Genomic DNA, 55,883 nt, shown 5'->3' on the forward strand with positions numbered 1-55,883 from the left:
CGGGCCGGATGTCCTGCGGGTCCGGGAAGTCACCGCTCAGGGCATGGAACGCGTGGTGGGAGGCGTAGAGGGCGGTGAGTTCGGTGAGGAGCTCGCCGGGGAGTGCGCCGGCCTCGGTCGGCGTGAGCGGTTCGAGGAACATGGGGGCACGCTAGCGGCCGGGGGCTCCGCCGAGTTCGAACCAGATCTGTTTGGCGGGGGTGCCGTGTGCGGTGGCGCTCCGCTGTACGCCCCAGTCCCGGGCGAGGTCGGTGAGCAGGAGCAGGCCCCGACCGTTCTCGTCGTACGTGTCGCCGGGTTTCTGGTGGGGATCGGCGTCGAGGGCGTCGTCCTAGACCGAGACGCGTAAGCGGTCGTGGCGCAGGACTACTTCGAGGCGTACGGCCAGGGAGTCGGTGTGGAGGTTGACGTTTGTGACGATCTCGGAGACCAGGAGTCCGGCGGTGTCGGCGTGTTGGGGGTGGCCGGTGACCTGGAGGAGGAGGGCGACGAGGTCTCGGCAGATCTTGGGGCTGGTGGGGGAGTTGGGGGTGCGGAGGCGGTAGATCTGTGGGGGGTGTGGGGCGGGGTCCACGGTGACTCCTTTGTCGTTCGTGCCGGTACGAGGCGCTCGCGGCGCGCACACCTCCATGGCTCGGCCGGGCCAACTGGCATGGCTGCACTGTGGGTTCACTGGTGTGTGGTGCCAAGGACGACAGTAGGGCACATCCATGTGCCGTCGCATGTGTGTGACGGAATTCCCCCTCGATCGAGTGGACCCGCCGCCTGCCTGCCCGGCAGACTTGGACCGCTCGACCAGGAGGAAAGCGATGCCACCCAGGAGTAGCCCGACGGTTCGTCAGGCCCGGCTCGGTGCGGAGTTGCGCAAACTTCGCGAGGCGGCGGGGATGGCGGCCCGTGAGGCAGGGGCGTTCCTCGGCGGCAACCAGGCTCAGATCAGCCATATCGAGGCCGGGCGCTGGGGCGTGAGCGCGGACCGGGTCCGGCGGCTGGCCACGTGCTACTCCGCGTCCGACGGGAAGCTCGTCGAGGCGCTGTGCGCGATGGCCGAGGAGCGGGGGAGGGGGTGGTGGGAGGAGTACCGCGGAATACTCGCCCCCGGCTTTCTCGACCTCGCCGAACTGGAGCACCACGCAACGTACTTGTGCTGCGTCAACGTGATCAATGTGCCGGGCGTCCTGCAGACCGAGGAGTACATCCGGGCGATCCATCACAGCTACAGGCATGTACTGCCCGCCGAGAACATCGAGGCGAGGGTCGAATTCCGCCTGCGGCGTCAGAGCGTCCTGGAGCGGGACGTGCCGCTCCCGCTCAAGGTAATCATTCATGAGGCGGCGCTGCGTATGCGCTTCGGAGGCCGCAAAGTTACCCGGGGGCAGTTGGAATACCTGCTCGAAGCGTCCGAGCGGCCGTCCGTCACGCTACTCGTACTCCCCTTCACCTGCGAGGAGTTCATTGAGGCGACGGATGCCCCTACGTATGCCGGGGGAGTCGTACCGCAGCTCGACACGGTCCAGTTGGACAGCCCGACGGGAAATTTCTACCTCGGAGCCGCGGCGCAGCTGAACAAGTATCGAGTGCTGCTCGACTTCGCTGAGCGTTTGTCGCTGAGCGAAGTGAAGTCCCGGCAACTCATCCATCACATCGCCCGAGAACTCTGAGAGGCCCCCGTTGTCCGTGCAGTGGCAGAAGTCGTCCTTCTCCGGCATCGAGGGCGGCAACTGCCTTGAACTCGCCCACCATGAAGGCCGAATACTCCTCCGCGAGAGTGAAACCCCCGGTGACGTACTGGCCCTGGACCCGGCGCCGTTGCAGGCCCTGATGCGGCACTGCGGGGCCCTTCCCGATGCCGGTCGGTGGAGCTGGCGGTGAAGGATGGCGGAGGCGCCGGCGTTTGACGAGTTGTTCCGGCTGGCCAAGAGGTCCGCGGTGCATCTGGAGATGTGGGACGGCTATATGCGGTCCGACCCGGAGTACGTCGCCTGGCGGCACGGCGCTCGCGGAACGTCCCGGTACCTGGACCACGAGGCAAGTCCCTGGCCGGCGTTGATACGTGACACTGTCGGCCGAGGTGTCACAATTCGGCGGGCCCGGATCGTCTCCGAGCCGGTCACGGACTACATCCGCTTCGAGCACCACGTGACGTCGGGCAATGTTGATGCCGGAGAACAGGTGCGCTGGCTCCCGCGTCGGCGGGCGTCGGATCTGGCACTGCCGGGCAACGACTTCTGGCTGTTCGACGACACCCTCGTCGTGTTCCTGCATTTCACCGGAGACGGGGAACTCTCGCCGGACGGCGACGAAGAGCGCACCGCTGATCCGGCGGTGGAATTCGAGGTTGCCTGAGCTGATTCGCACGGTTTCCTGTTCCGTCAACCGTGATCGCTTGACCTGTCTGCCCCGCCCTCGGGAGCATCAACTCAGACGCGGGGTACGGCAGTGCCATGGCAGAGGGGGAACCCGGAGTATGAAGGTCACCAAGCTGGTCAGTACGTGTGACATCAAGGACTGTCCGACGATCTACGCGACGGATCGAGGCACCTTCCTGGTGCAGGGTGAGACACCGACCGATCACGGGCTGCAGATTCCCGACCACGAGACCCTCGTCGAGATCCCGATGGAACTGATCCAGAAGGCCATCCGTGACAACCTCATCTAGGACCCTCGGGGACCTTTTCGGCACGTTCGAGCGCGAGGCATTTCGTCTCGAAACCCTGGACGACTACAGCAAGTCCGGGAACGTCGACGCCTATCATGCCTTCCTTGCAGGGGAGTCGCAGCCGGACGACTACAACTCGGGTTGGATCGAAGAACTCCGATCGCACACAGGTAGGGGGAAGAGGGTCTATCGGGTGCACATTCTGTTGCGCCCGCTCTCGGACTATCTCAGGTTCGAACTCGAGTGGGGGTACCAGAAGAACATGTCAGGGGGCGAAGAATTCTTCATCCTTGACGTCACCGAGAGGCCCAACCCCCTGGAGAGTGCGCCGGACTTCTGGTTCTTCGACTCCGAGTCGGTAGCCGCGATGAACTACGATGGAACCGGAAAATTCCTGGGATCGGAGATCTTGCCGCCCGAACGAACGGCGGAATTCACCCGGTTCCGTGATGTGGCACTCGCCCAGGCGGAGCCGTTCACTGAATGGTGGGCCAAGTACGGGGCGTGAACAGAGCACAGCTTGGAGCCGCGCTGCGGGCGCTGAGAGTGGCATCCGGCAAGGAAGCCAAGGCAGTTGCCCGCAGCGCCCTCATGTCTCCGTCCAAGCTGTCCAAGATCGAGAATGCGCAGGTCGCAGCCGGCGCGGCGGACGTGGAGCGCATCCTCACCGCCATTGGCGTATCTGACGAGGTCAAGGCGGAGTACACCGAGGTCGCGCGGGCGTCAGCCACAGAGGCGACGGCATGGCGTCTCCTCAAGCGGATCGGAGCGCACAAGGGTCAGCAGGACGTCAAGGCTCTGGAAGCGCAGATGTCGACACTGCGGCTGTTTCAGACAGCCCTGGTTCCGGGTCTACTCCAGACCCCGGAATACATCCGGGCCGTTCTGCAACGCCACAACCTCACCGAGGATGCGCTCACTCGGACGATCGCTGGACGACTTGAACGCCAAGCGGTCCTTTACGACAACACGAAGTCGCTGCGGTTCATCATCACAGAACCCGTCTTGCGGTGGCGAATCGTCCCGCCCCAGATGATGGCCGCACAACTCGATCGCATTGCTTCCGTCTCGCGGCTCTCCCATGTGGACATCCAGGTCGTCCCCCTGCGGTTTCAGCAGCAGGACATCGCGAATCACGCTTTCGTCATCCGTGACGACCGAATGGTCACGATAGAAACGGTTCACGCGGAGGTGGTCGTCACGGACCCCAGAGATGTTGGCCTCTACGCCGAAAAGTTCGATGGATTCGCGCGCGTTGCGTTGTCCGGTGACGACATGCGGAGTCTGATCGAGGGCATCCGCGACGACTTCTTGCGGGAACAGGAAACAGGCTAGAGATGTATCTGTGGCCCGTCGAAGATGAAGTCATGGAGAGCAAAGAGCCTTCGGCGGTACCTGGTTGTTCTGGCTGTCTGTCCTTGTCGGTGGCCCGTGAGAACGCCCGGTCCGCAGGCGACCACAGCGCCGTGTCCGACGCGAATGTGAGGATGCGTCGGCATCAGACAGAAGCGCACGCGTCGTGAGCGCTCCGACCGCCGAGGCGTAGGTCCCCCTCTCCCATGAACTCCCGTCCAGCAAGGGCGGCGGCGGTCGGTCATGGCCGCGATCAGTTGAGCAGGAAGGTGCAGCGATGCAGAACGGAACTGACCTGTACGCGCTCGACCTCAGCGGGGCCTCGTTCGTCAAGGCGTGCGGCGGTCCCTGCACCGAAGGATGCGTGACCCTGGCCCGGATCGCTGACGACGCCTGGGCGTTGGGCGACAGCAAGCGGCCGGGCGCGGAGCCGTTGCGGTTCACCACGGAGGAGTTGGACGCGGCCGGTATCGACCCGGCGCGGTTCGGACTGAAGGTCTGATCCTTCGCGCTCTCCGACCGGTTCCGGCCCGCTTCTCCACAGGCCGGGACCGGTCGCTCCCGCGATCGCCGACACAGAACAGGAACGACAGGTGCACCACCATGGCTATCTGTGGACCGGCCCGAAACAGCGCTTCGATCAGGAAGCCCTACGACGGCCTCCGCATCCGGAGCCCCCGCCCGCCGGCAGCAGACCGGAGCTGATCCAGCGGTACCGCGAGGTGGCGGCGGAGTTCCCCGTGTGCGATCTGCCGCCCCTGGAAACGGTGTACTGGCTCGTCAAGCCCCGCTCCCTCGTGCGGGGTACGTGGGGTGAGGCGAAGGAGGCGGCGGCCTGGCTCGAGGAGCAACTCGCCCGGCACGCACCCCGGTTCGCTTCCGACGCGGAGCGGGACATCGCTCGCCTCGCGCGGCTTGTCAACTCGGCCGCTGAGCACCTGGCGACGGGGGCTGATATGTCGTACGGGTTCTATCTCGACCGCCCCTCGTACCTGTCCCTCGCCCTTGTCACCTGTTCCCCGAACAGCGCGGCACCCGAACTGCCGTGCCCCGTCCGGGAATAGCCCCCTAAACACGTCACCCCGGCCCCGCGCTCAGCGGGCGTGCACCGACCCCCAGTCGAAGTTCTGCCCGAACCCGGTGCCCGAACCGCCCGTGTACACCTGGTCCGTGGCGTAGTACGTCGCCTTCACGTCCGCGTTCGAGTTGATGGCCGTCTTGGTCAGGCCTGAGCCCCACGTGCTCCAGATCACCCACGGGCTGCGGGTCAGCGCGTTCGAACCGGCCGCCGTGATCGGCATGTTGTCGGATCCGGGGTAGTAGTCCCACGGGACGTTGTCCCCCTGCGGGTCCCAGGCGTTGGGCGACCAGACGAAGATCAGGTTGTGCAGGCCCTTCGTCCTGACCAGGTGGTCGTACGTGATCCGCCACAGCTTCTTGTAGGAGGCCGGGGTCTTCCCGCCCCACCAGAACCAGTCGCCGTTCATCTCGTCGTACGGCCGGAGGAGTACGGGGATGTCCCATGCGGCGAAGTACGAGAGTGTGGCGGCCAGGAAGGACAGGTCCGCCAGCAGCGCCCGGTACTCGTCGGTGTCCGACTCCCGGTCGAGGACGCGGTCGAACCATGCCTGGTCGGTGGTGAGCGTCGCCAGTGGGTAGGACGCGTCTCCGCCCGGGTGCCGGCCGGGTTGTAGCTGCCGTCCGCCGTGCGCGGCAGCCCCTTCCGCACACCGCAGGCCAGGTCGACGGCATCGTCCGTGTACTGCCACGACCGCACCCCCGTCGGCAGCCCGAGCGGCCGGTTGTAGGACCGGTCCCCGTACGTCCCCCAGCCGGTCGCGCCGTACCCGGGACCGAGGTCGATCTCGACGAAGCCGGACAGCTTGCCCGTGATGTCCGCGGCCTTCTTGTAGTAGTAGCCGGAGAACGTCGTGCCGCCCGTGTCCCCGTAACTCGCGTTGTACAGCTCCTGCTGGGTCTCGATGTGCTGGCCGATGATCGTCATCGGGTGCGTCCCGGAGCGCGCGGCGTTCTCCAGCGACACCAGGTGGCCGTAGACCTTCCGCGCGTTCGCCGACGCCGACGGGTCCCGGCCCGTCAGCGTGGGGGCGATGAGCGGCGAGGCCGCCCGTGCCACTCCCGGTACGGCGGACGCGGCGACCGTGGCGCCGAGGGCGGTGACGAACGTACGTCTGCGCAAGGCTCAACCTCCAGGCAGGGAACGGATCTTCGCCAGGTTATGACCCTCCTACCGGAACGGGATGTTGAGCCAGGGACTCCCCGCCTCCGACAGGAGAATCCGGTGCGCGGTGACCATGTCCTGGTACCAGTCGCCGAACTCCTCCTCGTCGAAGTGCAGGCAGCGGCCGAGGATGTAGCCGGCGGAGAAGTCCGGCCAGGAGCGGTAGGCGAGGGCGGCGGCGCGGCCCGCGCGGATGACCGCGGACTCGGTCTCCGCAAGCGTGCAGAAGCGGGCGCCGAGGCCCCAGCGGGCCATCTTCGAGGCGCGGCCCAGGTCCCAGGCCTCGACCGAGGTGACGTGGCGGTTCTCGTCGAGGATGCCGTCGGCGCGCATCCGGGCCTCGTAGCGGGTGATGCGGCCGATGAGGTGTTGTACGCCCTCGATACGCGCCTCGGTCTCCGACGCGGGGCGCGGGTCGGTCTTGGTGACGCCGTCCTCCGTGATCACCGTGGAGCCCTCGGAGCCGGCGCGGATCACGGTGGCCACGGCCTGACGCCAGTACCCCGTGTCGACGTGGCCGCCGAAGTCACGGGCGATCGTACGGCGCAGACCCAGCGCGAACTCCCATACGGAGCTGGACGCCTCGGCGGCGAGCAGGTTGCGCAGATGGCGCTGCCATTCGGCGCGGGTGGTGATGCCCCACCACTCCCGCAGTCGCCGGCGTTCGCCGTCGTAGCCGTGTCCGTGCCAGGCCAACGCGTTCCACAGGGAGCCGTTGCTGACGCAGAGGAGGGCTCCGCAGGCCAGGCCGTGGGCGACCGGGCCGTGCAGCGCGCCGCCGACGTGGAGCGCGCGCAGGCGCATCGAGGGGGAGGGGGCGGCTGTGCGTTCCGCCGCCCGTGACCAGTCCGTCGTGCCCGGTGGGCCGTAGGGGAGGGCGAGTTCGCACGGGGAACCCGGGTTGATGACGACGGCCGGTGGGCAGTCCGGGTTCCAGGCGTCCGCTATCCAGCGCAGCGAGGCTCGCGAGAACACCACGTCGGAGCGTGGCGCGGGCAGCATGCCGTCGGTGAACAGCTCCCAGCGCTCGGTGCCGGTGCGCGGGTCGCGGACGAACGTGCGGTGGACGCGGTCGGGCTGGGCGTCGTAGGCCTCGCGGGACATCACGTAGTAGAGGCGGACCCGGGCGAGGACGTCGTAGTAGGCGGACCGGTCGCCGCGCGCGCCGGCCTCGGCCAGTGCGCGTTCCGTCTCGGTCGGCGGGGTCCAGGAGGGCGGTGGAGGAGGCCCGAAACCGGCGGGGGACGGTCCGAACGACATAGGGCTCGCTGTCCTTCCAGGGGCCAACGGCTGGTGATCCCGGCACATTCTCATATGGGACTGAGATCCCCCTGTGGACCCCCGGGCCGCACTCCCTCAACTCCCGTTCCCGCACAGGCCGAAGCCCCCGGCGGCAATCGCAACCAGGGGCTTCGCGCACGGCACGGCGAGCGTCGCGTACGTCAGACGTTGACGCCGAAGTCCTGGGCGATGCCGACCAGGCCCGAGGCGTAACCCTGGCCGACCGCGCGGAACTTCCACTCCGCGCCGTTGCGGTACAGCTCGCCGAAGACCATGGCCGTCTCCGTCGCCGCGTCCTCCGAGAGGTCGTAGCGGGCGATCTCGGCGCCGCCGGCCTGGTTCACGATGCGGATGTACGCGTTGCGGACCTGGCCGAAGTTCTGCGAGCGGGTCTCCGCGTCGTAGATCGAGACCGGGAAGACGATCTTCTCGATGTCGGCCGGGAGGCCGGCCAGGTTGACGTTGATCGCCTCGTCGTCGCCCGCGCCCTCGCCCGTGCGGTTGTCGCCGGTGTGGACGATCGTCTGGTCCGGGGTCGACTTGTTGTTGAAGAAGATGAAGTGTCCGTCCGAGTAGACCTTGCCCTCGGGGTTGACCGCGATCGCCGAGGCGTCGAGGTCGAAGTCCGTGCCGGTGGTGGTGCGGACGTCCCAGCCGAGGCCTACGGTGACGGCGGTCAGGCCCGGGGCCTCCTTGGTGAGCGAGACGTTGCCACCCTTGGACAGGCTTACAGCCATTGTTGGGAGTCCTTCCCTCGTTGCGGTGCGGGCTTCGTACTGAGGACGAAGCTACCGGTACCTGTATGAACGCCAAGAGGGGTACCGAAGGTTCCACGTGGCTTTACTTTCTTTACCCGGGACCTTCGGAGTAAATGGCGTGACGTGGACCGGACAGACACGCGACCATGGGGACATGTCCGGTCCCTATCCCATCCGCGGCTCCGTCTCCCTGCCCGAGGCCGAGCTCATGTGGCGTTTCTCGCGGTCGTCAGGGCCGGGCGGGCAGCACGTCAACACCAGCGACTCCCAGGTGGAGCTGCGCTTCGACCTCGCGAAGACCGAGTCCCTGCCCGACGTGTGGAAGCGGCGCGCGCTGGAGCGGCTGGCCTCGCGGCTCGTCGACGGCGTCGTCACCGTACGGTCCTCCGAGCACCGCTCCCAGTGGCGCAACCGCGAGACCGCCGCCGTACGCCTCGCGGCGCTGCTCGCCGAGGCCACCGCGCCGCCGCCCAAGCCGCGCCGGGCGACCCGTATTCCGCGCGGTATCAATGAGCGCCGGTTGCGGGAGAAGAAGGCGCGCTCCGACACCAAGCGGGGACGGACCGGGCGCGACTGGGGGTAATCCCGGCCGGTACCGGTTGTCACAGCCCCTTGTTCCCGCCCTTTGTCCCAGTCCCTTGTTCCAGTCCCTTGTCACATCCTCGGCCCGTGCTTCGTCGTACCGGTGACGACGGACCGCGACGAGGAGTGTTTACCTGTGGGCGACTTCGAATTCCCCCGACAAAATAACGGTGAATTTCTCGCCGCCCGATTCGAATCCCACCGCCCCCGCCTCCGTGCCGTCGCCCACCGCATGCTCGGCTCGGCCGCCGAGGCCGACGACGCCGTCCAGGAGGCCTGGTTCCGGCTGAGCCACGCGGACCCGGAACAGGTGGAGAACCTCGGGGGCTGGCTGACGACCGTCGTCGGCCGGGTCTGCCTCGACATGCTCCGCTCCCGCAAGTCCCGCGCCGAGGAACCCCTCGACCTCGGTACGCCCGTCCCGGCCACCGCGCCCGATCCCGAACAGGACGCCCTCCTCGCCGACTCGGTCGGGGCCGCCCTCCTCGTCGTACTGGAGACCCTCACCCCCGCCGAGCGGCTCGCGTTCGTGCTGCACGATCTGTTCGCGGTGCCGTTCGAGGAGATCGCGTCCATCGTCGGCCGTACGCCCACGGCGGCACGGCAGTTGGCCAGCCGGGCCCGGCGCCGGGTGCGGGGCGCTCCCGCCCCGGACGCGGATCTCGTCCGGCGACGGGTGGTCGCCGACGCCTTCCTCGCCGCCGTGCGCGAGGGCGACTTCGACGCGCTGGTGAAGCTGCTCGACCCGGATGTCGTGGCCCGTTCCGAGGGCGCCGTGACCACGGGTGCCGTCGCCGTGGCGACCGGTGCGACGAGCTTCGCGCACTTCGCCGCCCTCGCGCGGCCCGCCCTGGTGGACGGCGTCACCGGTATCGCCCTCATCGTCGACGGGCGGCCCGAACGCACCCTGACCTTCACGTTCGTGGGTGACCGGATCGCCGTGATCGACATCGTGACGGACCCGGAGAAGGTGGCGTCGCTGGACGTCCGGCTGGTCTGAGGGGCGGCCAAAGCGTGTGAAGCGCGGCTAAGCCAGCTCCAGCACCCCGACCGTCTCGCCCTCGCTCAGCTCGCCGTTGGGCCGGAAACCCAGGCCCAGGTAGAACTCCGCGGGGCCGGACGCGCCCTCGTGCCACGTCACGTACAGCTCCTTGCCGCCCCGGCGGCGGATCTCGGCGGCGACGGACTCCACGGCGAACCGGCCGTAGCCGCGCCCCTGTTGGTCCGCCGCGATGTTGAGGCGCCACAGGCCGGAGCGGACGACGGTGCCGGGATGGACGTAGGCCTCGGCGAGGGACTTCACGACGGGGGGACCGCGAACTCCTGGTCGGGGCGGACCTGTATGCCCATGGCGGCGTCGATGTTGCTCCGGGTGATCTCTTCTAGGCGGGGCCCGGGCTCGGCGGCGGTGGTCGTCGTCATGCGTGCACGGTAGGCGGACGGATCACCGGCGGGCCACCGGAGTTCACCGTCACCCCAACTGCCGGTATCTGCCCCGGAAATAGGACAGCGGGCCGCCCTCCGCGCTGCCCACCTCCGCCGTCAGGACCCGCCCGATGACCAGCGTGTGGTCCCCGGCCGGCACCCGCTGCTCCGTGCGGCATTCGAGGGTGGCGAGCGCGCCGCGGACCAGGGGCGCGCCGGACGCCTCCCCGTGGACGTAGGGGATGTCGTCGAAGAGGAGGCGGTCGCTGATGCGGCCCTTCATGGCGAAGCGGCCGGCGATGTGGCGCTGGCTCTCGGAGAGGACGGAGACGGCCCACAGGGGCTGTTCGTCGAGGAGGTCGTCCATGCGGGAGCCGTTGCGGAGGCTGACCAGGACCAGGGGCGGGTCCAGGGAGACCGACATGAAGGCGGTCGCGGTCATGCCGACGTCCTCGCCGACCGGAGCCTGGGGGTCGTCCGGGTCGTACGGCTCCTCGTGCGCGGTCACCAGGACCACGCCCGCGGCCAGCCGGGCGAGGGCGGCGCGGAACTCGTCGTTGCTCACCCCCACAGCATGCCCGGAGTGATCGGCCTCGGTGGTTGACGCGGTGTTCAGCACGCCCGAAACGCTAATCCCCCACGTCCGCGCACCGCATCGGACCGCGGTCCGAACAGGATCCCCACAGGGTCCTAGGACCAACGGCCTACACGACGGAACAACGTCGTGCATCATGTCCACACACCCACAAAGTTTGCGTTCAGTAAACGCACAGGGAAAATGCAGAAACTCCACTCAATTGTTCATCTTCCGCTGTGACTTGAGTCACAAGGGGTAGTAATTGTTGACCCTGTGTACCGAGTGGGCAGCGCGCTGTGATTCAGTGGCGGGGAAGATGACCCTTGATTCGCTGCGAGGTCTCGGGGGGAGGGCGAGTATGGAGACCGAGTCGGAACCCTACGTCCGTCTTGCGACCCTGCGACAACTGCACACGGTCATGGCGGACATGAACACCGCCCGCAGCCTGGCGGACACCCTGCAGACCGTCGCCGACGGCGTGGTCAACGGGCTCGGTTACGAGCTGGCGTGCGTCAACCTCGTCCGCCCCGACGGCGACCTCGTGGTCGCCGCCTTCGCGGGCAACTCCGCCGCCGAGGCACTCATCACCGGCCGGGTCGGTTCGCGCGCCTCCTGGGAGCGCCGCCTCGGCATGGGCGAGGACTGGGGCGACCTGCGGTTCATCCCCCACACCGAGGGCTGGGTCCTCGACGAGGACGACGTACCGCAGTGGTACACCGACGGTCCCGCCCCCCGCTTCGAGGACGAGTGGCACCCCTCCGACCGGCTGTTCGCCCCCATGTACACGCCGAGTGTCTCCGGCGGCTCGTGCGGCGAGCTGATCGGCGTCCTGTCCGTGGACCGGCCGCGCAACGGCCGCCGGCCGGGCGCGTGGGGTCGTGAAGCGCTCCAGATGTACGCGTTCCAGGCCGCCATCGCGATCAGCAACGCGCGTCTACGTGCGAATATGCAGCGCGCACTTGTCAGACTCGAACGCGAGCAACAGGCCCTGCGGGCAAGCGAGGAGAGCTTCCGGCAGGCCTTCGAGTACGCCCCCTCCGGCATGGCGATAGCCGAGATGGGCGGCGACCAGCACGGCCGAATACTGCGCAGCAACGACGCCCTGTGCCGCCTCCTGGGCCGCCCCGCCTCCGCGATGCGCCGCTACTCCTTCTCGGACCTCGTCCACCCCGAGGACATAGGCACCCTGCTGAGAACCTCGGCGGAGGGCGGACGCGCGGAGCTCCGCCTGGGCCGCCGGGACGGCACCTACGTCTGGGTCTCGCTCCGCAACTCCGTCGTTGCCGACGCCGCCGACGGGCCGCGCTTCCTCCTCTCCCACGTCGAGGACATAGAGGACCGCAAGCGCCGCGAGCTGCAGCTCGCCCACCGCGCCGCGCACGACGCGCTGACCGGCCTCCCGAACTCGGCCGAGCTGCGCACCCGCCTCTCCTCCCGCCTCTGTCAGCGCCCGCAGTCCGCGTTCCCCGGCGAGATCGAGTCCCTCGACGCCGCGTACGGACACCCGGCCTACGACGCGAACGGCCACGGCTTCGACTTCCGGCCCGGCGCCGACCTCCTCGACGCCTACGACCACCACGTCCACACCATCGCCCCCGAGGGCGAGCGCGACGACGGCACGAAGGGGCTCGCGGTCCTCTTCTGCGACCTCGACGGCTTCAAGTCGATCAACGACCGGTTCGGGCACAACGCGGGCGACGCCGTCCTCATCGAGGTCGCCCGGCGGCTCGGCCGGGCCGTGCGCGACGGCGACACGGTGGCCAGGCTCGGCGGCGACGAGTTCGTCGTCCTGGCCGACGGACTCGGCAAGGCCGACGCCGCCGACCTCGCCGTACGCCTGCGGAACGAGATCATCCAGCCCATCAGGGTCGACGGCCGGGCCATGCGGGTCGGGGCCAGTTTCGGCATCGGGTGGGCCCACTGCGGGATGACGGCGGACGAGGTCTTGAAGTCCGCTGACGAACGGATGTACATCGAGAAACGATCTCGTCCCAAACAGCACAGACGTGCGGGATGATCTCCAGGTCAGCGGTCTGATGCGATCCGAGTCACCCGTTTGGACGACACGGAGCGGGTAGGCTCGGAGTTCTCCAGACGTATCTGAAGCTGACGTATCTGCACCCGCACCTGTTGAGGAGACCTAGGGATGACGCCCGGCAACAACGGCGCGAGCACGCCCGAGGACGACGACCCGTTCGGCTACCTGTACGAGGACGGCCAGGCCGCCGGCGCCCAGCCGCCCTCCGGCGGTGGCTACGGCTACCCGGGTTCGGTCAACCGAGTGCGCCCGGTGGGCGAGCGCCAGTACGGCGGCCAGCAGGCCGCCGCCCCCACCGCCCAGTACCAGCAGCAGTACGGCCAGACCGTCCCGCAGCAGCAGCCCTACGGCGCCCAGCCGAACGCGCACTACCAGGCCCCGGAGTCGTTCGGCGCCCCGCCCACCCAGCAGCCCCCGGCGTACAACAACGGCGGCGGCGGCCGTGGCCGCGGCCCCAACACCAAGGGCCTGCTGATCGGCGCGATCGCGGTGGTCGCCGCGGTGGTCATCGGTATCAGCGTGGCGATGATGAACGGCAACAGCGACAACAAGACGGGCGACCAGGCGGGGTCCACGCCGTCGGTTTCGCAGAGTGCTTCGCCGAGTGCGTCGAGCAGCAGCCCCGCGGCCGAGGCGGAACTGCCGAAGATCGACGCCAAGGCCCTCCTGCTGGGCGGCGGCGCCGCCACGGCGTCCGACGTCGACGGCGCCAAAGCCGACGGCGGTGTCTACGTGTCCGGTTTCAACGCGGTCGGCGCGTCCGTGACATGGAACATGAGCGGCCTCGCGAAGAGCGGCAACTACCGTCTGTACGTCAACTACGGCGTACCCGGCAAGGACGCCACCGCCACGCTCACGGTCAACGGCACGGCCCAGTCCCGCGCACTCAACCTGAGCAACTTCGCGAAGGCATCCGAGGGCGACTATGCGAAGGGCTGGACGGAAACCTGGGCGTCCGTTCAGCTGAACAAGGGCTCCAACACCATCAAGATCTCCTGCGAGCAGGGCGACCAGTGCGACGTCAACTTCGACCAGCTGTACCTGGTCAAGGGCTGACCCAGGCCGCGCTCGCGTCCCCCGTCACCGCGACCCGCCCCAGCAGCTCCTCGTAGGCCGCCCGGTCGAATTCGCCCGCCACGGGGGAGAGTACGGTCGCCGCCGACAGCGCGACGGCCCGTGCCAGCCGGTCCGGCCACGGCAGGCGTTCCACCCACCCCGACAGCAGGCCCGCGACCGCCGAGTCGCCCGCGCCGGTCGGGTTGCCGGGTATCCGTGCCGGAGGCGTCGCGTGCCAGGTGCCCTCCGGGGTCGCCGCCAGCAGACCCTGCGCGCCGAGTGAGGCGACCACGGCACGCGCGCCCCGGCGACGTGTGGCCTGGGTGGCGCGCAACGGGTCCTGGGAGCCGGTGAGTTCGGCCAGTTCCTCGGCGTTGGGCTTGACGATGTCGGGGCGGGCGGCGACTCCTCTGCGGAGGGGTTCGCCGCTGGTGTCGAGGAGGACGGGGATGCCGGCCGTTCGGGCTGTGCGGATCAGGCCCGCGTAGGCGCCCACCGGGAGTCCGGGCGGGAGGCTTCCGCACAGGGCCACCGCCGAGATCTCGCCGGTCAGCAGGGACTCGTACGCCTCCTGGAAGGCCCTCCACTCCGCCGAAGTGACCGTCGGGCCGGGCTCGTTGAGTTGAGTCGTGTCACCTGTCAGCTCGTCCACCACCGCTATCGTGCGGCGGGTCGCGCCGGCGACCGGGACGAGCGCGTCCAACACGCCTGGGGTGTCGGTGAGTTGGTCCTGGACCACCCGTCCCGTCGCGCCGCCCGTGAAGCCGGTGACCATCACCTCGTGGCCCAGGGCGGCCAGGACCCGGGCCACGTTCAGGCCCTTGCCGCCGGGGCGTTCCGTCACCTCGGACACGCGGTGCGAAGCGTGCGGTCGCAACTCCCGTACCCGGTAAGTGATATCGAGAGCGGTGTTCAGCGTGACCGTGAGGATCACCGCGCCGACCTCCCCCGAAGTGTGTGTATCCGCCGTCCGGTTCGGGCTCGATCATGCCAAAGAGGCGGCGGTCCGGCCCAGCCTCGGACCGGCCACCGTCCCCTGCGGATCAGCCCAGTTGGGGCTCCACCACCCAACTGCCGCGTCGCATCACGCCCTTGATGTCGAACGCCGAGTCCAGCAGCACCAGGTCCGCGTACTTGCCCGGCTCCAGCGAGCCGATCTCGTCGTAACTCCCCAGCAGCCGGGCCGGGTTGGCGGAGATCGCGGCGACCACGTCCTCGACCGGCAGCCGGTCGACGGTCACCGCGCGCTTGAACGCCCGGTCCAGGGTCAGCGTCGACCCCGCGATCGAACCGCCCTCCACGAGCCGCGCCACCCCCTCACTCACCTCTACCTCCAACGGGCCGAGCATGTAACGCCCGTCGCCGAAGCCCGCCGCGTCCATCGCGTCCGTGATGAACGCGACCCGGTCCGCGCCCGCGTGATGGAACGCCAACTCCAGTGCGGCCGGATGCAGATGCGTACCGTCGTTGATCAACTCGACCGTGATCCGCTCGTCCTCGAGCAGCGCCGCGATCGGACCGGGGTCACGGTGACCGAGCGGCGGCATCGCGTTGAACAGGTGCGTGGCGACCGTCGCGCCCGCGTCGATCGCCTCCACCGTCTGCTCGTACGACGCGTCCGTGTGGCCGATCGCCGCGATGACGCCGTGTTCGGCGAGGAGGCGTACGGAGTCGAGGCCGCCCGGCAGTTCGGTGGCGAGGGTGACCATCTTCGCCCGGCCGCGGGCCGCGTCGACCAGCTTGCGGACGTCCGCCGGGTCGGGGTCGCGCAGCAGTGCCTCGGAGTGCGCGCCCTTGCGGCACGGTGAGATGAACGGGCCCTCGAAGTGGATACCGGCGAGGTCGCCCTGCTCGGCCAGTTCGGAGAGGAGGCCGGCGCGGTGGGCGAGGAAGTCCATGTCGCCGGTGACTGTGGAGGCGACCAGGGTGGTGGTGCCGTGCAGGCGGTGGGTGTGGATGCCCTTGAGGACGTCTTCGAGGGTGCCGGAGGTGAAGGAGGCTCCGCCGCCGCCGTGGTTGTGCAGGTCGACGAATCCCGGGACCAGCCAGTGGCCGGTGACGTCGAGTACCTGGGCGTTGTCGGGGGCCGCGCCGGTGATTCGGGGGCCGTCGATGATGAGGCGGCCTTCGCGCACGATGCCCGTCGGGAGGACCGCGTTGGCGCCGGACAGGATGAGGGGCCTGGTGCCGGTTGCGGGCTGCGGGTGCTTTGTGGCTGGTCGCGCCCCGCGGCGGAGCCGCATATTGACGCTGTCCCGCGCCCCTGGGGGGGTTGCCATCAGGGCGTTACCTCCGTGCGGTCGGTGTGGTTGAGGAGATCCCAGGCCAGAAGGCCCGCGCCCAGGCATCCCGCTGTGTCGCCCAGGGCCGCCGGGACGATCGACGGCAGCTTCTGGAAGGTGATCCGGCGCCGGACCGCCTTCCGCAGTGGTGTGAACAACGTTTCCCCCGCCTCCGCCAGGCCGCCACCGATGATGATCGTGCGGGGGTCCAGGAGGGTGAGGGCGGTGACGAGGCCGTCGGCGAGGGCGTCCACGGCCTCCTGCCAGATGGTCTGGGCCCGGGGGTCCCCGGAGTCGACGGCCTTGGCGCAGTCGGCCGCGTCCGCCGACGGGTCCCCGGTGACGGACGCCCAGGCCTCGCTCACCGCCGCCGCCGACGCGTACCGCTCCAGGCAGCCGGTCTGGCCGCAGGGGCAGGGGGTGCCGCCGGGGCGTACGACGATGTGGCCGATCTCGCCCGCGAAGCCGTGCGCGCCCGCCTCCACCCGGCCGTCGATGCCGATGGCGCCCGCGATGCCGGTGCCGAGCGGGACGAACAGGAAACGGTCGGCGCCCTTGCCCGCGCCGATGCGGCCCTCGGCGAGGCCGCCGGTGCGGACGTCGTGGCCGAGGGCGACCGGGACACCGCCGAGGCGGGCGGCGAGCAGGTCGCGCAGGGGGACGTCGCGCCAGCCGAGGTTGGCCGAGTAGGCGGCGATGCCCCGTTCGGCGTCGACGATGCCGGGGACGGCGACGCCGGCGGCGGACGCGGGCTCGCCGTAGTGCTCCTCGCCGTACGCGCGCAGCTCGGCGGCGAAGCCGAGGATGTGCTCGACGACCGCGTCCGGACCGCGCTCGCGGCCGGTCGCCCGGCGGGCCCGGTGGAGCAGCTCGCCGTCCGGCCCTGCGAGGGCGGCCTTCATCCCGGTGCCGCCCACGTCGAGGGCGATGACATGTCTCACGGGGGACAGTGTGGCCCGTCTACCCGCGAGAGGTCTAGTCCACTTACGTGGTGTAGACCTTATGGGTTCGCAGAGCGAACGTCACGACAGCAAAGGTTGGGGATTCAGTAGTGCAGCGGCGCAGGACAGGAACGATCGCGGCGGTGTCCGCACTGGGCATGACGGCGGTCCTCGGCGGCTGCGGCCTCGGCGGAGACTCCGGTGAGGTCACCCTGAGACTGGTCGCCGCCGACTACGGCGACTCCGCGTCGAACAGTTCGCGGAAGTACTGGGACACGCTCGTCAAGGCGTACGAGGCGAAGCACTCCGGTGTGCGGATCGACGTCAGCGTGTACTCGTGGAACGAGGTCGACGCCAAGGTCAAGGCGATGGTCGACGCCGGGAAGGCGCCCGACATGGCGCAGATCGGCGCGTACGCGGACTACGCGGCGGCGGACAAGCTGTACTCCACCGCCGACGTGCTCTCCATCCCCGTCGAGGCCGACTTCCTGGAGCCGCTCGCGGATGCCGGGCAGGTCGACCACATCCAGTACGGCATGCCGTTCGCCGCGTCCACGCGCGTCCTCTTCTACAACAAGACCCTCTTCGCGGAGGCCGGTCTGACCCCGCCGAAGGACTGGAGCGAGCTGGCCGCCGACGCGGAGGCGCTGAAGGCGCGGGGCGTGAAGTACCCGTTCGCGCTGCCGCTCGGTTCCGAGGAGGCGCAGGCCGAGACGATGCAGTGGCTGCTCGGCGGGGGCGGCGGCTACACCGACGACATCGGCACGTACACCCTCGACTCCACGCAGAACGTCTCCGCCCTCACCTGGCTGCGCGACAACCTCGTCGACAAGGGCCTGACCGGTCCCGTCGCACCGGCGAAGCTCAACCGCGCGGACGCCTTCGCCGCCTTCGCGAACGGTGACGTAGGCATGCTCAACGGGCACCCGACCCTCATCCAGCAGGCCACCAGGAAGGGCGTCGAGTTCGGCACGGTCGCGCTGCCGGGGCGCACCGGCAGGGCCAAGACCACGATGGGTGTCGCCGACTGGATGACCGCCTTCAAGCAGAACGGCCACCGCGACCGGATCGGCGACTTCCTCGACTTCGTCTACAGCGAGAAGAACGTCCTCGCGTTCTCCCGGGAGTACGACCTCCTTCCCGTGACCAACTCCGCGTCCAAGGAGATGCAGGCGTCGCAGCAGGACCGAGCCCTCAGGCCGTTCCTGGAGGAACTCCCGCTGTCGACCCTCTACCCGGTCGGCAACACCTCCTGGGCCACGGTCAGCGCCGACATCAAGAAGCGGATAGGGCAGGCGGTGTCCGCTAACGGCAGCCCGGGGGCGGTGCTGGGCCGGCTGCAGGCGGCGGCGACGCTGGCGGAGAGCGGCCAGTAGCGTCGAGCGGCGCTCGGGGGCCGTTGTCAGTGGCGGGGGTTACGGTGCGGGGCATGGACAAGGACGGGCACCCGCGACTTCCCTCGCTGAACCGAAGGGAACAGGACATCCTCGCGCTGGAGCGCCGCGGCTTCCCGGGCCCCGGCGCGAAGGAGCGTGCGATACGCGAGGAACTGGGCCTGGCCCCCGTGCGCTACTACCAGCTGCTCAACGCCCTGCTGGACGACGAGCGGGCGCTCGCCCACGACCCGGTGACGGTGAACAGGCTGAGACGGGTGCGGGAGACGCGGCGCTCGGAGAGATGAGCCGGATAGGGTCGACGCATGGGCAGCCCCAAGGACTCCAGCGATCCCGTCGATGCCGTCGCTCCCCAGGACGTACTGCCGACTCCCGTCACCGGTGCCGGGCGCGAGGGCCTCGAAGCGATTCTCGCGAACCCCTCCGCCGCGGTGATCGGGCTCGACTTCGACGGCACGCTCGCGCCGATCGTGCCGGACCCCGAGCAGGCGCGTGCCCACCCGGACGCGGTGCCCGCGCTGGCCGCACTCGCCCCGAAGGTGGCCTCCGTGGCCGTGATCACCGGCCGCCCGGCCGGCGTGGCGGTCCGCAACGGCGGCTTCGCGGGCGTGCCGGGACTGGAACACCTCGTCGTCCTGGGCCACTACGGCACGGAACGCTGGGACGCGGTGAGCAGCACCGTCAGCGCCCCCGCCCCGCACCCCGGTGTGGCCGCCGTCCGCGCCGAACTCCCGGGCTTCCTCGACCGCATCGGCGCCTGGCAGGGCACCTGGATCGAGGAGAAGGGCCGCGCGCTCGCCGTCCACACCCGCCGCGCCACCGACCCCCAGGCCGCCTACGAGGCCCTCCGCGGCCCCCTCACCGACCTCGCCACCCGCCACGGCCTGATCGTCGAACCGGGCCGCATGGTCCTGGAACTCCGCCCACCCGGCATGGACAAGGGCGTCGCCCTCCTCGAGTACCTCCGCGAGACCGGCGCCGAGTCCGTCCTCTACGCCGGCGACGACCTCGGCGACCTGCCCGCCTTCGCCGCCGTCGAGAAGCTCCGCTCCGACGGTGTCCCGGGGCTGCTGGTGTGCAGCGGCAGCGACGAGGTCACCGAACTGCGGGAGCGGGCCGACCTGGTGGTGGACGGCGCGGCAGGAGTCGTAGAGCTGCTGTCGGCGCTCGCGGCTCGACTGGGCTGAGCGGGGCGGCGGCGCGGAGGGGGGTGTTCTGAAAAATGTGACACTTCGGGGTGGGAGTGTCACATTTTTCGGAAGAGGGTGTGGCGCGGGCGGGTCAGCTCCGCAGCGCGTCCAACTGCTCCAGGAACCACTGGGCCGGCGGAAGGGCCGTGGCCGCTGCGGCCAACCTCTTCGTCCGCTCGGCACGCTCCTCGGCCGGCATCGTCAGGGCCTCGTGGAGAGCGGCGGCCGTGGCGGTCACGTCGTACGGGTTGACCGGGATCGCGTCCTCGCCCAACTCCTCGTACGCGCCCGCCTCCCGGGAGAGGACCAGGACGCAGCCCTCGTCGGAGACGACCGGGACCTCCTTGGCGACGAGGTTCATGCCGTCGCGGATGGGGTTGACGAGGGCCACGTCGGCGAGGCGGTACGCGGCCAGGGAGCGGGCGAAGTCGTCCTTGACGTGCAGCACGACCGGGGTCCAACCAGCCGTCCCGTAGCGGGAGTTGATCTCGTCCGCGAGCCGCCGCACCTCGGCGGTGTAGTCGCGGTAGACGGCGAGGTCCTGCCGGGAGGGGTAGGCGAACGCCACGTGCACGACCCGCTCCCGCAACTCCGGGTGGTCGTCGAGGAGTTGGCGGTAGGCGAGCAGTCCGCGCACGATGTTCTTGGACAGTTCGGTGCGGTCGACGCGGACGATGGTCCTGCGGCCCGCGCCGATCTCCTCGCGCAACGCCGCCATCCGCTCCGCCACGTCCGCCTCGTGCGAACGGGCGCGCAGGAAGTCGGCGTCGGCACCGAGTCCGTGGACGCCGAGCCGCGTGTCCCCGAGCCCCCCGGCGAACTCCGTACAGCAGGCCGTGAACGCGTCCGCCCAGCGGTGGGTGAGGAAGCCGAGCCGGTCCGCGCCGAGCATGCCCGTCAGCAGCCGCGTCCGGATGTCGTCCGGCAGCATCCGGAAGTAGTCCACCGGCGCCCACGGCGTGTGCGAGAAGTGCCCGATCCGCAGGTCGGGGCGCAACTCGCGCAGCATCCCCGGCACCAGGCACAGGTGGTAGTCCTGCACGATCGCGACGGCACCCTCCGCCGCCTCCTCCGCCAGCGCCTCCGCGAACGCGCGGTTGTACGTCTCGTACGACGCCCACCGGCGCCGGAACTCCGCGTCGAAGACCGGCTCCAGCGGGGTCTGGTACAGCATGTGGTGGACGAACCACAGCACGGAGTTGGCGATGCCGTTGTACGCGTCGGCGTGCACGTCGGCCGGGATGTCCAGCATCCGCACGCCGTCCTCGCCGACCCCGCGCCGCACCGCCTCCCGGTCGCCGTCGGACAGCGCCGAGCACACCCACAGCGCCCCCGCGTCCGGCCCGATCGCCGACAGCCCGGACACCAGCCCGCCGCCGCCGCGCCGGGCGCGCAGCGCACCGTCGTCGCCCACCTCGTACGAGACCGGGCCGCGATTGGAGGCGACGAGCACCTGAGCAGCACCGGACGCGGACGGGAGGGACGACGTGGAAGCCATACGGCACAACCTAGCCCGGCCCGGAAACGCTCAAACGTACGGACGGGTCACAACGGACCGGACGGGTCCGTATACGGCCCGCCCACGGACAGACCTCAGGCCACCTTGCGTGACTGGTACTCGGTGATGTCGGCCATCGGCGGCCGTTCCTCCGTGTCCACGGAGTACGTGCGCGGCTCGAAACCGTCCGGACCCCGCTCGAACTGGGTGAGGGACGGCCGGATGAGATGCCCGCGGGCCAGCCTCAGCTGTGCCGTGCGGTAGATCTGCGCGGCCATGCGGCCCAGCGCCTGCCCGTCCTGGTGGCGGTGCTTGCGCACGCCCACGTCGACCTGGGCGAGGGCGTCGAGGCCCACCAGGTGCAACGCGTCGACGAGCATGCCCAGCTCGACGCCGTAGCCGACCGGGAACGGCAGCTGTTCGAGCAGCGAGCGGCGGGCCGCGTACTCGCCGCCGAGCGGCTGCACGAAACCGGCCAGCTGCGGCCAGTGCATGTTCAGCAGCGGGCGCGCCATGAGTTCGGTGACGCGTCCGCCCTGGCCGGCGGCGCCGCCGAGCGGGCGGTCGTACATCGCCTTGACGAGGTCGACGCCGGGGTCGGTGAGCAGCGGGCCCACTATGCCGGTGACGAAGTCCGAGGAGAACTCCTTCAGGTCCGCGTCGACGAAACAGACGATGTCGCCGCTGGTGACCAGCAGCGAGCGCCACAGCACCTCGCCCTTGCCGGGCACGGCGGGGATGCGGGGCAGGATGTCGTCACGGTGCACGACCCGGGCGCCCGCCGCGGCGGCCACCTCGGAGGTGCGGTCGGTGGACCCGGAGTCGACGACGACGATCTCGTCGACGAGCGGGACCTGCTGCATGAGGTCGTGACGGATGATCGCGACGATGTCGCCGACCGTCGCTTCCTCGTTGAGCGCGGGCAGCACGACACTGACCGACTGGCCCGTGCGGTGCTTGGCGGCGAGAATCTTGTGGAGCGGGCGATCGGTCATGGACCAGGAGCGGGTGCTCAGCCAGTGCTCGACTTCCTTCAGCACGTTGCGCGGCTCCTCTGCGTTCCATCTCGCGGTTCGGACGGCTCACTCAACTGTCCTGGCCTTCGGTTACAGTTTTGAACAACGCTGATGACCATCGCATGTCGGGGGCCGTCAGCGGGACAATCGCATACACAACTGAACACCGCTCATCCAGAGGGGCAGAGGGATACGGCCCGTTGAAGCCCCGGCAACCCTCCAGCCGGTCTTGTCGCACACAGATGCGCCGAGGCTCCCGGCTCGGGAAGGTGCCAAATCCGTCTCACGGCGAAACGCGTCGTGAGGAAGATGAGGAAAGGGCCTCGCCTCCATGGCTGCGCAGACTGTCGCAAGCACCACGAACCCCGTAGACGCCGTTGATCTCGGCCCCGCCACCGCGCTGTCCTGCCGCGAGTGCGGCCACCGCGTCCCCCTCGGCCCGGTCTTCGCCTGCGAGGAGTGTTTCGGCCCGCTGGAGATCGCCTACGACTTCTCGGCCTACGACACCGAAGAGCTCCGCAAGCAGATCGAAGCGGGCCCCGCGAACATCTGGCGTTACGCGCCCCTGCTGCCCGTCCCCGCCGACGTGGCGACCAAGCCGAACATCAACCCCGGCTGGACCAAGCTCGTCCAGGCCGACAACCTCGCCCGCGAACTGGGCGTCGACGCGGGCAAGCTGTTCGTGAAGGACGACTCCGGCAACCCGACGCACTCCTTCAAGGACCGCGTCGTGGCGCAGGCCATCGAAGCGGCGCGCGCCTTCCACTTCACCACCCTCTCCTGCTCCTCCACCGGCAACCTCGCGGGCGCCGTCGGCGCCGCCGCCGCGCGCGCCGGTTTCCGCTCCTGCGTGTTCATCCCGCACGACCTGGAGCAGGGCAAGGTCGTCATGGCCGCGATCTACGGCGGCGAGCTCGTCGGCATCGAGGGCAACTACGACGACGTGAACCGCTTCTGCTCCGAGCTGATCGGCGACCCGGCCGGCGAGGGCTGGGGCTTCGTCAACGTCAACCTGCGGCCGTACTACGCGGAGGGTTCCAAGACCCTCGCGTACGAGATCTGCGAGCAGCTCGGCTGGCGGCTCCCGGACCAGCTGGTCGTGCCGATCGCCTCCGGCTCGCAGCTCACGAAGATCGACAAGGGGCTCCAGGAGCTGATCAAGCTCGGGCTCGTCGAGGACAAGCCGTACAAGATCTTCGGCGCGCAGGCGGAGGGGTGTTCGCCGGTGTCCGTCGCGTACAAGGCGGGCCACGACGTCGTACGGCCGCAGAAGCCGAACACGATCGCGAAGTCGCTGGCGATCGGGAACCCGGCGGATGGTCCTTACGTGCTGGATATCGCTCGGCGTACGGGTGGGGCCGTGGAGGACGTCACCGATGAGCAGTGCGTGGACGCGATCAAGTTGCTGGCGCGCACGGAGGGTATTTTCGCGGAGACGGCGGGCGGGGTGACCGTCGGTGTGGCGAAGAAGCTGATCGACAACGGTCTGCTGGACCCGACGCTGACCACGGTTGTGCTGAACACCGGGGATGGTCTGAAGACGCTGGACGCGGTTGCCGGGACCGGGCTCACCGCGACGATCCGGCCGAGTCTTGAGTCGTTCAGGGAAGCGGGGCTCGCGTCCTAGCGTCGTTCTTTGACTGCGGGTCCGTGGGGGCTGGTCGCGCAGTTCCCCGCGCCCCTAAAAAAGCAGCTGACCGGAGGTTTTACCGTGAGCGTTAGTGTCCGTATCCCCACCATCCTGCGCACCTATACCGGTGGCCAGGCCGAGGTCTCCGCCGAAGGCGCCACCCTCGCCGAGGTCATCTCGGATCTGGAGAAGAACCACGCCGGTATCTCCGCGCGCGTTCTCGACGACCAGGGCAAGCTGCGGCGGTTCGTCAACGTGTACGTGAACGACGACGACGTGCGGTTCGAGCAGGGGCTGGAGACGGCCACCCCGGACGGGGCCGGCGTCTCGATCATTCCGGCCGTCGCCGGCGGCTGATAGTTACCCTAGGTAACGCCGATTACCGAGAGTTCATCGAATTGCCCCCTCCGTGAGAGAAGCGGAGGGGGCAATTCTCTATGGTTGAGCACGGTACAGTTGGGGAACCCGCTCCACTCCGCATGCCGGACGCATATGAGTACCGGCTCCGCGTGCGATGAGAAGTAGCCAAAGTGTGCAGGTCTTTTGTGGCTTATGTTCCCTTTGTGGGGCCCGACTTGCCCTGAAGTCGGATGAATTCTCCGTAAATTCCCGACCGGTCCTGCCCGGAATTCTCGTCGGATTGACCTGTTGCAGACGGCAGTTGGACGGATACATTCGGCCGCGGTCGACGCGTTCCGGCGCACGCCCCCAATCCTGTGGGGGGTGAGGTCTGACCCGGATCCGCGAAGTGCGGGTCCGTGCAAGGGCCAGTAATAGGGGAGTTAGGCATGGCTCAGGGCACCGTCAAATGGTTCAACGCGGAGAAGGGGTACGGCTTCATCGCGGTCGACGGTGGTGCGGATGTTTTCGTCCACTACAGCGCGATTCAGATGGACGGCTACCGCACCCTGGAAGAGGGTCAGCGGGTCGATTTCGAGATCTCGCAGGGTCAGAAGGGGCCGCAGGCGGACATGGTCCGGCTCGCGACCAGCTGAAGCACGCGCCGACGAACAGCAGCGACGTTCTTCGTTCCTCACCGAAGGGCTCGTACTCCTGGGGGGTCACCTCCTGGGGTACGGGCCCTTCGGCATGCCCGCGGGGTGCCTCGCGCGCCCTGTGGAGGAGGGTGCCAGAACCCGAGAGCCGCTTGCACTCGACCATGCCGAGTGCTAATCATTGGCGTTAGCACTCTGAAGGTGAGAGTGATAACGAAGGACCGGGTCGGTGAGGCCCAGCAGGCCAGGTGGTGCAAGGAACCACGGGGCAGGCAGGCCGTCCGTCGCGGGCGCCAGCGCGGTCCGGAGCAATCCACCCCAGTCCGGGAGGACCACTTCACATGGCCAAGATCATCGCGTTCGACGAGGAGGCACGGCGCGGTCTCGAGCGCGGGATGAACCAGCTCGCCGACGCCGTCAAGGTCACCCTTGGCCCCAAGGGCCGCAACGTCGTCCTCGAGAAGAAGTGGGGCGCCCCCACGATCACCAACGATGGTGTTTCCATCGCCAAGGAGATCGAGCTCGAGGACCCGTACGAGAAGATCGGCGCCGAGCTGGTCAAGGAAGTCGCCAAGAAGACGGACGACGTCGCCGGCGACGGTACGACCACGGCGACCGTGCTCGCCCAGGCCCTCGTCAAGGAGGGTCTGCGCAACGTGGCCGCAGGCGCCAACCCGATGGCCCTCAAGCGCGGTATCGAGAAGGCCGTCGAGGCCGTCTCCGGTGCCCTGCTGGAGCAGGCCAAGGACGTGGAGACCAAGGAGCAGATCGCTTCGACGGCCTCCATCTCCGCCGCCGACACCCAGATCGGCGAGCTCATCGCCGAGGCGATGGACAAGGTCGGCAAGGAAGGCGTCATCACCGTCGAGGAGTCGCAGACCTTCGGTCTGGAGCTTGAGCTCACCGAGGGCATGCGCTTCGACAAGGGCTACATCTCGGCGTACTTCGCCACCGACATGGAGCGTATGGAGGCGTCGCTCGACGACCCGTACATCCTGATCGCCAACTCGAAGATCGCCAACGTCAAGGACCTGCTCCCGCTCCTGGAGAAGGTCATGCAGTCGGGCAAGCCGCTGCTGATCATCGCCGAGGACGTCGAGGGCGAGGCCCTGTCCACGCTGGTCGTCAACAAGATCCGCGGCACCTTCAAGTCCGTCGCCGTCAAGGCCCCGGGCTTCGGTGACCGTCGCAAGGCCATGCTCGGCGACATCGCCATCCTCACGGGCGGCGAGGTCATCTCCGAGGAGGTCGGCCTCAAGCTGGAGAACGCGACCGTGGACCTTCTGGGCCGCGCTCGCAAGGTCGTCATCACCAAGGACGAGACGACGATCGTCGACGGCTCGGGCTCGGCGGACCAGGTTGCCGGTCGCGTCAACCAGATCCGCGCCGAGATCGAGAACAGCGACTCGGACTACGACCGCGAGAAGCTCCAGGAGCGCCTCGCCAAGCTCGCCGGCGGCGTCGCCGTCATCAAGGCGGGCGCGGCCACCGAGGTCGAGCTCAAGGAGCGCAAGCACCGCATCGAGGACGCCGTTCGCAACGCGAAGGCGGCCGTCGAGGAGGGCATCGTCGCCGGTGGCGGCGTCGCGCTCATCCAGGCCGGCAGCGTCTTCGAGAAGCTCGAGCTCGAAGGTGACGAGGCCACCGGTGCCGCGATCGTGAAGCTGGCCCTGGAGGCCCCGCTGAAGCAGATCGCGGTCAACGCCGGCCTCGAAGGCGGCGTCGTGGTGGAGAAGGTCCGCAACCTCACCCCGGGTCACGGCCTCAACGCCGCGACCGGCGAGTACGTGGACCTCATCGCCGAGGGCATCATCGACCCGGCGAAGGTCACGCGCTCTGCCCTGCAGAACGCCGCGTCCATCGCCGCGCTGTTCCTCACCACCGAGGCCGTCATCGCCGACAAGCCGGAGAAGGCGTCCGCGCCGGCCGGCGGCGGCATGCCGGGCGGTGACATGGACTTCTGATCGACCCCTTCCGGTTGATCAACGGTCTTGCCGAGGGCGGTACTTCCTGTTCCGACAGGGGGTACCGCCCTCGGGCGTGTCCGGGATCACAGGCCGGGGGACGGGATGGTCGGAAGGAGGGGGTTGGCCGCGAGGTGGTTGTTGGCGCATGATCGATGCATACGCACATACCACCCGGTACCTGGTGTCTGGTACCTGGTCTTCCGAGGAGCCCCCACACGTGTCTACGACCGCCCCCGCCTCCCGAGCGGCCGAAGTCCTCGCCCGCCCGATCACCCTCAACGGCCTGACCGTCCCCAACCGGATCGTCATGGCGCCGATGACCCGCCAGTTCTCGCCGGGCGGGGTGCCGGGGGAGGACGTGGTGTCGTACTACTCCCGTCGTGCCGCCGCGGGCGTGGGCCTGATCGTCACCGAGGGGACCTACGTCGGTCACGAGTCGGCCGGGCAGAGCGACCGCGTCCCGCGCTTCCACGGCGCGGAGCAGCTCGCGGGCTGGGCGAAGGTCGCCGAGGGCGTGCACGCGGCGGGCGGCACGATCGTGCCGCAGCTGTGGCACATCGGCATGGTCCGCGAGCAGGGCCAGCCGCCGTACGCGGACGCCCCCGCGGTCGGCCCCTCCGGGCTGCGCATCGGCAGCGACGAGGTCACCGGTACGGCCATGACGCAGCGGGACCTGGACGACGTCATCGGCGCCTTCGCCGAGGCCGCCGCGGCGGCGGAGCGGATCGGTTTCGACGGCGTGGAACTCCACGGCGCGCACGGCTACCTCCTCGACCAGTTCCTGTACGCGGGCACCAACCGCCGTACGGACGCCTACGGCGGTGACGCGGTCGCCCGTACGAAGTTCGCGGCGGAGATCGTGGCGGCGGTCCGCGAGACCGTCTCTCCCGACTTCCCGATCATCTTCCGCTACTCGCAGTGGAAGCAGGACGTCTACGGTGCCCGGCTCGCCGAGACCCCGGAGGAGCTGGAGTCCATCCTGACCCCGCTCGCCGCGGCCGGCGTCGACGTCTTCCACGCCTCCACCCGCCGTTACTGGCTCCCCGAGTTCGAGGAGACCGGCTCCGACCTCAACCTCGCGGGCTGGACCAAGAAGCTCACCGGCAGGCCCACCATCACCGTCGGCTCGGTCGGCCTCGACGGCGACTTCCTCAAGGGGTTCCGCGGCGAGGGCGCCCCGCTCAAGGGCATCGACGACCTCCTCGACAGCCTGGAGCGCGACGAGTTCGACATGGTCGCGGTGGGCCGGGCGCTGCTCCAGGACCCGGAGTGGGCGGCGAAGGTGCTCGCGGGGCGCGTGGACGAGCTGGCGCCGTACGACGCGGCGGCGCTGCGCTCGCTGAGCTGACGCCGACGCCGACGCCGACGCACACATGAAGAACGGCCGGGGCTTTTGGCCCCGGCCGTTCCTGTCGTCCCGTCGCGTCCCGACCGACGTGCTACTCCCGCACCCCCGGGCGGACGCCTACGGCGCCGTCAGCAGGAGTGCGGGCCGGTCTCACCCGAACATCCCGGTGCACGCGGCGTGCAGGGGCACGAAGACCCACGCTCCTTTCAGGACGACGCTGCGCAAGCGGCTTTCCTCCCGTTGCTCGAAGGAGTACTCGACGGCCCGGACAAGGAGCACCGGGATGACCACGCCCGCGAGTACGCCCTCCAGGAACGGCGTACGAGACCCTGAGGAGCGTTGCATCCCCCAGCTGACCGCCATGACGCCCAACAGGACGTACTGGAACGGAAGATCGGTGACCATCTTCTTGTTGGCGGCGGCGAGCCCGGCAATGCCGAGCAGCTCGACCACCACGACTGCGAACAGGGCTATGTCCAACACGCCGACAACGAACCTTTCTCCAGCGAACGGAACTGACGGAAAAGGACCTCAGCGGGTCGGCCGGTCACCACGCCTTGCGGCAGGCGGTCTTGATGTCGTTCCACCCGAAGTACAGGGTGAAGATCCCCTGGACCACGGAGTTGGCGTTGAACCCTTCGCCGCGGACGATCCGTCGGACGACGCGGATGATTCGCTTCGCGCGCTTCAGATCCCTCGAGATCCGGTACGCGATCGTCACGATCTTGGTCCACGAGGTCCAGGGAATGACGCTGAGGATCAGCATCCCGACGAGCATGATGCACCGCCGCTTCCAGTACCAGCTGCTCCACCAGCTCGTACCGTCGAGGTCGTACATCATGACCGGGTCGACAGGGTAGCCGTAGTGATTCGGCGAGCCCTCGACGACCGAGTCGACCTGGAGGAACCGTCCCGTGGACGGGTCGTACAGCCGCAACCCCATCAGCGTGTAACCGCTGAGCGTGTCGCCGGAGCGCTGCTTGGTGCCGGTCCAGCCGTAGCGGGTGGCGGCTGTGTCGTCCTGGACGTTGCCGTACTCGTCATAGTGCTGGACGGTGGCCGCGACGGTGGTGTCCAGCGGGAGCTGGACGGCGATGTCGCCGTGCAGGTTGGCGAGTTGCAGGACGGCTGTGCCGTCGGCGCCCGTGGTGGCGGTGAGGTCACCGGTGAGGTCCTGGACGTTTCGGGTGACGGTGGTGCCGGTCTTCGTCCAGGTGGGGCTGTCGCAGCCGCAGCCGTAGTGGCTGGTCGTGGTGGACGACGTGGTCCAGGTGCCGTCGGTCGCCTGGGTCTGGGCGGTCTGGACGGCGAGGCGTCCGGCGGCGTCCAGGGACCAGGAGTTACGGCTGGTGCCGAGGGTCTCGGTGCGCACCAGGTCGTTGGTGTAGTACGCCAGGGTCGTGCTGCCGCTCGTGGTGGTGCGGCCGAACGCGTCATAGACGTAGCCGGAGTTGGCCAGCCGGTCCGCCGAATCGTACGTGTACGACGTGGTGTTCGCGGTGGTGTCGGAGGTGCTGCTGTCGCAGTCGTCCGAACTCGCGGTCAGGGCCGTGCGGTTGCTGTTCGCGTCGAAGGTGTAGGCGCGGGTGGTGCAGCCGTTGGCGGTGGTGTCGGCGGCCTTCGTGAGGCGGCCGGCGCTGTCGTAGGTGTAGGCCGTTTCCGTCGTCGAGCCGTCGGTCTGGGTGTGGCCGGAGCGGTGTCCGGCGACCGTGTAACCGGCGGTGTCGGAGGCGACGGTGGTGCCGTCCGACGTCGTGTATTCGCGGCCGGTCTGCTGGCCGGCCGGGTCGGTGGTGACGGTGAGGGTGTAGCTGCCGGGCAGGGTCTCCGTCGCCAGCGTGCCGTCGGCGTCGTAGGTGCCGGTGAAGGTGCCCGCGACCGAGTCGGTCAGGGTCTTCAGCTTGCCTGCGGTGCCGTAGGCGTAGGTGACGGTGGACGGCGCCGAGTCGGTGGTCTTCACCGGACGGTCCAGCACGTCGTACGACGTGGTGCTGGTGTTGCCCGCGCCGTCGGCGTACGAGGTCTGACGACCCAGGTCGTCATAGCCGGCCGCGATGGTCTGGCCGTTGGACGTCTGGGTGGCGATCTGCCCGTTGGTCTCGTCGTAGGTGACGGTGGTGGCGGGGGTGTCCGTGCCCGTGCCGCCGGTGATCGCCGTGCTGGTCGTCCGGCCGGCCGCGTCCACCGTGATGGTGGTGGTGCGGGTCACGCTGTTGGCGGTCTCCGCCTTGCCCGCGCCCTGGCCCCATCGGTCGTAGGTGTAGACGGTGGTGACCGCTTCGGTGGGGTTGGTCCCGCCGCCGGTGATCGCCGCCGCGGGCGCGGTCCTGCAGAGCAGGCCGTCCCACGCGACCGAGGCGCAGGTGCCGGAGGCGTCCGCGTCGTAGTACGTGTACGCCAGTGTGCCCGCGTCCGAGCCGGAGGAGCCCGCGGTGCGCGTGGTGGCCACGCGGCCCGCGTCGTCGTACGTCGTCACGAGCGCTGTGGTCCCACCGCCCTCGGTGGCCTTCTCCCGGCCGGTGGACCAGTCGTAGGTGGTCGTGGTCGTGGTGGTGTCGGCGTCGGTGCCGTAGCCCGCGACGGACGCGCCGGTGACCGTGGAGGTCACCAGGTCGGAGACCGCCGCGTCGGTGGGCTTGTTCTCGTCGTAGGTGTACGCCGTGTGGGCGCGGGCCGGGACCACCGTGCCCGCCGCGAGCGTCGACTCGGTGGTGGAGCCGGTCAGTTCCTTCGCGAGGGTGACGGCGTGCAGGGGGCCGTACTCGTCGGTGAGGCGTTCGCCGTCCGTCGCGTACTCGGAGACCGTGGCCAGCAGTTGGGCGCGGTCGGCGGTGGACAGGTTGGTCAGGCCGAGTTCGGCCAGCTCGTCCGCGGAACCGCCGAGTGCCAGCTCGCGGTTGGCCGCGGTGAGATCCGCGACCGTGTTGCCGTACTCGTCGTACTCGGTCGTGGTGAGCGAGCCGCCGGGCCTGGCGGTGTTGGTCTCCTCGCCGCTCGCGTTGATGTAGGTGACGGTCGCGCGGTCGTACGCCGAAGACGTCAGGTCACCGCCGGTGGTGGAAGCCGGGACGCTGTCCGCCGGGAAGACGGCGGTGGCGTCGGTCGGGGCTTCGTCCTGGGCCCAGGTGGCGACCGTGGTGGCGTCCATCTGGTGCGGGGCGGTGGTGCCGGAGAGCGGGACGTCGTAGACGACGGTGGTGACCGCCGTGCCGGACGTGGTGCTGTCCGAACCCTCGGCGAGGGCCGCGCGGGTGGCCTTGAGCAGCATGCCCGCGCCCGCGGTCAGGGCCGAGCCGGCCTTGCCGTAGGTGAAGGTCCAGGGCAGCTCACCGGGGTTGGTGAGGGTCTCCACCCGGCCGTCGGAGTCGTAGGTGTACTCCGTCTTCAGGGCCGGGCTGATGCGCGGGTCCCAGACCTGGCGGAGCTTGCCGGACGCTCCGTACGCGTACGAAGTGAGGGTCTCGGCGGTGGCGGCGGTGGCGGCGGTGGCACCCGGGGTGGTGGCCCACAGCTTGATCGCCTTGACCTGGCCCGTGTAGTCGCCCAGCGCGCTGGACGTGGCGGTGGTGGTGGAGGCGTAGACGAACTCCAGGACCCGGCAGCCCTTGGTGGCGGGCGTCGCCTGGCAGGTGGCCGCGGTGACCGCGCCGGTCGGGGAGATCACGTACTTGGGCCGCGCCAGGGTGGCGGTGCCTGAGGTGATGGTCTCGGAGACGGTGGTGACCGTGGTGTCGTCGACCGCGGTGGCGGAAGAGGACAGGGTCCAGGTCGTCGCCGCGGAGGCCGCCTTCGTGAACACCGTGGTGTTGGCGTCGGTGTCGGTCAGCGTGAACGTCGTGCCGGACAACGTGCCCGTCAGGGTGAGGGTCTCGGCGCCGGTCTGCGGAGTCCAACTCCCGTCCGAGTTCAGCGTGAACGCGATCGCGCCGCCGTCCCCGCTGAGCAGTTCGACGGAGGTCCCGGAGGTCTTGCGGATCTGTGTGTAGTCGCTCGTCGCACCCGTGACGGAGGAGGTCCAGCCGGGGCCGAAGATCTCGGCCTGGCCCTCGGTGTCGGTGGAGTTGGCGCGCGAGGAGTAGGTGCGGCTGACGGAGGCTTCGAAGGCGGTGGCGTCGGTGGCGTCCAGCGTGTAGTCGCCGGTGAGCTGGTTCACCGTGCCGGGGCCGACCTCGGCGGTCGGCGCGGTGCCCGCGTCGCGGTCGAGAGTGACCTCGACGGTCTGCGAGTAGCCGGTGGTGGTGCCGTCGGTGAAGGCTGCACGCAGCTCGATGGCGCCGTCCTCGGACAGCGAACTGACCGTGTTCCAGACCAACTTGGTGGCGGTGCCGCTGGTGACGGCGACCGGCCAGGCGGAGACCGCGCTGCCGGATACGGTGACGTCACCGACCGGGACGGTGTGCCAGGTGTCGGTCTCACCGCGCCGGTACTGCCAGGTCACACCCGTGTAGGTCGAGAGCCCCTTGGCGGCGAGGGTGAGGCGGCGGGCGGTGGTGTCACCGCCGGCCGGGGAGAGGATCGCGGCGCCGTCCGCGCCGACACCGAAGCTGTAGGCGGTGGTTGCGGCGGAGAGGTTTCCTCCGGAGTCGACGGTGCGGGCGTAGAGCGTGTGCCAGCCGTTCGCCGGGGCGATGCTCACGGTGGCGGCGTCGCCGCCGTTGCCGTTGGTGGTGTCCAGCTTCTTGTTCGGCAGGCCGCTGTTGTCCAGGCCCCAGTAGTAGCCGGCGCCGTCGGACGAGGACGTGTCGATGGTGCAGGTGTCGGCGTCGTCGGCCTTGGCCGTCCAGCCGTTCTGGGTGTACGTGTCGCAGGTGACGGTGGGTGCGGCGGGCAGGCCGGTGTTCATCACGAACGTGGTGTAGCCGGTCCAACTGCCGTAGTCCGTACCGTCGTAGGCCCGCACCCGGTAGCGCAGGTGCACACCGGCCGGGAAGGCGGAGGCCGACGGGATCGCGAGCTTCGCGGTCGCGCCGGAGGCGACCGAGGACGACGTGGCGGTGTACGTGTACGTGGTGTCCGCGTACGCCGGGTCGGCCGTGACCTCGAACTGCCCCTTCGTGGCCGACCCGTCGGGGTCGGTGACCTTCGCCGAGAGGGTCGGGGTGAGGGAGGTGACGTAGCGCTTGCCGTTGTAGGCGTTGACCTGCGAGGGCGAGATCGCCGTCGAACTCGGCGTCGCCGGATAGGAGTTGTACGTCACCGTCAGGTGCGGCTCGGTCGAGCCGTCCCCGGAGACGTAGTTGGCGGAACGGAAGCGCCGCCAGGTCAGTGAGTCGGTCTCGCTCGCGCCACGCACCTGGAGGCCGTAGTTGGTCGAACCGTCCGCCCACGCCTGCACGAGGGTGTCGATGTCGAAGTTCATCGTGCCCGCCGGGCAGGAGGTGCTGTAGCCCAGCGCGGCGGTGTTGGTCACCGCGCCGGTGGTCGTGGTGGTGGGCTGGGCGGCCCAGGTGACGGTGGACGACGACCAGGTGGAGGTGATCCGCCGCACCTGCGTACCCGCGCCCGAGGTGGAGCAGGTCGAGGCGTAGTAGGAGTACAGGGCGAGGTTGGTGTCGGTGATGTGCTTGCCGGCGAACTTCGACACGTCGAACTTCAGGTACGAGCGCGCCACATCAGTGCCCGCGTCGTACGTACCCGACTTCAGCTCCGTCGAGGAGACCTGCGAATCGGTGTAGTCCGGTGTCTGCACCCAGGTGTCGGTGGTGACGGCGAGGGTGGAGGTCGGGTCGACGGTGACCGGGTAGGTCAGGTCCTGGGTGAAGTAGTCCGCGCCGGGACTGAGGACCAGGGTCTGGGTGCCGTCGTCGGCGGTCTCGACCTTGGTGGCGACCTTCGCCTGGTACTTCGACTCGCCGGAAGCCTTGTCCTGGGAGGAGTCCCACATCATCGGCGCGGGGGCTTCCGCCACCAGCTTGCCGTCGGCGTTCTTCAGCAGGAGGTGGCCGGAGTCGGCGATCGACAGCTCAAGTCCCTTGAGCTGCATGGGGATTCGGTACACCGGGGCGCTGTCGGGCTTGGCGTCCAGGACGATGTTCTGGCTGAAGCCCTGGGCCAGCGCGGTCACTGTGAGGGTCTGGTCGTCGCCCAGGTCGTAGGAGGCGGTGTCGTCCTTCACCGTCGGCGTGGGGAGTTTCGACTCCCAGCCCAGGCCGAACGACGTGCTGCCCTTGTCGACCGACACCAGCGCCGTGTCACCGCCGTCGGAGACCGCGATGTCGGCCGCGGCGACGTCCGGTTCCAGCGACGCGCCCGTGTCCGACAACGACGTGTCGATGTCCCGCCACGTGCCGCCGGCCACCTGCTGCCGGATCGGCCCCGCGTACGTCGACGTCTGCAGCTCACCACTCGGCAGCGCGTACGTCGTCGAGTCGGCCGTGCGCTCCGACAGCACCTCGATCTTCCGGTCCTGCGACCGCGCCATCAACAGCGCCGCGTCCACTGAATCCGCCGACGAGGCAGCCGACTTGGTGTCCGCCACGGCCGCTACGACCGTGGTGCCCGAGTCGGCCGCGAACGCCGCCCCCGACTCCAACGACACCAGCGCCGTCTCCGCCGCCAGCACGGCGGCCACGGCCAGCGCCGTATGCCTCAGCAAAGCTCCCGATGATCTCCCCCGCCCCCTTGTGGCCGAGAAGACCCTTCTCCCCTTGAGTCCCAACTCAACTCCAGCGATCACCTCGTGACGCCCAGTGCGTCACGAACCGCTGATAAAAGGTCAAGAAACTGTGAGGCGAAGCAAAAGAAAAGTCACGAACTGATCAAAAGCGAGAGCGTCTGGCATACCTGCTCTTGACCCGGGCGGGGTTCCGGATTCCGGAGGCTGTGCTTTCTGTGGATCGACCAAGGGCTGCCTGTCGGACAAGAGGTGCCGAGAGTGGCTGATAAGTGCAAAGCGCCCGGCAGTCTGTGCTGTTGCTGCGGTAAAGATTGTTATTGCCCTGTGATGACCTCGTGGAGGGCTGTGGGCATGCGTGCGTACCGTGAGTCGTATGACCACAGCCTCCCGCGTAGCGACCGTCGCCGATCTGGACGCCGTCGTCGCCACCTTCACCAGCGCCTTCTTCCACGACCCGGTCTGGGGGCCCGCCTTCCCCGACGAGCGGCGGCGGGCCGCGCAGGCGGCCGTGATGTGGCGGGTCTATGCCGGCTCCGCGCTGCGGTATCCGTGGACTCTGGTGACACCGGACGTGGAGGCCGCGGCGGTCTTCATTCCGCCGGGCGGTGTGGAGTTGACCGAGGAGGAGGCCGCCGGGCTTGAGGGGCGGCTGGCCGCGGTCACGGATGCGGAGACGGCCCGCGCGATCACGGTGGTGGGGGATCGGTTCGAGGCGGCGCACCCCGCCGAGCCGTTCTTCTACCTCACGATCCTGGGCACGCACGCCGACCACCGCGGCAAGGGCCTGGGCATGGGCCTGGTGACGGAGGGGCTCGCCCGGATCGACGCGCTCGGCGCCCCCGTCTACCTGGAGTCGACCAACCCGGCCAACATCAAGCGCTACGAGAGCGTCGGCTTCCTGGCTCGTGACGAGATCGTCACCGCCGGCGGCCAGGTGGTCACGACGATGTGGCGGCCGGCCACCCGTTGAGCTGTGGCTATTGGTGAGGGTCCCAACTCGGGCTAACGTGCCGGAACATGAGGATTCTCCATCTGTCCGACACCCACCTGGAGCGCACCGACGCCCCCAACCGGCACGGCGTCAACGCGACGGACTCCCTGCGGTTGATGCTCGCCGAGCTGCGGCATCAGCGGGGTGTGGACGCGGTCGTCGTCACCGGGGACCTCGCGAACGACGGGGCGGTCGAAGCGTACGCGGCTGTGCGGGAGTTGGTGGGCGGGTTCGCGCGGGTGATGGGTGGGGTGCCGGTCTTCTACACGACCGGGAACCATGACGAGCGGGAGGCGTTCGGGAAGGTGCTGGGGAGTGGGCACGAGGCTCCGGACGCCGTGTTCCCGGCGGAGTTCGGGTGTGCCGCTGTCAGTACGGTCGGCGGGTATCGGTTCATCACGCTGGACTCGCTGGTGCCGGGGAAGGTGTACGGGCAGCTGAGCCGGGCCCAACTGGACTGGCTGGAGGAGGAGTTGAGGACTCCGGCCGAGAACGGGACCGTTCTTGCCTTTCATCATCCGCCGGTCAACCTCGGTACGCCGATGCAGCGGGCCTTCGGGCTGCGGAATCCGGGGGAGTTGGCGGACGCGATCCGGGGGAGTGACGTACGGGTCGTGCTCACGGGCCACTTCCACCTCCAGCTCTTCGGGTTTCTGGAGGCGACTCCCGTGTGGGTCACGCCCGGTGTCGTCAACCGGCTGGATCTGACCACCGCGCCCGGCACCGAGCGGGCCGTGCGGGGTGCCTCGGCCTCGCTGGTGGAACTGGGCGGGGAGACCGGGCCGATGTTCCACACCCTCCATGCGCGAGATCCGCGGGCGCACGAGACGGTGTACCAGTTGGACGCGGAGCAGGTTCGGTCGGCACTCGAACGGCATGCGCCGTAGCGGGCTCACGCGACCACGGGGTATAGTGGATCTTGAGCTCGCCGCCGTAACTCCGGCCGGTCGGCGCTGCGTTGGTGGTCCAAGGAAAGACGCCCCGCTTCCTGCGGGGAAATGCAGGTGCAAGGCCTGCCCGGCGCTCCGATGAAGTCCCCGTCCCGCATCGCGCGGGGCGGGGACTTCGCGTTGCGCGTCCACCAGCAGGTTCCCCAGCGCTACAGGTTCCCCAGCGGCTCGATGTCCACGTGCACCGGTGTGCCCCAGACGCGGAGCACCTCGTAGTCCGTGAACTCGTGGACGAGGCGGTACGCCATCGCCGGGCGGGAACCGCGGCGGGCGGCGTTGATGTACAGCTCGGCCTCGTGGCGGTCGCGGCGCGGGGTGCCGCAGAGCTGCCAGGCCTGGCCGTTCCACAGCTCGGGGAGCCAGCGCTGCTGGGCCTGCGGGCGGTCCTCGCGTACGCCGTAGCGGGAGGGCGTGGTGTCGGCGGGCCGGGTGACGGCGGGGCCGTTGAACTCGGAACGGCGGGCCGTGCGGCGCCGGGTCTCGCAGAGCAGGCAGAGGTCGGGGGCGTCGGTGTCGACCGGGCCGTTCGGATGCTCCGGGCAGCGTGTGGTGGGTGCGCCGCCGCTGACGCTGTCGTCCAGCAGGTCGAGGGCGCGCCTGAGATCCGCCTTGACCTCGTGCAGCCGGGCGTCGGGGGTGTCGGACGTGAGCGCCTCGCCGTGCTCGCCGAGGAGGCGGAGGGCGCGGCCTAGGGCGGTCTGCTGGGCGTGGTTCATGGTTCTGTCGACGATAGTCGGGTTTGGGGTGGGTTGGTTGCCCGGGCTCCGTGTGATGGCGGTGATGTTGGTATCAGGCCCGCTTGAGGTCTTCGACGAAGGCCGACCATGCGGGGGCCTGGAAGACCAGCTTCGGGCCGAGGGGGTTCTTGGAGTCGCGGACGGGGACGAGGGCGGGGTGGCCGTCGGCTACTTCGAGGCAGTCGCCGCCGTCGCCGCCGCTGTGCGTGGACTTGCGCCAGCGGGCGACCTCCAGGCAGTCGCCGCCGCTGCCTCCGCTGTAGCTGGACTTGTGCCAGGTTGCTGTGCGGAGATCGTAATCAGGGGTGTTGTTCGCCATGTTCGTAATCCTGGGCCACTGACTCGATCAACGCCAGGGAGTCTTCCGGGGAGAGTGCGGCGGCGGCGAGGAACTCGAAGGTGATCCGGTGGCGGGCGACGGTGGCCGGGTCGTCCTCCAGTCGACCGGTGCCGACGGAGTCGAAGTAGACGAGGGGAGGGGCGTCGTCGAACTCCATCAGTTTCATGCAGCCTTCCATCGAGGCATGCCCTCCCGCGTCGAAGGGCAGCACCTGCACGAGGATCCGGTGCTGGTGGATCAGCCCGGTCACGTGCCGCAAGGCTGCCGCCATCACTTTCCTCCCGCCGGTCTCCCGGCGCAGTACCGCTTCGTCCAGAATCACCCAGAGCAGCGGCTTTGTTGGATGCTTGAGGATGCGGGCACGGTCCACGCGGGCCGCCACCAGCTCGTCGATGTCCTCGTCCGTCGCGGTCGGCCGATAGGCGCGGAAGACGGCACGTGCGTAGTCGGGCGTCTGCAGCAACCCGGAGATGAGCATGGCCTGGTACTCACGGATCGCGGTCGATACCGCTTCCGCCTCCACCGCCTCCGCGAAGTGCTCCGGGTAGCGGGACTGCGCTGCCGCGTGGCAGTTGCGGGTGAAGAAATCGTCCGTGCCGAGGACTTCGTCGAACACGGCGGCGTACTCCAGGTGCATCCGCCGTGTGCCTGCTTCGAGTTGGCCGATGAACGTGCCGCTCACGAAGAGCATCTGGCCCAACTCCGTTTGGCTGAGGCCTGCTTTCTCGCGGGCGTGGCGCAACTCCGCGCCCAGCATCGAGCGGGGGGACGAGGAGGGGTCGAGATCCTTCGGACCTGGCATGGCAACTCCATGTTGAACAGTGGGGTTGTTGGTACGCCGCCTATGGCCAGGTTAGACACCCACCCACCACGCTGTGTTGCGAACAGCAAACTCTGCGTGGAGGTGTAAGGAATGCTGCGGTCGACGGAAGAAGTCGTCGCCTCGCTCCGGGAGGCGCTCACCGGTGTCGGTGTCGTCCTGCCGTCCCTGTGTGTGGACCCGGTGACCGGCGCCGGCGAGGAGCCGTTCGCGCTTGTCGTGCTGGGGCGTTGCAACGTCCGTACCGCCGAGAAGCTCGCGTCCGTGCTGCGCGGGGAACGGCCGCCGGTCGGGGCGCACGCCGTGGACGTACGGGACGGGCGGGTCGGGGAAGTGATGGGGCACGTGGGCGGGAACGTGCAGTTGCGGCCGGTCGGTGGCGGCCGGGAGTGGGACTGTCCGCCGGAGTCGACCGGGCCCGCGGCTCAGGAGGAGGTACTGCGGGCGCGGGTACGGGAACGGAATCGTGAAGCCCGCCTGCCCTGAGCGGACGCCGTGATCGACTGAACCCATGGCCGCACTCCCGCCCCGGCTCCTCCGGGCCCTCGAAGCCTTCAACTCCGCCCACCCCTGGAGCCACAACGCCCACTACCACCCTTGGTTGCTACGGCAGTTGCCCCGCAGGTTCGGGCGCGGCCTGGACGTCGGTTGCGGGAGCGGGGACCTGGCGCGGCTGTTGGCCGGGCGGAGTACGGGTGGCGTGGAGGGGATCGACTCCGATCCCGAAATCATCGCCAGGGCAAGGGAGTTGACCCCGCCCGGCGTCCCCGTGGACTTCGTCGTCGCCGATGCCCCGGCCGGACTCCCCGCCGGCCCCTACGACGTCATCACCTGCGTCGCCGCCCTCCACCACCTCCCGTTCACCGAGACGCTCACCCGCTTCCGCGACCAACTCGCCCCCGGAGGAACCCTGGTGGTCGTCGGCTGCGCCCGCGAGGAGAGTCCCGTCGACCATCTGCTCGCCGCCCTCTCCATCCCCCTGAACCTCGCCAACGGCTGGCTGAAGAACCGGGGTCGCACGGCCGCGTCCCGCCCGGTGTCCATGACCGCTGTCACCCGGCCCCCGGAGATCACCTTCGCGGAGATCCGCCGCGAGGCCGCGCGCCTTCTGCCGGGGGCGCGGCTGCGGCGGCGGTTGTTCTGGCGGTACACGCTGGTCTGGCGGGGAGGGAGGGCGGAGGGGTGAGCTGCTGCCGGCCGGGCTCCGAGGACCCGGGTGACTCCGTCACGTCGATCGCGCAGGTGAGCGGTCACCGGAGCAGTCGGAGGAAGTGGCTGAGCCCGTGACTCCGGTGAGACCGAAGGCGTACGTCGCCAGGAAGCCGACCCCGTACCCGGTCAGCAGCCCGCCCCCATAGATCGCCACCGTCATCCCCAGCCCCCTGTTCCCCGCCAGCAACGGGAACAGCGCCCACCCCGATGGTCCGATCGCCGTCGCCCCCACCTTGTCGCCCAGCATCGCGAAGAACCCGACGAACGCCCCGCCCGCCGCCCCGCCCGCGCAGGCGGTCAGGAACGGCCGGCCCAGCGGGAGCGAGACGCCGTAGATGAGGGGTTCGCCGACGCCCAACAACCCTGCGGGGAGCGCCGACTTGATGGTCGTACGGAGTGAAGTGTCGTGGCGCAGGCGGACGTACACGGCGACCGCCGCGCCCACCTGGCCCGCGCCCGCCATCGCCAGGATGGGCAACAGGACGGTGTAGCCCTGCTGTTCGATGAGGGTGGTGTGGATCGGGATCAGGGCCTGGTGGAGGCCCAGCATCACCAGGGGGAGGAAGAGGCCGCCCAGGATCAGGCCCGCGAAGGGGCCCGTGGTCGACAGGAGCCAGTTCGCCGCCGTGCCGATCGCGGTGGAGAGCTCGCCGGCCGCGTACATGAGGCCGTAGAGCGTCGCCAGGCCCGCGATCAGGACCGTCAGGGTGGGGGTGACCAGGACGTCGAGGGTCGCGGGGACCCAGGTGCGGCACCACCGTTCGACGTACGTGCCGAGCAGCGCGGCGGCCAGTGCGCCCAGTACCCCGCCCTGGCCGGGGGACAGGGTCGCCCCGAACGCCGTCACCTTCGCCACCCCGGGGTACACCACGACCGCCGCCACCGCCCCGCCCAGCACGGGCGTCCCGCCGAACTCCTTCGCCGTGTTGTAGCCGACGAAGACCGCGATGAGCGCGAGGAACGCGGAGGCGATGGCGGCGAGGGCGCCCGTCACTCCCGGAAGCCAACCCATGTTGATCAGCAGCCCGTTGAGGCCCGCCAGGACTCCGCAGCCGATCAGGGCCGGGATGAGGGGGACGAAGATGTTCGCCACACGGCGCAGGACGAGCTTGCCGGGGGTCGCGTTGCGCGCCCGTCGCGCCTCCCGCAACTCGGCGCCGCGTGCGGCCAGTTCACCGGCGCTGCCCACCAACTTCTCGAACTCCGGGGTCACTCGGGCCACCACCCCCGGCCCCAGCACGATCTGGTATGTGTCGTCGTCCACGACCCCGAGCACGGCGGGCAGCGCCCGCAGCGCCTCCTCGTCCACCAGCGACCGGTCGGCCAGGCCGAGGCGGAGGCGGGTCATGCAGTGGGCGACGGAGGTGACGTTCGCGGGGCCGCCGACGAGGGGGAGGAGGGCGGCGGCGATGGTGTCGTACGAGGGCGAGGTATCCACCCTCCGAGCCTGCTGGTCAGGTCGTCGCCGCTGTCAGCGCCGCGCGCAACCGGCCGCCGGACTCCTCCAGAAGGCGGGCGGCCGTCGGGCCGTCGACCCCGGCCAGGACCACCAGGATCGCGTTCTTCACCTCGCCGTCGGTCGCGGCGAGGGCCCGCTCGATCTCCGCGTCGTCCGCTCCGGTGGCGAGCGCGACGATACGGCGGGAGCGGGCGCGCAGCTTGTCGTTCGAGGCGCGTACGTCGACCATCAGGTTCCCGTACGTCTTGCCCAGCCGGATCATCGTGATCGTGGACAGCATGTTCAGGACCAGCTTCTGGGCCGTGCCCGCCTTCAACCTCGTTGATCCGGTGAGGAGTTCGGGGCCCACGACGACCTCGATGCCGTGCTCGGCGGCTGCGGCCAGCGCGCTGAGCTCGTTGCAGGACAGGCCGATGGTCAGCGCGCCTTCGCTCCGCGCGTGTTCTACGGCCGCGATCGCGTACGGGGTGCGTCCCGAGGCGGAGATGCCGACCACCGTGTCGTCGGGGGTGAGCGCGAGCGCGTCGAGGTCGGCTTCGGCCAGTTCGCGGGAGTCCTCGGCGCCTTCGATGGACGTGACCAGGGCTTCCGGGCCGCCGGCGATCAGGCCGACCACCTCGGAGGGGTGCGTGTTGAAGGTGGGCGGGCACTCGGACGCGTCCAGGACGCCCAGCCGGCCGGCGGTGCCGGCGCCCATGTAGATCAGGCGGCCGCCACGTCCCATCCGGTCGGCTACGGCGTCGATCGCGGCGGAGATCTCGGGGAGGCGTTGCGCGACGGCGGCGGCGACGGTGGCGTCCTCGGTGTTCATGAGGCGGGCGATGTCGAGGGTGGGGAGTTGATCGATCCCGGCGAGTTCGGGGCGGAAGGCTTCGGTGGTGAGTGACTCCAACTCGGCGCGGAGGTCACGGGGGTTGGACGTGGAGGACATGGAGAAGCGGCTCTTTCCGTTCGTTCTTGTCTGCCGGCCGGTGAGGGCTGGTCGCGCAGTTCCCCGCGCCCCTTGGAAACGCAGGCCGACCGGTGTTCTCCGGGGCGCGGGGCTGTATCAATATGCGGCTCCGCCGCGTGGGCGCGACCAGCCACAACGCACCCGCAGACAACCATGAACCGTCAGCGCCTATGCCGATGCGCCAGTGCCTCGTACGACGCCGACAGCGCCGGTGCCGCCTGTTCATACGTCCGCTGCGCCACCCCGATGAACAGGCAGTCCACGACCAGCAACTGACTGGTCCGGGACGACATCGCCGCCGGCCGCAGCTCGCTCTCCCGGGCCGTGGACGTCGTGAGGATGTGGTCGGCGTACTGCGTCACCGGCCCGTCCGGCCGCCCGGTGATCGCCACGGTCGTGGCACCGTGCTCGAAAGCCACCCGCAACGGCTCGATGACGTCGCCGGTGGACCCGGAGTGGGTGATCGCGATGGCCACATCGCCCGCCTTCAGCTGCACGGCGTTCGTGACGGCGAGGTGCGGGTCGCTGTGGGCGTGGGCTATGAGTCCTATGCGCAGGAGTTTCTGGGTGAGGTCCTGGGCGACGAGCCCGGACGCCCCGACGCCGTACACGTCGGCGCGGCGGGCGGCGGCGAGGGCGGTGACGGCCGCGCCGAGCTGCGCCGTGTCGAGTCCGGCGGCCGTGTCGGCGAGGGTCTGCTGCTCGTCGTAGGCGAGTTTCGCCACGACGTCGGCGATCGGGTCGTCGACCGCGATGTCGGTGGTGAGGGCGGGCGCGCGCCCGGACTGCTGCTGCGCGGCGAGGCCGGCCAGGGCGAGGCGCAGGTCGCGGTAGCCGGGGTAGCCGAGGACGCGGGCGGTGCGGACGACCGTGGCCTCGCTGGTGCCGGTGAGTTCGGCGAGGCCGGTGACCGTGAGCGCCGCGCAGCCGGCCGGGTCGCCGGCGACGGCTTCGGCGACGCGCTGCATGGAACGGGTCATGGAGGGGGCGAGGGTGCGCACCTTCGCGGCCAGCGCGGCAGGTGGCGTGCTCCCGGAACTCCCGGAGGCGCTTCCGAAAATTTCCTTCACGTCCTGGGTCACCTCTGAAAGATATTTTCGGGGCGGTGGTCCGGTCAAGAGTGCGCACAATGGGTGCATGGCACCCAGTAGTCCCAGCAGTGATCCCGTCAGCCCCCTGGAGCAGGCGCTGCACGCCGCGCGCGCCCTCGTGCTCGCCGATCTGGCCGCGGGCGAGGTCGTGGCGCCGGACGTGGTGTCCATGGTGGAGGAGTCCGTCGTGGAGCGGCGGTGGTGGGTGGAGCAGTGGCCGGAGGGTGTGGAGTACGTCGCCGGGCTGGTCGCTCAGGACGTGCAGGACGCGCTGCTGGAGGCGTACGGACGCTGGCCGCTCTGCCCGGTCTGCGCGTCCGGCGACCCGCACGCCCTGGAGGTCGAACCGGAACTCGGCCCCGACCCGCACTGGGTGTGCCACAAGGCGGGCGTGAAGGTCGCCGCGGTGGGAAACCTGGGGTCCTTGTGACCGTCTACATCGACCCGCCCACCTGGCCGGGCCACGGACGCCTGTGGTCCCATCTCGTCAGCGATCTCTCCTACGAAGAACTCCACCTGTTCGCCGAGGAGTTGGGCGTGCCGCGGCGGGCCTTCGAGCGCGATCACTACGACCTTCCCTCGCATCGTTACGCGGACGCGGTGGCCGCCGGCGCGGTGGAGGTCAGGAGCCGGGAGGTGGTGCGGCTGCTGACGGCGGCCGGGCTGCGCAGGCCCAAAGGGCGTCCTCAGCGGCCGAGTTCGTAGGCGAACTCGTTCTCCTCGTCGTCCTCGCTCACCTTCTTGAAGCCCACGCGGGTGACGACCGCCTGGGAGGCGAGGTTGCCGCGGTCGATCGTGGCGAAGACGGTCCGTACGTCGTCCCTGGCCAGCGCCCAGTCGCACAGGGCGCGCAGGGCCTCCGTCGCGTAACCCTGACCGCGGGCGCCCTCCGCCAGGTCGTAGCCGATCTCCGTGCGGCCCTCCTCGTCGGGTACGCCGTGGAAGCCCATGCCGCCGACCGCGCGGCCGTCCTCGCGGCGGACGAGGGTGAACACCCCGAACTCCGGGCGGTGTACGCCCCCTTCGTACGCCTTGCGCAGGAAGGTCGCGGCCTCCCGGGTGCCCTCGTACGGGCCGCCCTCGATCCACGCGAACCCGCCGTCGCCGCCCGCGACCAGGTCGGCGGCGGCGGCCGGGTGGACGCCTTGCAGGGTGAGGCGTTCGGTGGGGACGACGAGGTTGTTGTGCCAGCGCCACTCGGTGACGGGGGCGCGGCCGGGGAGTTCGCCGCGCCCGGTCGCCCACAGCAGGGTGCGCCAGGGGTCGGCGCCGGGGCGGACGTGCGGGAAGATCCGGGTGAGGACGAACTCGCCCAGTTCCGGGGCCGGTTCGTAGGCCAGGCCCAGGCCCTCGGCGATGTCGTGCGTGTGCAGCAGCACCTCGGCGGTGCCCATCGCGGCGAAGCCCTCGCGGTTCGCGCTGCGGAACGGGTACGGGTGGAAGGCGCGCACCTCGCGGGGAGTGGTGCGGATCGCGGCGGCGAGCAGGGCGCCGGTGGTCTCGATCACGTCCAGGACACCGGAGTCGTCGGTGCCGTCGTCGAGGGCGAGGCCGAAGGGGACGTAGGCGTGCTGGGCGCGTCCGGCCAACTGGCCCGCGTACGCGAGGAGAACACTCGCGATGTGCGTGGCGGTGAACCGGCAACTGCACTCCAGCCGTCCCGCCTTGGTGTTCTCCCAGTCCTGGCCGGTCGCCGTCCGGAGCCGCGCCACCGCCCCCGCGACGGCCGCCTCGACCTGTTCCCCGCCGATGTCTCGCATGCGGGCAGGGTAGTGGTGGGGGCCGTTCACGGCGACAGCATTTCCAGCTCGCCGCGCAGGTTGTACCGCGCCGTCGCCTCCCACTCCGCCGACCCGTACGGCGTCCTGAACAGCCGTGGCAGCGCGAGGAGTTGGCGCAGGATCGCCGAACGGCCCTCCCGGAAGGCGTCGTTGGGGACGAAGTGGTACTCCTCGCGGACGGCGGCCGTGTACGCGGCGTACGCGGACGGCGGTGCGGCCAGGATCGCGAGGTCGGCGTCGCACAGGACCTGGCCGTCGCGGTCGTCGTCGGCGGGGGCGTGTGTGACCGTGAGCCGGACGAGTCGGGCGACCTCGGCGGTCCTGTCCTGCGGCACGCCCGCCTCGGCCAGGGCCCGCTCGGCGAGCCGCGCCGACCGTTCCTCGTTCTCGGAGCGGTCGGGGAGATAGACCGCGTCGTGGAACCAGGCCGCGAGGCGTACGACGTCCGGGTCGGCGGCGTGCTTCGCCAGGACGTCGACGTGGTCGAGGACCGCGGTGAGATGCGTGAGGGTGTGGTAGCGCCGCTGGGGCTCCTGCCAGCGGGCGAGGAGGTTCTCGGCGTAGGGCTCGGGGTCGGGTCCGCCGGCCGGCGCGCGGGCCCCTTCGAGGGCGCGGGTCCAGCGGGCGCGGAGGGCGTCGAGATCGGCCATGGCGAGATCGTCTCACCCTCGCCCACGGCCCGCGGGCACACCTGATGCGGCCTCAGAACACTGCGGTTACAAGGCTGTTGAGATTTCACTCATACTGTGTGATCAACACGGCGCTCGTCAGTGCGCCTTACGCAATGGAGAACATCACGATGCGTCTGCTCCACTCCGCCACCGCTCTCGCCGCCACGTCCGTGCTCGCCCTGGCGCTCACCGCCTGCGGAAACGGCAGTGGCAACGACGCCTCGGGCGAGAAGTCGTCCACGCCGACGTCCTCGTCCTCGGCCACCGAGGGCGGCGGCGCCACGGCCGAGAACGCGGGTGCCACCAAGGACGCGGGCAGCGGCAGCGGCACCGGCACCGGCAGCAGTGCCGCGGGCAGCGGCACCGGCGGCGGTACGGGCAGCAGCGGTGGCGGCACCGGCGCGAGCCGCTGCCACACCGCCGGGCTGGGCTTCTCGTTCGGCTCCGGCGACGGCAAGATCAGCAGCTCGGACGACCAGCAGCAGCTGGCCGTGGTCCTGAAGAACAAGACGTCCGCCGCGTGCACCGTCCAGGGCTTCCCCGGCGTCGACCTGAAGTCCGCCGGGGGCAGCTGGTCACTGACCCGCAGCGGTGCGACGCCCAAGAAGGTCACCCTGGCCGCCGGCGACAGCGCGACGTTCACCATCACCTTCCTGCCGTGGACCCAGGGCAGCGGAACCGAGTTCAAGGCCACCTCCGTCGTCGTCACCCCGCCGAACGAGACCACCTCGGCCACCCTGACCTGGCCCGGCGGCAGCGTCCTGCTCCAGGACGGCGCCACGCATCCCGGCACCTACACCGGCCCCGTCGGCAGCTGAAGGCCTGCACCGGCACGCAGGGCGGTGAAGGCTGTGGTCCGCTCTCACCCTTCTCGCCCGCGTGACCCGTAAGAGCGGCCACCAGCCCCTCCCGAACATCTTCACCTGGCGGACAGCCGCCGGGGGCGATCTCGCGCCCCTCCGGCCTCCCGCGTACCCTGAGATTGGACTAGACCTGTAGCCGCTCCAGGGAACACGACGGAAGGGGTCCTATGAGCACGCGTGCAGTCCTGGAGGTGATCGCCCTCGGCGCCGAGGACGCGGTCGCCGCCCAGGCCGGAGGCGCGGACCGTCTCGAACTGGTCACCGACATGGCGGCCGACGGACTCACCCCGCCGGTCGAGACCTTCACCGCGGTCCGCGCCGCCGTCGACATCGACCTGCGCGTGATGCTGCGCCTCGCGGACGGGTTCGCCGCGGGTGACGTGCCCCGGCTGGTACGGGCGGCCACGGAACTGCGGGGCGCGGGCGCCGACCAGTTCGTACTCGGGTTCCTCGACCCGGACGGCTGCGTCGACCTGGCCGCGGTGGAACGCGTCGTCGCCGAACTGGACGGCTGCGCCTGGACGTTCCACCGCGCGATCGACCGCGCCGCCGACCGCGACGCCCTGCGCAAGCAGCTCGCGGACCTGCCCGGACTGGACACCTACCTCACGGCCGGCTCGGCGGCGGGCGTCGACGACGGCCTCCCCACCCTGCTCCGCGAGGCGGCACTGCGCGGCGAACCCGGCTACGAGCAGCGCGTCCTGGTCGGCGGCGGCCTGCGCCTCGCCCACGTACCGACCCTGCTCGCCGCCGGCGTCGACGCCTTCCACATCGGCGGGGCGGCACGGCCGGAGGGCTGGGGACGGCCGGTGTCGACGGCGGCGGTGGCGGAGTGGCGGGCCGCCGTCGACCGCGGATGACGCCGGACGAAGACCATGGGCGCCTGCTCGGCGCCCAGCTCACATGCCCGCCCGATCAGGCGAGTTGGGGCGGCAGCGGCGCCGCGTGCGTGACGATCAGGCCCGACACCGCTCGGGTCAGGGAGACGTACAGGCGGCGCAGGCCCGTGCGTTCGTCGGGTTCGCCGTCGACCACGGCCCGCGGTTCGTCGAGGACCACGTAGTCGTACTCCAGGCCCTTCGCGAGGGAGGCCGGCACCAGGGTCAGCCGGGTGTCGACGGTCGTCTCCTCACCCGGGTCGATGTAACCGATGCCCGCAGCCGTCAGCGCCGCCGCCAGTCCGGGGATGCGGGCATCGGCGGCGATCAGGCCCGTCGAGCCCTCGTTGCGCAGCAACTCCTCGCAGGCGGCGACCACTTCGGCGGTGCCGGTGACGGGCCGCAGGTCGAAGAAGCCGGGGTTCTCACGGACCGACGCGACGGGGGTGAGCCCCGGGGCGATGTGGGGGAGGAGCCGGGAGGCGTACGTGATGACGTCCGTCGGCACGCGGAAACCGGCCGTCAACTCCTCGATCACGCCGTCGGACTTGCCGAGGTGGGCCAGCGCCTCGTCCCAACTCCGGGTCGCCCAGGGCGTGGTGCCCTGCGCCAGGTCGCCGAGGACGGTCGCGGAACCGGTGGTGCAGCGGCGGCCGACCGCGCGGTACTGCATCGGGGAGAGGTCCTGCGCCTCGTCGAGCACGACATGGCCGAGCGAGTGCGTCCGCTGGACGAGGTCGGTCGCCTCGTCGATCAACACGGCGTCCGCTGCTGACCACTTGGCGGCGTTCACGCTCCGCACGGCCCGCTTTCCGGATCCGGGCAGCGCCCAGAGGATCGTCTTCTGCTCGTCCTCGTCGAGGAGTCCGTCCGCGTGGGCCGCGAGGAAGTCCGCGTCCGTGAGCAGCCGCAGTACGAGTTTCGCGGGCTCGACCGGCGGCCACACCGCCTTCACGGCCGCCTTCACCGCGGCGTTGCGGGCGACGGCGTCCTGCACCCGGTCGTCCGGTGCCTCCCCGGACCGCTCCATCTGCACCAGCACGGCATGCGCGATGCGCTGCGGCAGGGCCTCGCGGGCGGCGCCGTAGCGGATGTCGCGGTCGAGCAACTCCCGCACGATGGCTTCGAGTTCGTACGCCGGGACCCGCCAGCGGCGTGAGCCGCGCACCACCATCACCGGCTCGGTCGGCAGGGTCACGTGCGAGTAGATCGCCCTGCGGAGGACCTCGGCCATGCGCGCGTCGCCCTTGACGACGGCGGCCGGTGCCTCGTCGGTGCCGCGCACCTCGACGTGGGCGACCAGGTCGTCGACCGTGCCCTGGCGGACCGTCAACTCACCCAGCGCGGGCAGGACTTGCTCGATGTAGTGCAGGAAGGACCTGTTCGGCCCGATGACGAGGGTGCCGGTGCGGGCGAGCCGCTCGCGGTGGGCGTAGAGGAGGTAGGCGACGCGGTGCAGGCCGACGGCGGTCTTCCCGGTACCGGGGCCTCCCTGCACGCACACCGTCCCGCCGAGTCCGGACCGTACGATCTCGTCCTGCTCGGGCTGGATGGTGGCGACGATGTCGCGCATCGGGCCGACGCGGGGCCGCTCGATCTCCTGCTGGAGCAGCTTGCTGGTGGCGGCGGCCTCGGCCGGGTCCATGAGGTGCTCGTCCTCGTACGCCGTCAGGTCGCCGCCCGTGTAACCGAAGCGGCGGCGCAGCGAGACGTCCAACGGGTCCTTCTTCGACGCCCGGTAGAACGGCTGCGAGACCGGAGCGCGCCAGTCGATGACCATCGGGTCGCCGTCACCGTCGTGCACATGCCGGCGCCCGATGTAGAACTGCTCGCCCCCCGCGCCCTCGGCCTGCTCGGCGCCCGGCGCGTGCAGGTAGGTGAGCCGGCCGAAGAACAGCGGGGTGTCGCTGAGGTCGGCCAGCGCCTTGATGCGCTCGTCGATCTGGCGGGCGAGGACCTCGGCGTTGACCCAGTTCGCGGTGACGTCCTTGATGTCGAGCGACTCGACGTCCTCACGCATGGCGCGCAGGGCGGAACGGGAGGAGGCCAGGTGGGAGCGTTCGCGGGAGAGCGGGTCGTCGGTGGGTTCGCCGAGAGGTTCGCCGAGGGGATCGGCGGCGGGCGTGGACAAGGGGGTGCCTCCGGAGGGCCTGCTGGTGCGGCTGCTGGGTGTGTGCTCGACGGGTGCCGACCGGTTTCCGTCCGGGCGGCGGCACTCCCTGCGGGGAGGCGGGCAAGAGCGGAGATTCTAGTGAGGCGGGCCCGGCGAGGGCCAATCGTTTTCCGTCCCCTAGGGGACACCCCCTCCACCCAGGAGGGGAGCGGGTCCGCCCGGAGGTGTACTCGGGCGGGCCCGAGGTTGGCTCTCTGGACCGATGCCGGCCTTATGTCCCAAGACGCACCATGGATTCATGAGCGCAGCAACCATCCACCCGGTCCCCGTCCGCCCGGCCGGCGCCACACCGGCCACCGGCGGCAGCCACCCCCATCGCCTGGGCAATGCCCTCCGCGCCATAAAAGTCTTCGCGGGCGCCGCGTTCAGCGTGGTCGTCCTCGGTGAGTACGGTGAGGAAGCGGGCATACGCCGTAAGTGACCGCCGGGTCACTCACGGCCGCACTCGGCCTCAGCTCTCCTTCAGGATCTCGTCCGCGTCCATGATCCGGTAGGCGTACCCCTGTTCCGCGAGGAAGCGCTGGCGGTGGGCGGCGAAGTCCTGGTCGATCGTGTCGCGGGCGACGACGGAGTAGAAGTGGGCCTGGTGGCCGTCGGCCTTCGGCCGCAGCACCCGCCCGAGGCGCTGTGCCTCCTCCTGGCGGGAGCCGAAGGTGCCGGAGACCTGGATGGCGACGGTCGCCTCCGGCAGGTCGATGGAGAAGTTGGCGACCTTGGACACGACGAGCACGCTGATCTCGCCCTCGCGGAAGGCGCCGAAGAGTTTCTCCCGCTGGGCGTTGGAGGTCTCGCCCTTGATCACGGGCGCGTTCAAGTGCTCGCCCAGCTCGTCGAGTTGGTCGATGTACTGCCCGATGACGAGGATCTGCTGGCCCGCGAAGCGCCGCACGATCGCCTCCGTGACCTTGCGCTTCGTCGCGGTCGTCGCACAGAAGCGGTACTTCTCCTCGGTCTCGGCGGTGGCGTACGCGAGCCGCTCCGAGTCCGTGAGATTGACCCGCACCTCGACACAGTCGGCCGGCGCGATGTAGCCCTGCGCCTCGATCTCCTTCCAGGGCGCGTCGAACCGCTTCGGCCCGATCAGGGAGAACACGTCCGACTCCCGGCCGTCCTCGCGCACGAGGGTCGCGGTCAGCCCCAGCCGCCGCCGCGCTTGCAGATCCGCGGTGAACTTGAAGACGGGCGCGGGCAGCAGATGCACCTCGTCGTAGAGGATGAGCCCCCAGTCGCGGGAGTCGAAGAGCTCCAGGTGGGGGTAGATCCCCTTCCGCCGCGTGGTCAGCACCTGGTACGTGGCGATGGTGACGGGCCGGATCTCCTTCCGGGTCCCGCTGTACTCGCCGATCTCCTCCTCCGTCAGCGAGGTCCGCTTCACCAGCTCGTGCTTCCACTGCCGGGCGGAGACGGTATTGGTGACGAGGATGAGCGTGGTCGACTTGGCCTGCGCCATCGCCCCCGCCCCGACGAGGGTCTTCCCCGCCCCGCAGGGCAGCACGACGACACCGCTCCCCCCGTGCCAGAAGTTCTCCACGGCCTGCTTCTGATACGGCCGCAGCGCCCACCCGTCCTCGTCCAGCTCGATCGGGTGCGCCTCCCCGTCGACGTACCCGGCGAGGTCCTCGGCCGGCCAGCCCAGCTTCAGCAGCACCTGCTTGATCTGCCCGCGCTCGGAGGGGTGCACGGCGACGGTGTCGGGGTCGAGCCGGTTGCCGACGAGCGGGGCGACCCGCTTCGACCGCAGGATCTCCTCGAGGACGGGCCGGTCGGTGGTGGTGAGCACGAGCCCGTGCGCGGGGTGTTTGCTCAGCGTGAGCCTGCCGTACCGGTCCATGGTCTCGGCGATGTCCACGAGCAGCGCGTGCGGCACGGGATACCGGCTGTACTCCACCAGCGCGTCCACGACCTGCTCGGCGTCGTGCCCGGCGGCCCGCGCGTTCCACAGCCCCAGCGGCGTCACCCGGTACGTGTGGATGTGCTCGGGCGCCCGCTCCAGCTCGGCGAACGGCGCGATGGCTCGCCGGCAGTCGTCGGCTCGCTCGTGATCGACCTCGAGGAGCAGGGTCTTGTCGGACTGGACGATTAGGCAGGACACACATACCTCCGGAGATAAGGTCGTCTCATGACAGAACCAACGCCTGTCACAGCACGGGCTATGCCCCGTGCCCGACGCCGGAAGGGCGTCCCGGCCAGCGCGCCGGGGATGCGCGCCGCTCTCTATGTTCGCCTATCGCGCGAAACCGACGAGACGACTTCGCCGGAACGCCAGCGCGCGGCCTGTGAAGCGCTGTGCGAGGCACGCGGCTGGGAGGTCGTGACCGCCGAGGAGGACATCGACGTCTCGGGCTTCTCGCGCGGGCTCGACCGGCCGGGACTGCAACGCATCCTGACCCGGCTTGCCGAGCTGGACGTGATCGTGTTCTTCAAGATCGACCGGCTTGCGCGTTCGACGGTGGACTTCGCGGAGATCATGCGGCTTGCCGAGCACCAGAGCGTTGCGCTCGCGTCGGCGACAGAGCCGCTCGACCTCACGTCGTCCATGGGCAGGGCCATGGCGAAGGTGATCGCCGTCTTCGCTGAGCTGGAGTCCGACACCATCGGGATGCGGGTGTCCAGCGCGCACGAGCACCTGCGTCGCGAGGGTCGCTATACCGGTGGCCGGGTCCCGTACGGGTACAGGGTCGTCCCCAACCCCGGCGGGGAGGGCAAGGTACTCGCGGTCAACAAGGACGAAGCCAAGACGATCAAGCGGATCGTGGAGCAGGTCCTGACCAAGGACTCGCTCATGCAGATCATCAACGACCTCAACGAGGAAGGCGTCCCGTCACCTGGCCACGCCTCACGCCAGACCGCGGGCAAGCGAAGTGACTCCAAGCAGTGGTACACGACGACGTTGCGCAGCCTGCTGGGCAACCCGCAGTTGCTCGGGCAGGTCATCGAGGATGGAAAGCCGATCCTGCGGACGGACGGTCTTCCCCTGGTCAACCGCCCGCCGATCCTCGACATGGACACCTGGCAGGCGCTCCAGGACGAGTTGGAGCGCCGGGCCAACCCCGGTGAGAAGCGTCGGGCGGGAACGTCCCTGCTGCGCGGAATCATGCACTGTGGAGTCTGCGGTGAGCGTATGTACACCTTCAACGGGCGCAACGGTCAGCTTCGGTACCGGTGCATCGGTCCGCTGAAGTACCGCCAGCGGGCGGCGAAGGGGGAGGAGAAGCCGGGTGTGAAGTGCTACGGGCCGACCGTGGCGGGGGTGACCACCGAGGAGTACGTCATCGAGCAGTTCATCGAGAAGTACGGGCACCTCCCCGTGATGCGGCTGGTCCAGGAGGCGGGCGAGGACTTCTGGCCGCAGATCAGGCAGGCTGAGGAAGCGTTGGCCGACTTGCAGAAGGACCGCTACGACCGGGGCCTGTTCAGGGGTGATGACGGAGCGATCCGGTACGCGGAGCAGTACGCCAAGCTGGAAGATCGACTGGCGACCCTGAAGGACAGGCAGCGAACGGCGAAGCCGGGCGGCGTGAAAGCGGAGCCGACCGGCGAGACGCATGCCGAGCAGTGGAAGCGCTCGGACATGGCCGGTAAGCGAGATCTGCTGTTGAACGCGGGTGGCTATGTGGAGGTGGCACCCGCACGGCGTGGCGGCAAGAAGCTGGACACGTCGCGTCTGTCGGTGCACTTCGGCGAGGAGGGGCACATGCGGCGGGCGGCAGCGGCGAAGGAGAGCGAACAGGAGACCGAGGCGGCTGACAGCCAGGGCTGACGCCGACGTCACCGGACACACGCAGCGGCGCCCCCACCGGACGGACGAGGTGGGGGCGCCGCTTTCTGTGTTCAGGTCATTAGGCGGCGTGCTGGATGGGGTTGCGCCAAGGACCGATGACCTTGATAGAGGGGTGGAAATACGACAGCGCCGCACCGTCGCGGGTTGTGAACTCAACTGTCTCTGCAACGAGTTCGCAGAGGGCGTCCCCGCCTGTCTCGGACAGTGCCGTCCTCAGCTTTGGGACGGATTCTGCCAGGTCCCATGAGGCGGAACTGAGGCGGAAGCCGCCGAGGGCGTATGCGTCGGCGAGGCGGAACGAGAGGCGAGTACTGGGCTTGGGTTCAAAGCGAGGTGCGGCTGTCAGCAGGCCGGCCCTGATGGATTCGGGGCCGGAGATGACGACCCGCATGGAGGTTGATCGGGGCAGCACTTCGAAGTGGTCGGCTTCGTTGCTGGCCTGGGTCGGAGGTTGCCTGCCGAAGAGCTGCCCAATGACCGCGGCGACTTCCTCAGTCCCAGTGGACACACGCCAGGAGCCTTGGCCGCACTGGAAGCGACCGACGAACGTTGTCTTGCAGTTTGTCATTTAGAAATCCCCTTCCTGCTTGAGGCGTTGGGTGTGGGCTATGTCGTGGCGGACCTGGGCTGCGAGGAACTCCTCACCGGGGCGGTAGCCGCTGCTGAGGTAGGTCCACGAGGAGGCGGTGACGAGGGTGGTCTCGTCGGTGGCGGGGTGGCGGGGTGGCGGGGTGGCGGGGTGGCCGGCGCGGGTGCGGGCAGCTTCGGTCTGGGCGAGGCGCCAGGCGCGGCGTACGTCGCGGAGTGCGCCGAGGGTGGTGGAGTAGGCGCGGGATTTGGTGGAGAAGTGGCCGCGGAAGCCGAGCATGTGGGCCCACTTCCAGAGCTTGAGATGGGCGAACTCCGGCAGGTGGCCGAGGGCCCAGGCGGTGCGGATCATCTGCCGTACGTGCTGCTGGACAGGGAGGGCCTTGATGGGTTCGGCCTGTCCGGTGCCGTCGCAGTCGGTGCACCGGTCGTGGAAGATTGATGGCGCTCTTTGGTTTTCGGAGAGCCTCATCACCAGTCCACGCCTCCGCCAGGCGGACGGAGTTGGTAAGACGCCGAGCTGTCGCTTGGCAAGGCGACGACGACCCCGATCGTTCCCGCCTTGGCCAGATCGATGGCGAGGTCGCCAAGGCGGGGATGGAAGGGGCTGCCTGCGCTCAAAGCGGTCTGGGACGCGGGGAGTTGCTGCGGAGTTCGATCGGCCCTGTCCCGAAGCTAGGTGGGTGCTCCGGGCCGAATATGAACCGCAGGAATACGACCCCTACCCGTCGAGGTGGAAGCGGTCTGACAGGCGACGCAGCTTCTCACGAGTGCTCGCCCGCTCGGCGTACACGATGCTGCGCAGGGTTGACCGGGCGATGGGATGGTTCCGGACGAGCTGGGGGGCGATGACCTCGGCCTTCTCCAGTTCCTTCAGCGCCTTGTCCCGGTTCCCGTCCCACAGCCACGCACGGGCAAGGTCCATGTGGTGGTGCCCCTGACGGGAGTTGGGAAGAGACGCGATCAACTCCTTGCTCGTGCGCCGGTTTATCGACAGCGCCTCACGTTGCTCATGCATCTCCAGGGCGACGCTGATCGCGTGGATCTGCACGTTGCCCGGCGAGAAGGTCAGACTGTGGCGGTCGTAGACCGGAGGGCCGGCGGCCTCCGTCATCCGCTTGCCTGCCGTCCGCGCGTGCTTGATCCGGTCCTTCGCTTCGGCCTTTCGACCACCCCGCGCCGCCGAGACTGCCGCGCGCAGTTGCAGTGACCCCCACGCCCGAACGGCCAGCGGCTCACCCCGCTCGTAGTCCTGCTGCACGCTGCGAATTGCCTTGTCCGACAGGGCGATGGAGTCGTCCCAATCCGCTGTGACCCACATGTCCCAGACGCGCATCCAGTCGGCTACGGCAGGCATCACAGAGTCGCCCGACAGCCGCGCGGACCACCCAGCCCGCTCGCATGCCATGGCAATCAGCTCGGGGTGCCCAAGGGCGTGCGCGGCGGTGTGAGCGAACTTGCAGCACACCGCGTAGATCGCGTACGCCTCTTCCTGCTCGTGACCCGTGGCGACTTCGCCAGAGCGCGTGCCTCGCGGAACAGGTCGGGGAGGATCTGAATGATCGCCACGTTCGCGGCAGCGTCTCGGAGGCGGTGCAGGCGCGTGGTTTCCTGCCGCAGCTGACCGGCCTGCCGGGGAGTCCCGTCAAAGACGGGAGCGAGGTCGTAACGGCGCAGTTCACGCATGATCGCTGTGGCAGAGACCTGCCACTGATTCTCGGCCGGGGAGCTGTTGTACGGCCGTCCGA

The 55,883-nt window shown here is 69.6% G+C and carries 55 protein-coding genes, 3 pseudogenes and 1 riboswitch (2 of these 59 running past the window's edge); of the genes and pseudogenes, 30 read left to right on the top strand and 28 right to left on the bottom strand.

The features are described from left to right. Together ACIQBL_RS38375 and ACIQBL_RS38380 are read right to left on the bottom strand one after the other, a co-directional pair. On the bottom strand, window positions 1-142 hold the start of the coding sequence (locus tag ACIQBL_RS38375; RefSeq protein ID WP_401950836.1) for a GNAT family N-acetyltransferase. Its footprint begins 818 nt before the window's first position; 142 of the gene's 960 nt are visible here — the first part of the coding sequence; it begins with the start codon at window positions 140-142; the stop codon falls past the left edge of the window. 189 nt (window positions 143-331) lie between these two features. Then, the gene (locus tag ACIQBL_RS38380) at window positions 332-574 is read right to left on the bottom strand and encodes a hypothetical protein (protein WP_401950838.1); all 243 of its coding nucleotides are present in this window, start codon (window positions 572-574) and stop codon (window positions 332-334) included. Window positions 575-809: 235 nt separating this feature from the next. On the opposite strand from ACIQBL_RS38380, the gene ACIQBL_RS38385 reads away from it, so the two are divergent. From ACIQBL_RS38385 to ACIQBL_RS38420, 8 genes are all read left to right on the top strand, one after another. Continuing rightward, window positions 810-1,661, top strand: coding sequence for a helix-turn-helix domain-containing protein (locus tag ACIQBL_RS38385; RefSeq protein WP_401950840.1), 852 nt, complete (start codon window positions 810-812; stop codon window positions 1,659-1,661). A 16-nt stretch (window positions 1,662-1,677) separates the two neighbouring features. Continuing rightward, entirely contained in the window at window positions 1,678-1,872 is a 195-nt protein-coding gene (locus ACIQBL_RS38390; RefSeq protein WP_401951128.1) for a DUF397 domain-containing protein, read from the top strand. A gap of 3 nt (window positions 1,873-1,875) precedes the next feature. Then, window positions 1,876-2,346, top strand: a complete 471-nt coding sequence (locus ACIQBL_RS38395) for a DUF6879 family protein (protein WP_401950843.1) — start codon at window positions 1,876-1,878, stop codon at window positions 2,344-2,346. Window positions 2,347-2,467: 121 nt separating this feature from the next. Then, entirely contained in the window at window positions 2,468-2,659 is a 192-nt protein-coding gene (locus tag ACIQBL_RS38400; protein ID WP_401950845.1) for a hypothetical protein, read from the top strand. Beyond that, complete coding sequence (locus tag ACIQBL_RS38405) at window positions 2,643-3,167, top strand: DUF6879 family protein (RefSeq protein WP_401950848.1); 525 nt, start codon at window positions 2,643-2,645, stop codon at window positions 3,165-3,167. The genes ACIQBL_RS38400 and ACIQBL_RS38405 overlap by 17 nt, the downstream gene beginning before the upstream one ends. Further along, entirely contained in the window at window positions 3,164-3,994 is an 831-nt protein-coding gene (locus ACIQBL_RS38410) for a helix-turn-helix domain-containing protein (protein ID WP_401950850.1), read from the top strand. Before ACIQBL_RS38405 ends, ACIQBL_RS38410 begins: the two co-directional genes overlap by 4 nt. A gap of 295 nt (window positions 3,995-4,289) precedes the next feature. Next, complete coding sequence (locus ACIQBL_RS38415) at window positions 4,290-4,514, top strand: DUF397 domain-containing protein (RefSeq protein WP_401950853.1); 225 nt, start codon at window positions 4,290-4,292, stop codon at window positions 4,512-4,514. 91 nt (window positions 4,515-4,605) lie between these two features. Then, window positions 4,606-5,076 carry a hypothetical protein gene (locus ACIQBL_RS38420; RefSeq protein WP_401950856.1) on the top strand — a complete coding sequence of 157 codons (471 nt, stop codon included), beginning with the start codon at window positions 4,606-4,608 and terminating at the stop codon, window positions 5,074-5,076. Between the two features lie 30 nt (window positions 5,077-5,106). Here ACIQBL_RS38420 and ACIQBL_RS38425 read toward each other — a convergent pair whose 3' ends face one another. The 4 genes from ACIQBL_RS38425 to ACIQBL_RS38440 form a co-directional block, all read right to left on the bottom strand. Continuing rightward, entirely contained in the window at window positions 5,107-5,586 is a 480-nt protein-coding gene (locus tag ACIQBL_RS38425; RefSeq protein ID WP_401951130.1) for a glycosyl hydrolase, read from the bottom strand. Then, window positions 5,496-6,212 (bottom strand): hypothetical protein, encoded by a 717-nt coding sequence (locus tag ACIQBL_RS38430; RefSeq protein ID WP_401951152.1) that lies wholly within the window; start codon window positions 6,210-6,212, stop codon window positions 5,496-5,498. Before ACIQBL_RS38430 ends, ACIQBL_RS38425 begins: the two co-directional genes overlap by 91 nt. A gap of 48 nt (window positions 6,213-6,260) precedes the next feature. Further along, window positions 6,261-7,514: a DUF1266 domain-containing protein gene (locus tag ACIQBL_RS38435; protein ID WP_401950859.1), complete on the bottom strand. Its 1,254-nt coding sequence runs from the start codon at window positions 7,512-7,514 to the stop codon at window positions 6,261-6,263. A 182-nt stretch (window positions 7,515-7,696) separates the two neighbouring features. After that, on the bottom strand, window positions 7,697-8,272 hold the full coding sequence (locus ACIQBL_RS38440; protein WP_401950861.1) for a TerD family protein: 576 nt from the start codon (window positions 8,270-8,272) through the stop codon (window positions 7,697-7,699). Window positions 8,273-8,447: 175 nt separating this feature from the next. Between ACIQBL_RS38440 and arfB the strand changes: the two genes are divergently transcribed. Continuing rightward, on the top strand, window positions 8,448-8,876 hold the full coding sequence (gene arfB, locus ACIQBL_RS38445; protein ID WP_401950864.1) for an alternative ribosome rescue aminoacyl-tRNA hydrolase ArfB: 429 nt from the start codon (window positions 8,448-8,450) through the stop codon (window positions 8,874-8,876). A 135-nt stretch (window positions 8,877-9,011) separates the two neighbouring features. Next, on the top strand, window positions 9,012-9,875 hold the full coding sequence (locus ACIQBL_RS38450; RefSeq protein WP_401950867.1) for a sigma-70 family RNA polymerase sigma factor: 864 nt from the start codon (window positions 9,012-9,014) through the stop codon (window positions 9,873-9,875). 27 nt (window positions 9,876-9,902) lie between these two features. Here ACIQBL_RS38450 and ACIQBL_RS38455 read toward each other — a convergent pair. Continuing rightward, window positions 9,903-10,297 (bottom strand): annotated as a pseudogene (locus ACIQBL_RS38455) (GNAT family N-acetyltransferase). Between the two features lie 49 nt (window positions 10,298-10,346). After that, complete coding sequence (locus tag ACIQBL_RS38460; protein WP_401950870.1) at window positions 10,347-10,919, bottom strand: flavin reductase family protein; 573 nt, start codon at window positions 10,917-10,919, stop codon at window positions 10,347-10,349. Between the two features lie 316 nt (window positions 10,920-11,235). On the opposite strand from ACIQBL_RS38460, the gene cdgB reads away from it, so the two are divergent. Next, window positions 11,236-12,894 carry a diguanylate cyclase CdgB gene (cdgB, locus tag ACIQBL_RS38465; protein ID WP_401950873.1) on the top strand — a complete coding sequence of 553 codons (1,659 nt, stop codon included), beginning with the start codon at window positions 11,236-11,238 and terminating at the stop codon, window positions 12,892-12,894. Between the two features lie 129 nt (window positions 12,895-13,023). Continuing rightward, entirely contained in the window at window positions 13,024-13,971 is a 948-nt protein-coding gene (locus ACIQBL_RS38470) for a CBM35 domain-containing protein (protein ID WP_401950875.1), read from the top strand. Here ACIQBL_RS38470 and ACIQBL_RS38475 read toward each other — a convergent pair. The 3 genes from ACIQBL_RS38475 to ACIQBL_RS38485 form a co-directional block, all read right to left on the bottom strand. After that, entirely contained in the window at window positions 13,961-14,905 is a 945-nt protein-coding gene (locus tag ACIQBL_RS38475) for a 1-phosphofructokinase family hexose kinase (RefSeq protein ID WP_401950877.1), read from the bottom strand. The two genes, ACIQBL_RS38470 and ACIQBL_RS38475, sit on opposite strands and share 11 nt — an antisense overlap. Before the next feature lie 109 nt (window positions 14,906-15,014). Beyond that, window positions 15,015-16,145 carry an N-acetylglucosamine-6-phosphate deacetylase gene (gene nagA / locus ACIQBL_RS38480; RefSeq protein ID WP_401951133.1) on the bottom strand — a complete coding sequence of 377 codons (1,131 nt, stop codon included), beginning with the start codon at window positions 16,143-16,145 and terminating at the stop codon, window positions 15,015-15,017. Between the two features lie 104 nt (window positions 16,146-16,249). Next, a complete protein-coding gene (locus tag ACIQBL_RS38485; RefSeq protein ID WP_401950880.1) occupies window positions 16,250-17,194 on the bottom strand; it encodes an ROK family protein in 945 nt (314 codons plus the stop codon). 158 nt (window positions 17,195-17,352) lie between these two features. On the opposite strand from ACIQBL_RS38485, the gene ACIQBL_RS38490 reads away from it, so the two are divergent. The 3 genes from ACIQBL_RS38490 to otsB are packed head-to-tail and all read left to right on the top strand — an operon-like array spanning window position 17,353 to window position 19,775. Beyond that, window positions 17,353-18,570: an ABC transporter substrate-binding protein gene (locus ACIQBL_RS38490; RefSeq protein ID WP_401951136.1), complete on the top strand. Its 1,218-nt coding sequence runs from the start codon at window positions 17,353-17,355 to the stop codon at window positions 18,568-18,570. Between the two features lie 53 nt (window positions 18,571-18,623). Further along, entirely contained in the window at window positions 18,624-18,875 is a 252-nt protein-coding gene (locus ACIQBL_RS38495; protein WP_401950882.1) for a DUF3263 domain-containing protein, read from the top strand. An 18-nt stretch (window positions 18,876-18,893) separates the two neighbouring features. Further along, window positions 18,894-19,775: a trehalose-phosphatase gene (gene otsB, locus ACIQBL_RS38500; RefSeq protein ID WP_401950885.1), complete on the top strand. Its 882-nt coding sequence runs from the start codon at window positions 18,894-18,896 to the stop codon at window positions 19,773-19,775. A gap of 94 nt (window positions 19,776-19,869) precedes the next feature. On the opposite strand, the gene ACIQBL_RS38505 is transcribed toward otsB, so the two are convergent. Together ACIQBL_RS38505 and ACIQBL_RS38510 are read right to left on the bottom strand one after the other, a co-directional pair. Continuing rightward, the gene (locus ACIQBL_RS38505; RefSeq protein ID WP_401950888.1) at window positions 19,870-21,276 is read right to left on the bottom strand and encodes a trehalose-6-phosphate synthase; all 1,407 of its coding nucleotides are present in this window, start codon (window positions 21,274-21,276) and stop codon (window positions 19,870-19,872) included. A 95-nt stretch (window positions 21,277-21,371) separates the two neighbouring features. Further along, window positions 21,372-22,316, bottom strand: coding sequence for a glucosyl-3-phosphoglycerate synthase (locus ACIQBL_RS38510; protein ID WP_401950890.1), 945 nt, complete (start codon window positions 22,314-22,316; stop codon window positions 21,372-21,374). 143 nt (window positions 22,317-22,459) lie between these two features. Then, window positions 22,460-22,608: riboswitch (SAM riboswitch) on the top strand. Window positions 22,609-22,623: 15 nt separating this feature from the next. Between ACIQBL_RS38510 and thrC the strand changes: the two genes are divergently transcribed. From thrC to ACIQBL_RS38535, 5 genes are all read left to right on the top strand, one after another. After that, window positions 22,624-23,919 (top strand): threonine synthase, encoded by a 1,296-nt coding sequence (thrC, locus tag ACIQBL_RS38515; protein WP_401950893.1) that lies wholly within the window; start codon window positions 22,624-22,626, stop codon window positions 23,917-23,919. Between the two features lie 84 nt (window positions 23,920-24,003). Continuing rightward, window positions 24,004-24,279: a MoaD/ThiS family protein gene (locus ACIQBL_RS38520; protein ID WP_033281229.1), complete on the top strand. Its 276-nt coding sequence runs from the start codon at window positions 24,004-24,006 to the stop codon at window positions 24,277-24,279. Window positions 24,280-24,710: 431 nt separating this feature from the next. Continuing rightward, window positions 24,711-24,917: a cold-shock protein gene (locus ACIQBL_RS38525; RefSeq protein WP_019057200.1), complete on the top strand. Its 207-nt coding sequence runs from the start codon at window positions 24,711-24,713 to the stop codon at window positions 24,915-24,917. 341 nt (window positions 24,918-25,258) lie between these two features. After that, complete coding sequence (groL, locus tag ACIQBL_RS38530; protein WP_401950896.1) at window positions 25,259-26,881, top strand: chaperonin GroEL; 1,623 nt, start codon at window positions 25,259-25,261, stop codon at window positions 26,879-26,881. 220 nt (window positions 26,882-27,101) lie between these two features. After that, entirely contained in the window at window positions 27,102-28,232 is a 1,131-nt protein-coding gene (locus ACIQBL_RS38535) for an NADH:flavin oxidoreductase (protein ID WP_401950899.1), read from the top strand. Window positions 28,233-28,382: 150 nt separating this feature from the next. On the opposite strand, the gene ACIQBL_RS38540 is transcribed toward ACIQBL_RS38535, so the two are convergent. Both ACIQBL_RS38540 and ACIQBL_RS38545 read right to left on the bottom strand, forming a co-directional pair. Then, window positions 28,383-28,715: a hypothetical protein gene (locus ACIQBL_RS38540; protein ID WP_401950901.1), complete on the bottom strand. Its 333-nt coding sequence runs from the start codon at window positions 28,713-28,715 to the stop codon at window positions 28,383-28,385. 64 nt (window positions 28,716-28,779) lie between these two features. Further along, a complete protein-coding gene (locus ACIQBL_RS38545; RefSeq protein WP_401950904.1) occupies window positions 28,780-34,827 on the bottom strand; it encodes a DNRLRE domain-containing protein in 6,048 nt (2,015 codons plus the stop codon). A gap of 394 nt (window positions 34,828-35,221) precedes the next feature. Between ACIQBL_RS38545 and ACIQBL_RS38550 the strand changes: the two genes are divergently transcribed. Beyond that, entirely contained in the window at window positions 35,222-35,818 is a 597-nt protein-coding gene (locus tag ACIQBL_RS38550; RefSeq protein ID WP_401950907.1) for a GNAT family N-acetyltransferase, read from the top strand. Between the two features lie 47 nt (window positions 35,819-35,865). Beyond that, window positions 35,866-36,726 carry a metallophosphoesterase family protein gene (locus tag ACIQBL_RS38555; protein ID WP_401950910.1) on the top strand — a complete coding sequence of 287 codons (861 nt, stop codon included), beginning with the start codon at window positions 35,866-35,868 and terminating at the stop codon, window positions 36,724-36,726. Window positions 36,727-36,938: 212 nt separating this feature from the next. On the opposite strand, the gene ACIQBL_RS38560 is transcribed toward ACIQBL_RS38555, so the two are convergent. The 3 genes from ACIQBL_RS38560 to ACIQBL_RS38570 form a co-directional block, all read right to left on the bottom strand. Beyond that, window positions 36,939-37,505, bottom strand: a complete 567-nt coding sequence (locus ACIQBL_RS38560) for a hypothetical protein (protein WP_401950912.1) — start codon at window positions 37,503-37,505, stop codon at window positions 36,939-36,941. 73 nt (window positions 37,506-37,578) lie between these two features. After that, entirely contained in the window at window positions 37,579-37,845 is a 267-nt protein-coding gene (locus ACIQBL_RS38565) for a DUF397 domain-containing protein (RefSeq protein ID WP_401950914.1), read from the bottom strand. Continuing rightward, window positions 37,826-38,668 (bottom strand): helix-turn-helix domain-containing protein, encoded by an 843-nt coding sequence (locus ACIQBL_RS38570; protein ID WP_401950917.1) that lies wholly within the window; start codon window positions 38,666-38,668, stop codon window positions 37,826-37,828. Before ACIQBL_RS38570 ends, ACIQBL_RS38565 begins: the two co-directional genes overlap by 20 nt. A gap of 111 nt (window positions 38,669-38,779) precedes the next feature. On the opposite strand from ACIQBL_RS38570, the gene ACIQBL_RS38575 reads away from it, so the two are divergent. Both ACIQBL_RS38575 and ACIQBL_RS38580 read left to right on the top strand, forming a co-directional pair. Next, window positions 38,780-39,172, top strand: a complete 393-nt coding sequence (locus tag ACIQBL_RS38575; RefSeq protein ID WP_401950920.1) for a hypothetical protein — start codon at window positions 38,780-38,782, stop codon at window positions 39,170-39,172. 25 nt (window positions 39,173-39,197) lie between these two features. Next, complete coding sequence (locus tag ACIQBL_RS38580; protein WP_401950922.1) at window positions 39,198-39,872, top strand: class I SAM-dependent methyltransferase; 675 nt, start codon at window positions 39,198-39,200, stop codon at window positions 39,870-39,872. Between the two features lie 39 nt (window positions 39,873-39,911). Here the strand turns inward: ACIQBL_RS38580 and ACIQBL_RS38585 are convergent, their stop codons facing one another. The 3 genes from ACIQBL_RS38585 to ACIQBL_RS38595 form a co-directional block, all read right to left on the bottom strand. Continuing rightward, window positions 39,912-41,336, bottom strand: coding sequence for a PTS transporter subunit EIIC (locus ACIQBL_RS38585; protein WP_401950925.1), 1,425 nt, complete (start codon window positions 41,334-41,336; stop codon window positions 39,912-39,914). 16 nt (window positions 41,337-41,352) lie between these two features. Continuing rightward, a complete protein-coding gene (murQ, locus tag ACIQBL_RS38590; RefSeq protein WP_401950928.1) occupies window positions 41,353-42,288 on the bottom strand; it encodes an N-acetylmuramic acid 6-phosphate etherase in 936 nt (311 codons plus the stop codon). A gap of 182 nt (window positions 42,289-42,470) precedes the next feature. Next, on the bottom strand, window positions 42,471-43,391 hold the full coding sequence (locus ACIQBL_RS38595) for a MurR/RpiR family transcriptional regulator (RefSeq protein ID WP_401950931.1): 921 nt from the start codon (window positions 43,389-43,391) through the stop codon (window positions 42,471-42,473). A gap of 55 nt (window positions 43,392-43,446) precedes the next feature. Here ACIQBL_RS38595 and ACIQBL_RS38600 point away from each other — a divergent pair, with 55 nt between their 5' ends. Both ACIQBL_RS38600 and ACIQBL_RS38605 read left to right on the top strand, forming a co-directional pair. Next, window positions 43,447-43,830 carry a hypothetical protein gene (locus tag ACIQBL_RS38600; RefSeq protein WP_401950933.1) on the top strand — a complete coding sequence of 128 codons (384 nt, stop codon included), beginning with the start codon at window positions 43,447-43,449 and terminating at the stop codon, window positions 43,828-43,830. After that, window positions 43,827-44,105: a DUF4031 domain-containing protein gene (locus ACIQBL_RS38605; protein WP_401950936.1), complete on the top strand. Its 279-nt coding sequence runs from the start codon at window positions 43,827-43,829 to the stop codon at window positions 44,103-44,105. Before ACIQBL_RS38600 ends, ACIQBL_RS38605 begins: the two co-directional genes overlap by 4 nt. On the opposite strand, the gene ACIQBL_RS38610 is transcribed toward ACIQBL_RS38605, so the two are convergent. Further along, on the bottom strand, window positions 44,087-45,160 hold the full coding sequence (locus ACIQBL_RS38610) for a GNAT family N-acetyltransferase (protein WP_401950939.1): 1,074 nt from the start codon (window positions 45,158-45,160) through the stop codon (window positions 44,087-44,089). The two genes, ACIQBL_RS38605 and ACIQBL_RS38610, sit on opposite strands and share 19 nt — an antisense overlap. A 26-nt stretch (window positions 45,161-45,186) precedes the next feature. After that, window positions 45,187-45,831, bottom strand: a complete 645-nt coding sequence (locus ACIQBL_RS38615; protein ID WP_401950942.1) for a hypothetical protein — start codon at window positions 45,829-45,831, stop codon at window positions 45,187-45,189. A 149-nt stretch (window positions 45,832-45,980) separates the two neighbouring features. Here ACIQBL_RS38615 and ACIQBL_RS38620 point away from each other — a divergent pair, with 149 nt between their 5' ends. Beyond that, window positions 45,981-46,670, top strand: a complete 690-nt coding sequence (locus ACIQBL_RS38620; RefSeq protein ID WP_401950945.1) for a DUF4232 domain-containing protein — start codon at window positions 45,981-45,983, stop codon at window positions 46,668-46,670. Window positions 46,671-46,882: 212 nt separating this feature from the next. After that, window positions 46,883-47,575, top strand: a complete 693-nt coding sequence (locus ACIQBL_RS38625) for a copper homeostasis protein CutC (protein ID WP_401950948.1) — start codon at window positions 46,883-46,885, stop codon at window positions 47,573-47,575. A 55-nt stretch (window positions 47,576-47,630) separates the two neighbouring features. On the opposite strand, the gene ACIQBL_RS38630 is transcribed toward ACIQBL_RS38625, so the two are convergent. Beyond that, window positions 47,631-49,724 carry a HelD family protein gene (locus ACIQBL_RS38630; protein WP_401950950.1) on the bottom strand — a complete coding sequence of 698 codons (2,094 nt, stop codon included), beginning with the start codon at window positions 49,722-49,724 and terminating at the stop codon, window positions 47,631-47,633. Between the two features lie 280 nt (window positions 49,725-50,004). Between ACIQBL_RS38630 and ACIQBL_RS38635 the strand changes: the two genes are divergently transcribed. Next, on the top strand, window positions 50,005-50,187 hold the full coding sequence (locus ACIQBL_RS38635; protein WP_401950953.1) for a hypothetical protein: 183 nt from the start codon (window positions 50,005-50,007) through the stop codon (window positions 50,185-50,187). 30 nt (window positions 50,188-50,217) lie between these two features. Here the strand turns inward: ACIQBL_RS38635 and ACIQBL_RS38640 are convergent, their stop codons facing one another. Continuing rightward, a complete protein-coding gene (locus tag ACIQBL_RS38640; protein WP_401950956.1) occupies window positions 50,218-51,858 on the bottom strand; it encodes a DNA repair helicase XPB in 1,641 nt (546 codons plus the stop codon). A gap of 108 nt (window positions 51,859-51,966) precedes the next feature. Here ACIQBL_RS38640 and ACIQBL_RS38645 point away from each other — a divergent pair, with 108 nt between their 5' ends. Further along, window positions 51,967-53,526: a recombinase family protein gene (locus ACIQBL_RS38645; RefSeq protein ID WP_401951138.1), complete on the top strand. Its 1,560-nt coding sequence runs from the start codon at window positions 51,967-51,969 to the stop codon at window positions 53,524-53,526. Between the two features lie 79 nt (window positions 53,527-53,605). Here ACIQBL_RS38645 and ACIQBL_RS38650 read toward each other — a convergent pair whose 3' ends face one another. The 3 genes and pseudogenes from ACIQBL_RS38650 to ACIQBL_RS38660 form a co-directional block, all read right to left on the bottom strand. Then, window positions 53,606-54,115, bottom strand: a complete 510-nt coding sequence (locus ACIQBL_RS38650; protein ID WP_401950958.1) for a hypothetical protein — start codon at window positions 54,113-54,115, stop codon at window positions 53,606-53,608. Continuing rightward, window positions 54,116-54,562 (bottom strand): annotated as a pseudogene (locus ACIQBL_RS38655) (replication initiator); the annotation flags it as partial. 294 nt (window positions 54,563-54,856) lie between these two features. Next, window positions 54,857-55,883 (bottom strand): annotated as a pseudogene (locus ACIQBL_RS38660) (helix-turn-helix domain-containing protein) (it continues 202 nt past the right edge of the window).

It is taken from the genome of Streptomyces sp. NPDC088350 (assembly GCF_044753545.1).
Lineage (GTDB): Bacteria > Actinomycetota > Actinomycetes > Streptomycetales > Streptomycetaceae > Streptomyces.

Bases quoted from the DNA above. Each gene is read 5' to 3' on its own strand.
- ACIQBL_RS38385 (WP_401950840.1), top strand. From the start codon at position 810: ATGCCACCCAGGAGTAGCCCGACGGTTCGTCAGGCCCGGCTCGGTGCG.
- ACIQBL_RS38395 (WP_401950843.1), top strand. From the start codon at position 1,876: ATGGCGGAGGCGCCGGCGTTTGACGAGTTGTTCCGGCTGGCCAAGAGG.
- ACIQBL_RS38400 (WP_401950845.1), top strand. From the start codon at position 2,468: ATGAAGGTCACCAAGCTGGTCAGTACGTGTGACATCAAGGACTGTCCG.
- ACIQBL_RS38415 (WP_401950853.1), top strand. From the start codon at position 4,290: ATGCAGAACGGAACTGACCTGTACGCGCTCGACCTCAGCGGGGCCTCG.
- ACIQBL_RS38435 (WP_401950859.1), bottom strand. From the start codon at position 7,514: ATGTCGTTCGGACCGTCCCCCGCCGGTTTCGGGCCTCCTCCACCGCCC.
- ACIQBL_RS38440 (WP_401950861.1), bottom strand. From the start codon at position 8,272: ATGGCTGTAAGCCTGTCCAAGGGTGGCAACGTCTCGCTCACCAAGGAG.
- arfB (WP_401950864.1), top strand. From the start codon at position 8,448: ATGTCCGGTCCCTATCCCATCCGCGGCTCCGTCTCCCTGCCCGAGGCC.
- cdgB (WP_401950873.1), top strand. From the start codon at position 11,236: ATGGAGACCGAGTCGGAACCCTACGTCCGTCTTGCGACCCTGCGACAA.
- ACIQBL_RS38470 (WP_401950875.1), top strand. From the start codon at position 13,024: ATGACGCCCGGCAACAACGGCGCGAGCACGCCCGAGGACGACGACCCG.
- ACIQBL_RS38490 (WP_401951136.1), top strand. From the start codon at position 17,353: ATGACGGCGGTCCTCGGCGGCTGCGGCCTCGGCGGAGACTCCGGTGAG.
- ACIQBL_RS38495 (WP_401950882.1), top strand. From the start codon at position 18,624: ATGGACAAGGACGGGCACCCGCGACTTCCCTCGCTGAACCGAAGGGAA.
- otsB (WP_401950885.1), top strand. From the start codon at position 18,894: ATGGGCAGCCCCAAGGACTCCAGCGATCCCGTCGATGCCGTCGCTCCC.
- ACIQBL_RS38505 (WP_401950888.1), bottom strand. From the start codon at position 21,276: ATGGCTTCCACGTCGTCCCTCCCGTCCGCGTCCGGTGCTGCTCAGGTG.
- thrC (WP_401950893.1), top strand. From the start codon at position 22,624: ATGGCTGCGCAGACTGTCGCAAGCACCACGAACCCCGTAGACGCCGTT.
- ACIQBL_RS38525 (WP_019057200.1), top strand. From the start codon at position 24,711: ATGGCTCAGGGCACCGTCAAATGGTTCAACGCGGAGAAGGGGTACGGC.
- groL (WP_401950896.1), top strand. From the start codon at position 25,259: ATGGCCAAGATCATCGCGTTCGACGAGGAGGCACGGCGCGGTCTCGAG.
- ACIQBL_RS38550 (WP_401950907.1), top strand. From the start codon at position 35,222: ATGACCACAGCCTCCCGCGTAGCGACCGTCGCCGATCTGGACGCCGTC.
- ACIQBL_RS38555 (WP_401950910.1), top strand. From the start codon at position 35,866: ATGAGGATTCTCCATCTGTCCGACACCCACCTGGAGCGCACCGACGCC.
- ACIQBL_RS38560 (WP_401950912.1), bottom strand. From the start codon at position 37,505: ATGAACCACGCCCAGCAGACCGCCCTAGGCCGCGCCCTCCGCCTCCTC.
- ACIQBL_RS38565 (WP_401950914.1), bottom strand. From the start codon at position 37,845: ATGGCGAACAACACCCCTGATTACGATCTCCGCACAGCAACCTGGCAC.
- ACIQBL_RS38570 (WP_401950917.1), bottom strand. From the start codon at position 38,668: ATGCCAGGTCCGAAGGATCTCGACCCCTCCTCGTCCCCCCGCTCGATG.
- ACIQBL_RS38575 (WP_401950920.1), top strand. From the start codon at position 38,780: ATGCTGCGGTCGACGGAAGAAGTCGTCGCCTCGCTCCGGGAGGCGCTC.
- ACIQBL_RS38580 (WP_401950922.1), top strand. From the start codon at position 39,198: ATGGCCGCACTCCCGCCCCGGCTCCTCCGGGCCCTCGAAGCCTTCAAC.
- murQ (WP_401950928.1), bottom strand. From the start codon at position 42,288: ATGTCCTCCACGTCCAACCCCCGTGACCTCCGCGCCGAGTTGGAGTCA.
- ACIQBL_RS38600 (WP_401950933.1), top strand. From the start codon at position 43,447: ATGGCACCCAGTAGTCCCAGCAGTGATCCCGTCAGCCCCCTGGAGCAG.
- ACIQBL_RS38610 (WP_401950939.1), bottom strand. From the start codon at position 45,160: ATGCGAGACATCGGCGGGGAACAGGTCGAGGCGGCCGTCGCGGGGGCG.
- ACIQBL_RS38615 (WP_401950942.1), bottom strand. From the start codon at position 45,831: ATGGCCGATCTCGACGCCCTCCGCGCCCGCTGGACCCGCGCCCTCGAA.
- ACIQBL_RS38620 (WP_401950945.1), top strand. From the start codon at position 45,981: ATGCGTCTGCTCCACTCCGCCACCGCTCTCGCCGCCACGTCCGTGCTC.
- ACIQBL_RS38625 (WP_401950948.1), top strand. From the start codon at position 46,883: ATGAGCACGCGTGCAGTCCTGGAGGTGATCGCCCTCGGCGCCGAGGAC.
- ACIQBL_RS38635 (WP_401950953.1), top strand. From the start codon at position 50,005: ATGAGCGCAGCAACCATCCACCCGGTCCCCGTCCGCCCGGCCGGCGCC.
- ACIQBL_RS38645 (WP_401951138.1), top strand. From the start codon at position 51,967: ATGCGCGCCGCTCTCTATGTTCGCCTATCGCGCGAAACCGACGAGACG.
- ACIQBL_RS38650 (WP_401950958.1), bottom strand. From the start codon at position 54,115: ATGACAAACTGCAAGACAACGTTCGTCGGTCGCTTCCAGTGCGGCCAA.